The organism is Bacillus sp. AR4-2, assembly GCF_008274865.1.
In the GTDB taxonomy this organism is placed as follows: domain Bacteria; phylum Bacillota; class Bacilli; order Bacillales; family Bacillaceae_G; genus Bacillus_A; species Bacillus_A cereus.
Genome location: NZ_CP031062.1, coordinates 4,416,363 through 4,474,033 on the forward strand (window position 1 = coordinate 4,416,363; position 57,671 = coordinate 4,474,033).

Consider the following 57,671-nt stretch of genomic DNA (forward strand, 5'->3'; position numbering starts at 1 on the left):
AGCTCCAAGTTGAACACCAAACTCTTGAGCGATTTCGTATTTCATTTGGTCTAATGCTGATTCAGCACCAGGAACCGCTAATTTATTTGTGCTACGTGACATGTTATATCACCTCCTTGTGAGTATAGAGTGTGATAAATAACATGACTTCATACACGTTTTAGATATGGTAATTTATGGTTTTAGAAAAGTTCTTCAAATTTTTCTTCTTCCGCCACTACTTCTACCGTTTGTAATACCATTGTTTCTTTGTTCGCTACAGCTTCATCGATTAATGGTGTGAAATCGTATTTCGCTTCAAAACGATTTGCTTTTTCACGTTTCGGCTTCGTCGCTGGGCTTGCTGGTGTGAATACAGTACAGCAATCTTCATATGGACGAATTGAAATATCATACGTGCCGATTTCTTCAGCGATTTTAATAATCTCTAATTTATCCATCGTAATAAGCGGACGAATAACTGGGTAGTTTGTTACTTCGTTAATCGTATGCATACTATCTAACGTTTGGCTTGCTACTTGTCCAAGACTTTCACCAGTCGTAATTGCAAGTGCGTTACGCTCCTCAGCAATGCGTTCTGTAATACGCATCATCATACGGCGCATAACCGTCATTGAATAGCTAGATGGGATTTCTTTATTAATCGTTTTTTGCACTTCTGTAAACGGAACAAGGTGAAGCGTTACTCGTTTACAATACTTCGTTAACTCTTGTGCTAAATCGATTACTTTTTGTTTTGCACGCTCACTTGTGAAAGGTGGACTATGGAAGTGAACTGCTTCCACAGATACGCCGCGTTTCATCGTTAAGTAAGCTGCTACTGGGCTATCAATACCACCAGAAAGAAGTACCATTACTTTTCCGCCAACGCCAACTGGTAAACCGCCAGCTCCCATACGCTCATCGCACATGATATAGCTATAGCCACTGCGGATCTCTACGCGTACATTTACATCTGGATTATGAACATCTACTGTAATATCTTCTGTATTTTCTAGAATGTGTCCGCCAATCTCAGGTAATAATTCCATCGTTCTCATTGGGAAATGCTTATAAGAACGGTGTACAGTAATTTTAAATGTTTTCACATCACCTTTTACTTGTAAGAAAGCTGCTAATGCACCTTCTTTAATGTCTTCTAATTCTGATGGTACTTTCATCGCTAAGTTAAACTTATGAATACCAAATACATCCTTCAATCTTTCAGAGACTGCTTCATGATCTTCACCATTTAACTGGATGTACATACGATCATGTGTTGCATCGATTTTAATATTTGGGAATTTTTTCAGTTTGAACTTCACGTTATCTTTTAATGTGCTTACAAACTTAGAACGGTTCTTACCTTTTGTCGTCATTTCTCCGTAACGCACTAAAATATATTCATATTTCAACATAATTTCTTTACCTCATCACTTCATATAATTTTGGCATCGTCTCTTTTACAATACCTTCAAATTGTTTTACTTCTTCCATTGTGTTTTCTGGTGCCAAACTAATACGAATAGCGCTTGCAGCTGCTGCATGCGGCACTCCCATTGACACTAACACTCTGCTCACTTCATTTGCTTTTGAAGAACAAGCAGATTTCGTTGACACATATACACCGTGTTCTTCTAAAGCATGAACGACTACTTCTGGTTTTAAACCAACAAATGATACATTTAAAATGTGCGGTGCTGCATATGCAAGCGACGTGTTAATCGTTACATCTTCCATCTCTTTAAAGAAACGAACAAGCTCTGCTTGTAAACTTTGCAAATGAGCTACCTTTTCTTTCACTTGTTCCATTGTCATACGAAGTGCTTTCACCATCGCTACAATGCCAGGTAAATTTTCTGTACCAGAACGATACTTAAGCTCTTGTTGACCACCTGATAAAATCGGATCTAATCTTACGCCATCGCGTACATAAAGAAGACCCGTTCCTTTTACACTGTGGAATTTATGTCCAGATATTGAGCAAAGATCAATATGAGACGCATATAAATCAAGCGGTACTTTCCCTATCCCTTGTACATGATCTACATGGAATCTTATTTTCGGATGATTCGATAATAACGTTCCAATTTCAGCAACGGGCTGAATTGCTCCAGTTTCGTTGTTCACATGAATAATTGACACAAGAATCGTATCTTCACGAAGTGCTCGTTTCACATCTTCTACCGACACAACACCATGCTCGTTAACCGGTAAATATGTTACATCAAACCCGAGTTCTTCTAATTGCTTATATGCCTCAAACACAGACGCGTGTTCAATATTTGTTGTAATGATATGTTTGCCACGCGAACGATTCCTCATCGCTATCCCTTTAATCGCAAGGTTATTCCCTTCCGTTCCACCTGATGTAAAAATAATTTCAGAAGGTTTAACACGAAGAAGCTGCGCTGCAATCGTTCTTGATTGTGTTAATAGACGCTCTGCCTCTCCTCCAAGCGAATGAATAGAAGAAGGATTACCAAAATATTTCCCAGCAACCGTCACGTACGATTGAAGAGCTTCTGGATATGGCTTCGTCGTCGCACTATTATCAAAATAGATCATCGTTCTTCCCCTTTCAGCGCTATCACATCGTATAATCATATCATAAATACGTGTCATTACGCTAAGACTACGCAAAGGTTCCATTTTATCTCGATTGGTGAAGGCTAATAATTGTCGAGGATGCCCTCCTATTACAGTTTCACTTTATCCCGCATGAACGGGCAATAAGACTCTCACCTCAAAATCCAGTTAGAGCAAAGAAGTTAGGTAGGAGTCGGGCTGTCCGTAAATGCCCGATTGGTGAAGGCTAGTAATCAATGGGGATGAATCCTCCTACTGATTACAGTTTCACTTTATTTTGAAACGAATAACCTTGCTGTATTCCGCTATTCATTATAGCAACATCGTCTGCAAAATTACACAAAAAAACAAACCCTTTTATGAAAGGGTTTGTTCATTGTCTACATATTCAGCTATTTTTTGAACAACGCCAGGTTCAAGTTGCTCTAATACTGAAGCCGCTTGTTCTAAAGCTGCATCGTATTGGTATTCACGGAATAATTTCTCAGCATAATTTAAACTTTCTGCTAGGTTTTCATCATGACTACGGTAACGGTTACCGTACTGAATTAATTTTTCCACTAAATATGCTTGTCCAATTAACTCTTCTGTCATTTCAGCCACACCGTTCACAGTTGTGTATGCTTCTTCTAAACTGCTATTTACAGCGTTCATATTTAACGGCTTCACTTCTAATTGTTCATATACAGCTTGCATTGCCATTTGCCCTCTTTTTAAATCTTCCATAATACTCTCTGGAAGACCTGGCAAATTCGACTTTTGCATAAAGCGTTTCGTTTCGAAAATAGTATTTCGCATTTCTTGTAACTTCTCACGTGCTTCAAATTCTTCTTTGCGCATCGCTTGCAGCATTTCTTTATATTCTGCATGAAGTACTTTTAACGTTTCACATTGCTCATAAACCTCTTCTAGTTCCTCACGAATAATAGAGAAGGCAATATCTTGTTCTGCAACGCGTAATTGTAGCATTTCAAAACGTTTCGTTAAAATGTGCATTTGCTTTTCAATTACTTTTTGAGACTCAATGTCTTTATCTTGTAACTGATAGCTTTGTTTCACAAGTTGTGTTTCTGTTTTCGTTTCAATCGTTTCGATACGCATTTCTTCTAAGTCATCGTAAACAGAAAGTGTTTTTTGCTCCACATAATGTCTCGCATGTACTTCTTGTTCCAATTGATCGTAGAAGCCATCTAAACGTGTTTTTAAGTTTTCTACTTTTTCAGCCGCTTCTGTTATATGAAGCTCCTGTATATCCATTAAACATGTTTGTAGTTGTTTCGTCATATCGCGAACTTCTTTAGGGACTTCCAAATAATCTAATACATAACCTTGTCTTACCATATCATTATGTCCGTGTAATAAATCTTCCAGCTGAACTGGTAACGTCGCTTGACACTCTACCAATAAATCTGGAATTTGGTGAATAATGATTTCTAAATCTGCTAAACCTTCTTCCAAACTAATAACAATTTCTCTCGCTTTTAAATAGTCGCCATTGTTTGTTGCTTCTTCAAAGGTTTTAAATTTCTCAGATTCAGCGTCTAGCATCTCTTCGATTTTCTGCTCTGCTGCTCCATACATATGTCTATGAGCAAGAACACTCTTTTTCATACTACGATATGTATCACGTAACCCTTCAATTTCCGAGCTATTTTTCTCATGGCTTTCTAACAATTGCTGTAATTCATTTAAAATGTCAGTAATACGATTATCAGCGTCATCTAAACCACTTATGGATTCGTTCATCGCATGCTTTGCTTTTCGGAAGGAGAATTGCGAGGCGAATTTTCGCGCTTGCGCTAAATCTTTGTCAGCTTTCGGAAGGGTTGTTGATACAATTTCATCCCATTCTTCACGCCATTTACCAAACAGTTCTTCTGTTTGACCCGTCATGTTTAAATCTTTTACCCGTTTTAGTTCATCTGCCACAGGTTTATCTTTTATCTCTTGTTTCCACTGCTCCAGTGCTTCAATATCTTTATATGAACGATTTCTTATCACAAGCTCTATCATGAGCAGCACTAGAATAGAGCTTACTACAATGATAACGATCGTCAGGATAGAATCCATGCAAAAAAGCCTCCTAGTTATATCTCTTTTTTTGTCCGTTCCGTTTATGAAATGGAAGGCATTATGTATAAAAAGGGAATTCCCCTATATTTAACAACTAACAATGTACTAATCATACCATGTAATGGTTTGTTTTTGACCTAGTTTTTTTTAAAATTTCATGTTTCTTTCAATGTGATTGTAATCTTTCTCAATATTCCGCCTACCTCACTCCCTATCCTCAAATGATTGTAATAACAAACAATCTTTCGTATGGGATACGAAATAAATTTTCCGCATGAGTGGTGGTTCAACAGAAATTACATGTACATTTCCTTGCCTTACAGACTGCTCTACTGCCCTTTCTGGAAGTAACGTGATACCAAGGCCAGCTTTTACCATTGCAAGCATCGGTTCTGCGTAAGATGTTTCCACAGCTATAGTTGGTTTTACACCTATTTCATGAAACATGTTCATAATCATTTTCCTTACATCACATATTTCTGGATATACAATTAATTTTTCATTGTGCAGCTCTTCTATTTGAATGACTATCTTCTCTTTGTACGGATGATTATTTGAAACGGCACAAACAATTTTCTCTTGTTGCACTTCTTTTATATACGTAGCACCTTCTACTACTGAATCGATGAACATCGCGTCAATCTCCCGCGCTTTAAATAAATCTCTTAATACTTCCGTATGCCCGATTTGCCATTCCACTTCGAACTCATCACCTAATATATCTTTACATTCTGATATGTAATGCTCCGCTAAACTCGGTAGTATACCAATTGAAAACTTCCGGTTCTCTTGATACCCCCTCATTTCTGTTTTCACTTCATTTATTTGCTCCAAAATCGGTAACATTCTTTTTATAAATAACTCTCCTGCCTCCGTTAACTCTACTCCTTGCGCAGAACGTTTAAGTAAAGTAACCTCTAAATCCGCTTCTAACTTTTGAATTTGTTTACTAAGCGCTGGTTGTGATATATGTAAAATCTTACTTGCCTTTGATAAACTTCGCGTATGCTTCACTTCAATAAACGATCGTACTGCCTCCAAATCCATCGTACACACCTCTAACAAAAAGTTATAACCGTTATAAGAAATCGATATTTCCTCCTATAAACAATTACTCTTTATACTTATTTCATCAACTTACTATAACGAAATGTAAAGGGGAAAGATACTCTTGAACAAAAAACAAATGCTACTCGGATCCTTTCTATGCTTACTCGCCGTCACTGCCTGGGGATTTATGTTTCCTGTAATGGCAAGTGCTCTGCAATTTATCGATCCATTCTTCTTCACAACGCTTCGCTATGGATCAGCAGCTATTATTTTTCTTATTTTGCTATTAATTACTGAAGGAAAGACTTCACTCCGCTTAGAAAAAAGAACACTTTCTCTATTCTTTTACGGGACAGTCGGTTTCGCGGGGTATGGTTTTCTCGTTTTCTACGGACAGCAACTTGCCGGACCTTCCGGAGCAATCCATGCAGCTATGATTCAATCCCTTATGCCACTGATTGCCTTATCACTGCAATGGATAACCCAAAATCGCCGCCCACAAAACTATACATTCCTTTGTATGTTCGTTGCATTACTTGGTGTTATGCTTGTCATTTCAAAAGGAAATATTGAATTACTATTTGGAGCTGCAAGCCACTTATCAACAAATATATTGATGCTATGCGGCGTTACTTGCTGGGTCATTTATACAAACGGGGCTGCTCGTTTTCAATCTTGGTCACCACTTAGGTACACGACATTAACTTGTTTATTTGGCTCCATTTCACTCATCGTTATTGTTACTTTCTTAACGTACACAAATATAGTTACTATGCCGTCACTGCGTACAGTTGTGAGCGTTCGTTTTGAGCTCTTTTATATGTCGATTATCGCAGGCGTTATCGCTGTATTTTGCTGGAATATGGGAAATCGCTATATTTCATCTATTAACGGCATATTATTTATGAATTTAGTTCCTATCCTTGCACTCATTGGTTCTATCTTTCGAGGTTATACAGTCGATAAAATTGAAATCGCTGGAGCTGCATTAACAATTATCGCGCTATTATGTAACAATTTATGGCAAAGAAAAGTAAACATAAAAATCCCCACCTCAGTTCGTTAGGTGGGGATTCTTCACATATGAACAGCTCTTGGCCACTCATGGTACATATTCGCTTTACATAATGCTTGTTCCATCCATTGCTCAATCTCTTTCGTATACATTTCTATGAAAAATGTCTCAGACGGGAAAGAATGGAGTACTTCTGATATATATTGTGGATATAAAAACGGCATACTTATCATACCTTTTAATTGCGTCATAAACATTGTAAATGATACTTTCTGAAATTCTTGTTTCATTTGTCCTTGTCTAATCATTTGTTCTATATAATATCTTTCTTTAGAAAAATAAACGGTCATCACTTCACGAATTAATGTCGTATCAAGCGAAAGCTCTCGGTAGAAGAAACGTGTTAGTTCTCTATTTTCAAATTGATATCGTAAAATCCCGCGCACCATTTGCACCATTACATCTTTAGCCGACAAATACTCTCTCTGTTCAAACGACATTTCAATCACATGAATATATCCTTCTAAAAAATCAGTAATAAGCTGTTCTAATAAACCTTGCTTCCCAGCAAAATAATATGAAATATTCGCTACATTCACATCCGCTCGCTTTGCAATGTCTCGCACCGACGTTCCATCATAACCTTTCGTATTAAACAACGATATTGCCGCATCAATTACTTTTTGTTTCGTCTGCTTCATGCGCTCACTTCCCCTCACTGAACAGCTATAGTTTAAATTTCTTGACTTTTAAGACAAATTCCTTTAATTTTCTATCGACAAAGTCATGTGAAATACATCGTATTTTGCTAATATTTTACACATCTCGATAAAAAAGGAGCTGTTTCCATGTTTACTAAAGAAAGTTATGCAGGATCTCGTGTGCAGCAATATGAGACAGTAATTAAACAACTGGATGCGTTATTAACTGGCGAATCAAACGTAGTCGCAAACTTATCAAATGCTTCCGCATTATTAAACCAATTTTTAGATCGCGTTAATTGGGTTGGCTTTTACGTAACAGAAGGAAATCAGCTTGTCCTTGGACCGTTCCAAGGAATGCCTGCTTGCGTACGCATTCCATTTGGACGAGGCGTTTGCGGCGTAGCAGCTGAAACGAAAACAACACAGCTTGTAGCAGACGTTCACCAATTCCCAGGTCACATCGCTTGCGATAGTGCTTCTAATTCAGAAATCGTTGTACCAATTGTGAAAGAAGGAGCTGTCATTGGTGTACTTGACATTGATAGTCCCGAAAAGAATCGTTTCGATGAAGTAGATCAGCGCTATTTAGAAAAGTTTGTGGAAACACTCCTAAAACATATGTAAAAAGAAAAGAGCGAGTTATCGATTTAGTACGTCCTGTACAAAACCGATAGCTCACTCTTTTTTTATTGATTAACAGTAGATATTTTCTTTAATGCCTGCTCTAAATCAGAAACGATATCCTCCCACGATTCTAAACCGACTGATAAGCGTATTAAATTATCGAAAATGCCCATTTCTTTTCTTAGTTCAGCTGGAATCGCAGCGTGCGTCATCGTTGCTGGATGCTGAATTAACGTTTCTGTATCTCCTAAACTCACCGCAATTGTAATAAAGTGAAGATCATTAATAAACGCTTGCGTCTCTTCTTTTCCGCCTTTTACTGAAAAAGAAATAACACCGCCCCCGCGTTTCATTTGACGAGATGCTAACTCTCCTTCTGGATACCAAACATCTTCTACCGCATCATGTTTTCTTAAGAACGATACAATTTTTTCTGCATTATCACAATGACGATCCATTCTTACTGCTAACGTCTTTAACCCGCGTAATAATAACCATGCATCAAACGGTGCCATAATACCGCCGATATCCTTTCGCATCGGGCGAATCTTTTCAGCTAATGCTTTCGTTTTACAAATCGTTACACCCGCCACAACGTCGCCATGACCACCAATATATTTTGTCGCACTATGCACAACAGCATCACAGCCAAGCTCAAGCGGTCTTTGTAAATAAGGTGAACAAAATGTATTATCAACAATAACAAGTAAACCTTTTCGCTTCGCAACCCGAATCACTTGTTTTAAATCAATTAATTTCATTGTCGGATTAATTGGTGTTTCAACGAAAATAAGCTTTGTATTTGGGCGAATTTTATTTTCAATATCAACCTCTGTCTCCATATCACAAAACGAATGCGTAATCATAAATTTTTCTTCTAACACTTCTAAAAAACCGTACGTGCATCCGTATAATCCATTTGAACAAATAATATGATCTCCAGCCTTTAAAAAACCGATTAAAGTCGCTGAAATAGCTGCCATACCAGATCCGAAGGCAAGTGCCTCTTCTCCTCCTTCTAACACCGCCATACGTTCTTCAAATAATTTCACAGTTGGATTTCCAAGCCGTGAGTAAATATAAGATGGATCCACTCCCGCAAAACTCGCCTCTCCTTGCTGCGCAGTCTCAAATGTAAATGTAGAAGTTTGAAATAAAGGTGGTGTTAAACTTCCTTTATGTTCCTCAGGTGTATAACCGTGATGAATTAACGCTGTCTCCATATGCTTCTTTTTCATAAAAACATCCCCCTTATGTTTTTATTGCCGCATATTCATCCATAAAAATTTGATGAACGTTTTCCTTCATTTTATGTAAGCGTTTTATTTGTGTTTCTATCTCTTCTTCTATATTGTTTTAAATTCCTTCTTATATTAATTTCCAAAATTTTTATGCATAAAACAAAAACGTACTCGCTTGACGAAACTCTGGGTAAAAGATATAATAGCGTTTGTGTAAAATAAAAAGGCAGCCTTGTAATGTGAGTTTATCGTTTGTATTTTGTTCCTCTACGGAGGTGTATCTCGTAACTCCCTGCTGCTGGAGCGAAGGTACATGAAAACAAAATGCCCGTAAATATCGATTACGTCTGTTTTTATTTTACGTAAATAAAAACATTTTTAAAGGAGGAGTCAACTATGGCTCGTTATACAGGTCCAGCTTGGAAACTGTCTCGTCGTCTTGGAATCTCTCTAAGCGGCACAGGAAAAGAATTAGAAAAACGCCCTTACGCACCAGGTCCTCACGGTCCTAACCAACGTAAGAAACTTTCAGAATACGGTTTACAATTACAAGAGAAACAAAAACTTCGTCACATGTACGGCATGACTGAGCGTCAATTCCGTCGCACATTTGACCAAGCAGGTAAAATGCCTGGTAAGCACGGCGAAAACTTCATGATCCTTCTTGAAGCTCGTCTTGACAACTTAGTTTACCGTATGGGCTTAGCTCGCACTCGTCGTGCAGCTCGCCAATTAGTAAACCACGGTCACATCATGGTTGATGGCGCTCGCGTAGATATCCCATCTTACCGTGTAAAACCTGGTCAAACTATCAGCGTTCGCGAAAAATCTAACAGCCTTGTTGTTGTTAAAGAAGCGATCGAAGTTAACAACTTCGTACCAGAATACTTAACTTTCGATGCTGACAAATTAGAAGCTACTTACACTCGTCACGCTGAGCGTTCTGAGTTACCAGCTGAAATCAACGAAGCATTAATCGTAGAGTTCTACTCTCGTTAATCTCGGTACTCTGCAAAGAGTATTATTAAAAGCCTTAGGAACCTTGTTTATCAAGGGGCCTGGGCTTTTTTTATTGAATATAGCCGATTATATGTATAGAAACAGACTAATGTAATAAAATAAAAAAGAACTGCAAGTCTATAGTTAATAAAACTTAACCCTCTCTCTAGAATTTCATTTGTTTTTTATCCACATTAATAAAAACCTCTCCCTTCTTCTAACACTTAAAAACACTACATTCTATCCCATAACTCATTTTTCTTTGCTGTACTCTCCTTTTGTTAACATGATTTTTACAACGTATTTATTTGTACATAATCTATACCTTCCCTTTTTCTATTTACATTCAACCTTAAAAACCCCTTCATTACCAGATCATCCGAATGAGATTAAAAAACTTAATGGACGAGTACCTCTTTAATCGTTAAATCATCAGAATATTACGTTTACAATCCCCCTCTTAAATTGGTATTATTTTCTTGTAAGGGGAGGGAAAGTTCATGTCTTTAAATATGTATCTCGGTGAAGTACAAACTAAAGCAGAGGGTTTTGCAAAGGAAATGTAAAAAGTAACTCTGATTATGGAAAAGGATAAAACTTTACTAACAAACCAAGAAAAAGTAAAAGCGCAACTTGAAAAGGTGTATGCGGAGTCTAAGAAATTACAAGACATTAAACCGCCTAAACAATACGAAAACTTGCAAATGGAATTGAAAAAGTCTTTAATTCTTTATGAGAAGTCAAGGGATAAGATATTAGAATCGGTAGACGAAATAAGTGAGACTAAGGCAGACATTGGTACAAAGAGTCTAAATGAAGCAATGGGGATGTTTGGTAAAGCAATAGACGATATTCGAGCATTAGACGAACAAAGTGTAAGTGAAGTAGAATAATAAATACTAAAGGGGTATGAGAAAATGAAACGTAAACTATTAACTTTAGCGATTCCAATGTTGTTAATAACAGGGGTAGGTTGTGAGTCAAACGATAAAAAGAAAGACGAAGTAATGGAAGCTTCTGTTAAAGAAAACAAGAAAGAAGACTATAATAAGAATGCAACATACTTACTTAAAGATTACACTGAACAAACGGAAGAAATAAAAGACCTTGTAGATAGCAGAAAATCTAATAAGAAGAAGGCTGAAAAGTTAAAAGAGTTATCGAAACCTTATTTCGAATTAATTGATAAGATTGATAAACTAGATTATAAGTTAGCTGAAGACAATAAAACACCGATAAACATAAGTAAAGCAATGTTATTCTCGAAATCAGGGGTAGAAAACATGCAGACAGGTTTAGAAGAGGATGATAAAGATACAATTGAATTCGCTAAAAAGGATTTAGACGAAGCTTCTGAGTTAGTAGACAAAGCAACAAAAGAACTAAGTAAAAAGAAATAACACAAAGGGGTATATGTCAATGAAACGTAAACTATTAACTTCAGCTATGCCTGTTATGTTGTTAGCAGGTTGTACAACAGAGGCATATGGACTTACACAGTCAGAGTTACGAAAAGTGGACAAAGAATATTAATCAAATAAACTAACAATAAATTAGAAGGTCTTTTCATGAGTTGTGGCTTTTATTATGTAATACTTACAGAGTTTCATAGACATTTCACCCCCCTTCATTTTTAAAAAAATAGTGCAACTATTGATGTGTCCCTACGCTACCTACCCTCCCCAGAGGACAAACTTTTTTTGACAGGGGGGACTTAATATTAAAAAGATTAAATCAAAAAAACAGCCTTTGAGATGCCTCACTATGTTCCATACAAATCCTCCTGTTTATAACGGTTTATTTTTATCAATTTATCAGTTCATATTAATTATACTTGTTTCTTCTACAAACCCTCTATTAAATAGCTCACTTACTAAATTTGAATCCTATGCATACAAAAAAGCTACCGAAGACACCAAAACAGTTACTTCGAGTAGCTTTTATTTATATATATTAAAGTTATTTATTTTCCTCTTTTTGAACATATACATAAGCATCTTTCTGCTCTTTATGTATATCAACCTTCGAATTCTCTGCAAGTTGACCCGCGTTTAGCAAAGAAAAAATAATCAACGCTTCTAGTGACATTTCGTTTTACCACTCCTTTCTAATTGTCATACGTTTATCATACCGCTTACATGTGATTTCCGTATGAACTCGAAAAGGAGATTAAAACAAAAAAGCTTTGAGGAATTTCCCCAAAGCTTTTATTTATTAGTAACGAATTAAGAAATATTTCTTCTTACCGCGGCGAATGATTGTGAATTTACCTTCGATGCGGTCGTTTTCTGTTACAACGTAGTCTAATGCTTGTGTACGCTCACCGTTTACGTAGATTGCGCCATTCGTTACATCTTCACGTGCTTGACGTTTTGATGGAGAGATTTTGCTTTCTACAAGTAAGTCGATTAATACTGTATCTTCTGCAGTACGTTCTACAGATGGTACGTCTTTGAATCCTTGTTCGATTTCGCTTGCAGTTAGTTCTGCTACAGAACCACTGAATAATGCAGCTGAAATTTTAATCGCTTGCTCTAATGCTTCTTCGCCGTGAACAAGTTTTGTCATTTCTGCACCTAATGCTTTTTGTGCTGCACGTTTTTCTGGCGCTTCAGCTACTTGCTTTTCAAGCTCAAGAATTTCTTCATGAGATAAGAATGTGAAGTATTTTAAGTATTTAACAACGTCGCGGTCATCTGTGTTAATCCAGAATTGGTAGAACTCGTAAGGAGTCGTTTTCTCTGGGTCTAACCAAATTGCGCCGCCTTCTGTTTTACCAAACTTCGTACCGTCAGATTTAGTAACAAGTGGAATTGTTAAACCGAATGCTTTCGCATCTTCTTCTGATTTACGGATTAATTCAAGACCAGCTGTAATGTTACCCCATTGGTCACTACCACCGATTTGCAGACGGCAATTATGTTGTTGGTATAAGTTTAAGAAGTCGTATGATTGTAAAATCATGTAACTGAACTCAGTGAATGAAATACCAGTTTCTAAACGAGATGCTACCGTATCTTTTGCTAACATATAGTTTAAACCGAAGTTTTTACCAATATCGCGTAAGAATGAAATTACATCTAAGCTACCAAGCCAGTCGTAGTTGTTAGCCATCGTTGCTGGGTTGTCCACGTTTTCAAACTCTAAGAAGTTTGAAAGTTGGTTTTTAATGCTTTCTGTGTAGTAAGCAACTGTATCTTTCGTATTTAATGTACGCTCTGCTTTTTTACCACTTGGGTCACCGATCATACCAGTACCACCGCCAACAAGTGCGATTGGTTGGTGACCAGCTAATTGGAAACGACGTAACATTAATACTGGTAACATATGACCGATGTGTAAGCTATCCGCTGTCGGGTCGAAACCACAGTATAATTTAACGCTTTCTTTTTCTAATAATTGCTCAAGGCCCTCAGCGTCTGTTTGCTGATTAATTAGACCGCGAAATTCAAGATCTTGTAAAATACCCATATCCTACATACTCTCCTTTAAGTTCATTACTGGCGTGAAGGTTAAAAACATAAAAAAATCGCCCCTTCAAATAAGGGACGATTTTGATTATCGCGTTACCACCCTAGTTGCAGACCAAAAAAAGCCTACCACCTTATTTACATAACGGCTTAGCACCGTCTCTTCCCTTTTGAATACAATTCAATCGAAAAAAGATGCTCTAGGGGCGTAATTCGCGATCATCTATGTGCTGATTTTCACCGGCCATCAGCTCTCTAAAACAGGGAAATGATCACTACTTCTCCCTTTCCACGCTCAATTATTCATATACTTTTCTTTATACCATCATTTATATAGGCGTGTCAAATAGAGGTCAGGTTTCCCTTCTTGTCAATCCTTTACAACGTCGCAAAGAGTAATTTATTAGATATAAAAAAGCCTCCCTCATCTATTCTTTCATAAATGTATACAGACGAGGAAGGCACTTCGTTCAAATATTATTTTAGTTTTTTTATAATCTTTGCAGGATTCCCGCCAACTACTACATTATTAGGCACATCTTTCGTTACGACAGCACCAGATGCGATTACCGCATTGTCTCCAATTGTTACACCTGGATTAATAATTGCTCTTCCGCCAATCCATACGTTATCGCCAATTGTAACTGGTTTTCCGTATTCTGATCCGCTTATGCGCTCTACTGGATCAAGCGGATGTGTTGCTGTATAAATGTGAACACCTGGAGCTAACATACAGTTCACTCCGATTGTTACCGGGCATACGTCTAAAATCGTACAGTCAAAGTTCGCGTAAAAATTTTCACCGACATGAATGTTATAGCCGTAATCACACCTAAAAGAAGATTCAAGATGAATATTATCTCCTGTCGTTCCGAATAATTCTTTTACGATTTCGCTACGCTCTTTTAATTGCTCTTCTGGCGTATCATTTAATTTTCTCGTTAATATACGTGCTTGCTCTCTTTCTTGTACTAAAACTGGATCAGCCGGTATGTACATTTCTCCTAGTATCATCTTTTCCTTTTCTGTTTTCATCATACTATCCCCTTCAACTTATATATACAAGTTCATGATATCATAAAAAAGAAAGGCCTGAACATTTTTCGTTCAGACCTTTCCCTCTTAATCTTCCATCGTTGATAAGTCACCTGTTGGTAAATTCAGCTCCCACGCTTTTAATACGCGGCGCATAATTTTACCACTTCTCGTTTTCGGTAATTTATCTCTAAATTCAATTTGTCGTGGCGCTGCATGAGCTGCTAGGCCTTTCTTTACAAATTGACGAATTTCTTCTTTTAATTCATCAGATGGTTCGTATCCTGCTCGAAGTGCGATAAATGCTTTAATAATTTCGCCGCGCACCGGATCAGGAATACCAATTACACCAGCTTCTGCAACAGCAGCATGCTCGATTAATTTACTTTCTACTTCAAACGGACCAACGCGCTCACCTGACGTCATAATTACATCGTCGATACGTCCTTGGAACCAGAAGTATCCATCTTCATCCATATAGGCAGAGTCACCTGATACGTACCAATCTCCCGGCATGAAATAAGATTCATATTTTTGCTGGTTATTCCAGATCCCGCGCATCATAGATGGCCAACCTTTCGCAATTGCTAAGTTACCCATTGTGTAAGGAGGCACTTCATTTCCTTCATTATCAACAATCGCTGCTTTCACACCTGGAATTGGTTTACCCATTGAACCTGGACGGATTTCCATACAAGGGTAGTTACAAATTACTTGTCCACCTGTTTCTGTCATCCACCACGTATCATGAATACGAAGTCCAAATGCATTCATACCCCAGCGAATTACTTCTGGATTTAACGGCTCACCAACGCTTAATACATGACGAACTTGTGATAAGTCATATTTTTTAATTGCGTCTTGTCCAGCTCCCATTAACATACGGAATGCTGTTGGGGCGCTGTACCAAACCGTCACACCGTAATCTTGCAGTGCTTCATACCAAGCTTCTGGACTAAAGCGTCCACCTAAAATAACATTTGACGCTCCAACTAACCACGGTGCGAAAATACCGTAAGCTGTTCCAGTTACCCAGCCCGGGTCAGCAGTACACCAATATACATCGTCTTCTTTTAAATCTAATACCCACTTCGCCGTTTGATAGTGCTGAACCATTGCGTTTTGCGCATGAAGCACGCCTTTTGGCTTACCAGTAGAACCAGACGTGTAATGTAGAATCAAACCGTCTTCACGGCCTAACCATTCAATATGTAATTCTTTTGAAGCTTGTTCAAATAACGGATTGAACGCTACCGTTTTACCGCCTTCTTCTACATTATCTCCAACAAGGAAAACTGTTTTTAAAGCCGGTAAATCATTTAATGGTACGCGCTCTAATAATTCAGGCGTTGTAATTAACACCTTTGCTTCGCTATCTTCTAAGCGATCGCGAACTGCGCCTTCCATAAATGCTTCAAATAGCGGTCCAACAATTGCTCCTAATTTCACTGCACCTAAAAGTGCGAAATATAACTCTGGAGAACGTGGCATAAAAATAAAAACGCGATCGCCTTTTTCTACATCGCCATAATTCTTAAGGACGTTTCCTGCTTTATTAGAAAAATCCTTCATTTCCTTAAATGTATATTTCTCTTTTCGCGATCCATCTTGATAATAAAGAGCTACTTTATTCTTTCGATCGGATTTCGCATGCTTATCAATTGCCTCATACGCCATATTTACTCGGCCTGTTTCATTCCAAGTAAAGTTTTTATTAACCTCTTCCCAGTTAAAATTCGCGTATGCCTCATCATAATTCGGCAAATTATTTTCTCCTTTAATGACAGGAAGCGTTTCTACTTTCATACTTTACATCCCCCTCCTATGTATTCTATTATCTATTATAATGACATTATTTAAAATTTTCAGTATATTTGTTGATTTTTAGACAAATTTTTAATGACAAATTTCGATTCACATCGCATATATTATAAAGTACGATATTAATAGATTCACAAACCCTCAAGGTGGTGAGCAATACATTGATTCATAAAAAAATATATAATGCTAGAAACTTAAAAACAGCGAAAGGCACTTTAATTATTGAAGGTCCTGTCTCTACACATAACTTAGAAATGTATGAGTTTCATCCAGACTTAATTGCGTTTCGTCCTGCCGAGCAACAATATAAAGCAATTGTCGAAATTTCTAAATTACCAGAAGCTCGTCTCATTATTGCTAGACATGACCAAACAATTGTTGGATATGTTACATACTTGTATCCTGATCCACTTGAACGATGGTCAGAAGGAAAAATGGAAAACTTAATTGAGCTTGGGGCAATTGAAGTAGTCCCAGCCTTCCGCGGGAGTTCTGTCGGAAAGAACTTACTAGAGGTTTCTATGATGGACGATTATATGGAAGATTACATTATATTGACGACTGAATATTATTGGCACTGGGATTTGAAACAAACAGGATTGAATGTGTGGGAATACCGAAAAGTAATGGAGAAGATGATGAATGCTGGCGGTTTACAATGGATGGCTACAGACGATCCTGAAATTTGTTCACATCCTGCCAACTGTTTAATGGTCCGCATCGGTAAACGCGTTGATACGGATTCTATTCAAGCTTTTGATCGTCTACGTTTTCACAATCGTTTTATGTATTAATAAAGGGGGCAACTGGAATGATTGTAGAAGAAATTATGAATCAAAATGTAGTTACATTACATCCAAACGATACAATCGAAACAGCAATCCGAACGATACGCACGAAAGGCATTCGGCACATTCCAATTGTCGATCAAAATAATCACGTCGTAGGCATTATTTCTGATCGGGATGTAAGAGATGCAAGTCCGTCTATTCTAGATGAACAAGTTTCACTCGATATGCTACAGCAACCTCTCGAACTTATTATGAAACATCCTGTTATGACTTGCCATCCTCTCGATTTCGTTGAGGAAATTGCTACTTTATTTTTTGAAAATAAAATTGGCTGTCTTCCTGTTACAAAGGCCGGGAAGTTAGTTGGAATCATTTCTGAATCTACAGTATTACACACGTTAGTAAAATTAACAGGAGCACATCAACCAAGTTCGCAAATTGAAATTCAAGTAAAAAACGAACCTGGTATTCTTGGAAAAGTCGTTGCTATTTTTAGTGATTTACAAATAAATATCGTGAGTGTTCTCGTCTACCCAGCAAAAGACGAGAATGATAAAGTACTCGTTTTCCGCATTCAAACGATGAATCCTCTAAAAGTGATTGATGCACTTGAAGCAGAAGGCTACCGCGTATTATGGCCAAACATCATGGGGATGCAAGCATGAGTAGCGCGTTTATTTATTCGGATGACTTTCGGGGCTATTCATTTAGCCCTGATCATCCTTTTAACCAACTGCGCGTCACACTTACGTATGATTTATTACAAAAGGGCGGTTTCATCTCTCCCTCTCAAATCATCTCCCCACGAATGGCTACAGATGAAGAGATCGCCTACGTTCATACAGAGGAGTACATAAATGCGGTAAAACGTGCTGGAGAAGGAAAGTTAGAAAAATCAATTGCGATGACATATGGACTCGGAACAGAAGATACACCGATGTTCCCAAATATGCACGAAGCAAGCGCATTGCTCGTTGGTGGTACGTTAACAGCTGTCGATGCTGTTCTTTCCGGAAAAGTAAAACACGCACTTAATTTGGGCGGCGGCTTACATCACGGCTTTCGCGGCAAAGCATCTGGCTTTTGTATTTATAACGACAGTTCTATCGCAATGAAATATATTCAAAAGAAATACGGTTTACGCGTCTTATATATTGATACAGATGCTCATCACGGTGATGGCGTACAGTGGTCGTTTTATGATGACCCTAACGTATGCACAATTTCATTACATGAAACTGGTCGCTATTTATTTCCTGGAACTGGCGCTGTAAATGAACGCGGACAAGGTAATGGCTATAGTTATTCTTTTAACGTTCCACTCGATGCTTTTACAGAAGATGAATCGTTCTTAAAATCATATCGAACTGTTGTAAAGGAAGTTGCAGCGTACTTTAAACCGGATATTATTTTAACGCAAAATGGTGCTGACGCACATTATTATGACCCACTTACACATCTTTGTGCGACAATGAATATTTACCGTGAAATACCGAAGCTCGCTCGTGAAATTGCAAATGAATATTGCGACGGTCGCTGGATCGCTGTCGGTGGCGGTGGCTATGATCACTGGCGCGTCGTTCCAAGAGCTTGGGCACTCATTTGGCTCGAAATGAACAACATCCAAAACATCTCAGGTTATCTCCCTCCAGAATGGATTGAAGCTTGGAAAGGACAAGCAGAAACAGAACTTCCCCTCACATGGGAAGATCCAGACAACATGTATAAACCTATCCCCCGTAAACCAGAAATTGAAGAAAAAAACGCATTAACTGTAGCGAAATCCCTTGAAATTATTCGGAATAATATGACAAAATCTTTGTACTAAACGAAAAGGAGGCTCGTTTTTGAATAGCCTCCTTTTATTTATTGTCGGTTTCTGTCGGTAAGTCGATATATTTTAATAATCGCTGATATATTTCGAAATGCGCCGATATATTCTAATAATCGCTGATATATTTTTATGTACTAATGGATTTTATGAGGAAAGGTCGTGATATTATGTGGATACAACAAATGATCCACACGAAACGTGGCACATTTGAGCTTTTTACTAAAGGCAGTGGCGAACCGCTTTGTATTACACATCACTATTCACAATTCAATGAAACTGGTGATTACTTTGCGGATGTTTTTACTGCTACGCATCGTGTATTTCTCATTAATTTACGAGACGCTGGTAACTCGTTAAAAGCCAATTCAGAAAAAGAATTAAGTATGATTGAAACGATTCACGATTTAGAAGCTATACGAGAAGCTTTACAACTTCCAACATGGCATTTCGCTGGCCATTCAACAGGTGGTATGCTTGGACTTTTATATGCAATTACATATCCACATTCCTTACAATCATTAGTCGTGGTCGGAACCGCAGCAAGTAACTACACCGAAACACCCTTTTGCATTTATCACCCAGCACATCCACAGTTTCATTATATGCAAAAACTCATCGAAAACTTAAAAAACCCTCACCTTACAGATGAAGAACGGAAAGAACTATCTACTAAGAGAACAAAATTATCATTGTATAAACCAGAAAACTACAACTCTTATTTTTGTAAACCAATTAATAAAACAATGTCCGTTAGCCGGATGAATGCTTTCGCCAATGAATATCCTTCATTTGATTTAAGAGAGAATTTACCTTCCATCCAAACAAAGACCCTCATTACATGTGGAAGCCATGATGTACAGTGCCCGATTCAGTATTCTATCGAGATACATGATGGAATACGTAATTCTATCTTCATTCCATTCGAAAATAGCAACCATTATCCTTTTTTAGAAGAAGCTGCTCAGTTTACTTCTACTACTCAAACATTTTATAAATCGTTAGTACCATTATTATTAAGAAAACCTAAACACTGATAAAAAGCTCATAGCCTCTATACGACTATGAGCTTTTTTCAAAAGAAATATTTCACACTAAAAACAACTAAAAAAACAAAAGAAATAACCACTAAACCCACATCAAGTAATACCGACTTTTTATCTCTATCTTTTAAACTTACCTTAGAGCTAGAAATGCTTTTAATTACCCAAAAGATTGCAAAAAAGAACCAACCGAAATGATCATTCGTAGAATCTTCATCATAAAACATTTGTATTGCACCAATAATCAATAAGATAAGTACGATATTAGTTCCAATCTTTAAAGTCTTATTTGATTTATTATCTTTTAATATATCCCCCAACATATAGCTCGCTCCCTATGCTCTCCTCTGTTTTGTTTCTCTTTACATTTTAACACAAATTACCTATTTCTTCCTTTCCATTCGAATAACATACAAAAAACCTGCCAATTACTCGGCAGGTATATTACACGTTAAAACGATAACCAGCTCCCCATACTGTTTCAATATATTGCGGGTGAGCAGGATCTCTTTCAATTTTTTCACGTAGCTTTCTAATGTGGACGACAACAGTGGCTAAATCACCAGCGGAATCTAATCCCCAAATGCGTTCAAATAACTGTTCTTTATTTAATACTTGGTTTGGATGTGTGACAAAGAATGTTAATAAATCAAATTCCTTCGTTGTAAATGCCACTTCTTCATTGTTTATAAAAACTTTCCTCGCTCGTTGATCGATAGAAATTCCGTGAATATATAACGTATCGCGTTGCTTACTTACATTTCCTAATAATCTTTCATAACGAGAAATATGTGCTTTTACTCTTGCGACTAATTCACTCGGGCTAAACGGCTTCGTTATATAATCATCCGCTCCTAATCCGAGTCCGCGAATTTTATCTATATCTTCTTTTTTTGCTGAAACAAGTAGAATCGGAATATCTTTTACAGCACGTATTTGTTTACAAATTTCGAATCCGTTCATTTTCGGAAGCATAATATCTAAAATAATTAAATCATAGTCTTCTTGCAAGGCTGTTTGTAAACCTATTTCTCCTGAATGCTCTACATCAACTTGGAAATCATTAATTTCTAAATAATCTCGCTGTAATTCTGCAATACTTACTTCATCTTCTATTAATAAAATTCTTTTCAATTTACTCACCACATTCCTCTACTTTTTCCAATGAGAAGAAAATGCTTGTGCCTTTACCAAGCTCGCTTTCCGCCCAAATTTCCCCGCCATGTTCTTCAACAATTTGCTTCGCTATTGCTAAACCAAGTCCACTTCCACCTGTGCTAGAATTCCGCGATTGTTCTGCACGATAAAAACGTTCAAAGATATAAGGTAGCGTATCAGATTCTATACCTGATCCATTGTCCATCACTTTCACAATAACTTTATTATTATCACTCGATACTATTACAGTAATTTTCTTCTCTTCTTTATCCATGTATTTCACACTATTATGAATTAAATTTGATATAACTCTATTGATTTTTTCGCAATCAGCCGTTACATATAGTGGTGATGCATGTAATTGTAAGTTAACTTCTATACCTTCTTTACTTAAATCCATTTGCATCTCTTCGATTAACTCTTGCATAAACGTATTCAATTCAACCGTTTCAAACTGAAAGGGAACTCGATTCAAATCGAGCTTTGAGAATAAAAATAATTCATCAATAAGTGTATCCATATGTTTTGCTTTCGTATGGATAGTTGTTAAATACTTATCCATTTTTTCTGGCGTATTTGCTACCCCGTCCTTTATTCCTTCTACATATCCGATAATTGATGTAATCGGTGTTTTTAAGTCATGAGAGATGTTTGAAATAAGCTCTTTTCTATTTTCTTCATACTGTGTTTGCATCTCTATCGATTCTTTTAATCTCTTCCTCATTTCCTCAAATCCTTGATTTAATTGCCCTATTTCATCGTGTGATGTAACTGGTATTTGAAAATCTAAATTTCCTTCTTTAATTTTCTCCGTTGCGCCTTTCAATACAAAAATTGGTTTTATTACACTTCTTGAAACGAGGTAACTTAATAATCCAATGAGTAAAATGGCTAGTAGTAAGAGAGATACAAATAAGATTGGAAATAATTTTTGTGTAAGATCTACAAATGAACTTTGCTTTTTTAATACAAATATACTTCCCTCTTCTTCCTGAGGAAAATAAAAATCAAACTTTACATATCGATAAAATGTATCGCCTAGTTCCGTTGTACCACGACTATTAATATTTGCTGATTCAAATTTCGGAAGGGCTTCTTTTAAAGATACACTTTCAAATACGTTTGAAGCATATGAAAGTGTTTCTCCTTTTCTTACTACTATTTTCACACCCTCTTTTTCTATTGCTGAGACAAACGACTCATCTAACAATTGAGATTGATGCTGTTTGGCTGCTGACTTCAACTCAAGATAGGCATTCTCTTCTTCTGGTGTAAGCGGCTTTTGAATGTAAGAACTTTTATAGAAATTTTTCACTGCTTCCAAGTCACCTGTTATCGAAAAAACGATTAAAAATCCCGCGACTAATATAAGCGTAATAGAAACGAGGATAACAGCAATATAAGAAAATAAAAACCTTGTTTTAATAGACATATCTTAAATCCTCACTTTATCAAACCTTATTATTTATAAGCATAAAAATATATGTTCAATTACTCAAGCGATTTTATAGTAATTTTAGCGCCAGTTTATAAAAATTTAATGTTCCTATTTTACAGTTGAAATTAGGAGGTTGAAATTCCATGTTCAAAAAAACATTCAGTATGATATGTTGCGTAATTTTTTTACAAGGATGCTCGCAAGAACAAGAAGTAAAAAAGGAGATGACAAACATGGAGACTGCACTACTAGCAGCTACTGAAAAAAATGAAACGAATACTGTTATATCTTTACTAAAAAAAGGCGCAAATATAAATGCGACGGATAGTCAAGGACGCACTCCGCTTATGATTGCTACATACAAAAATGATGTAAAAACCGCAAAAGCGCTTATCGAAGCTGGTGCTGACGTAAATATCCAAGATGACATGAAAAACAATCCCTTTCTATACGCCGGTGCGGAAGGTTACTTAGACATTTTAAAGCTAACAATTGATGCTGGTGCAGATCCTACGATTACAAATCGTTACGGCGGAACAGCTCTTATCCCAGCCTCAGAACATGGCTATATTGACGTTATAAAAGAACTCCTCACTCGAACAAATATTGATGTAAATCATGTAAATAACCTGGGATGGACAGCTTTAATGGAAGCCATCGTACTAAGTAACGGAAACGAAACACAGCAACAAGTCATTCGCCTTCTTATTGAGCACGGTGCAGATGTAAATATTCCAGACAATGATGGTGTTACCCCGTTAGAGCATGCTCGCGCTCATCACTTTGAAGAGATAGAGAAGATTTTGTTAGAAGGCCGTAAGTAAAAAGCTAATTTTTGCCTTCCTCCCCCACCCTATGCTACATTTAAGCCGTTACATTAATATTAATAGGGTGGGAATAAAATGAACAAACCTAAAATTGGGATGATTGGACTTGGAAGTATTGCGCAAAAGGCCTATCTTCCAACACTTACAAAAGAAACTGATTGGAATTTTGTAGGGGCGTTTACACCTAACGCAGAGAAAAGAAAACAAGTTTGCCAGCAATACCGAATTCAAGACTTTCATTCTATTGAAATGTTAGCTTCGGAATGCGATGCAATCTTCGTTCATAGTTCAACTGCATCGCATTATGAAATCGTTTCTGAACTTCTAAAAAAAGGGATCGACGTTTATGTTGATAAACCGCTAGCAGCTACAGTGGAACAAGCTGAGCAACTAGTCGAGTTAAGCGAGAAGTATAACCGAAAATTAATGGTCGGATTTAATCGCAGATTCGTTCCTATGTATGTTGCTGCCAAAGAACAGGCTAATGATATTTCATGGATTCGAATTGAAAAGCATCGCACAAATAAAGTCGGGCCATATACGTACGACTTTACTATGTTAGATGATTATTTACACATTGTAGATACTGCTCGCTGGTTAGCTAATGATGACCTTAACGTCGTTCACAATATGATGCAAATCACTGAAAAGAATGAACTTCTTTACGGACATCATACATATACAACTCCAAGTGGACTGTTACTTTCTACTGCAATGCATCGCCATGCCGGTACAAATTTAGAACAAATTGAACTTGTAATGCCAGGGAAAATCATTCGCGTAAGAAATATGAATACATTTGAAATTGAACAGGAAAACTCAGTTTCACAAAGTGGTTCCCCATCATGGGATACGACGTTAAAACAACGTGGTTTTGAAGATGCTGTTCATCATTTTATTGAGTGTGTACAAGGCGATACAAAGCCTGTTGTAGATGGATTAGAAGGATTAAAAACGCAGCAAATGCTACAATCTTTACTAGATGATGTAAACAAAAATTAAAACGGATACATTTTTCAGAATTTACTTTCATTCCCATTCCCTCTTTATTTCTCTCGTAAATTTCTATAGAATATGTTGATAGGAATTATAAATTTCATAATGAATCGTGGAAAGGATGGGATTAACACATGTGGAACGAGTTTAAAAAATTCGCTTTCAAAGGGAATGTCGTTGATTTAGCTGTCGGGGTTGTAATCGGTGCTGCATTCGGTAAAATCGTTAGTTCTTTAGTAAAAGATATCATCACACCATTACTTGGTATGGTATTAGGTGGCGTTGACTTTACAAGTTTACACTTTGGATACGGTAAATCTGCTGTTATGTATGGTAACTTCATCCAAACAATTTTTGACTTCTTAATTATCGCAGCTTCTATCTTTATGTTTGTTAAAGTTTTCAACAAACTAACATCTAAAAAAGAAGAAGAAAAAGAGGAAGAAATTCCAGAGCCAACAAAAGAAGAAGAACTTCTTGGCGAAATTCGTGATTTACTAAAACAGCAAAACTCTTCTAAAGATAGAGCATAATTGAACGGATAAAAAGGCATGTCCCCTTGGGACATGCCTTTTCTATATGCTATAACGTTTCCGAATTCATATGAATAAATAAAATAATACCAGCAACCATAAGTACCATAATGCTACCTGCAAATAGTGTAATACCAATAAACATTAAACTTGTGCTCATATCTACTGATACACTTTCAATAAAAATAGAAATTACATACGTGATAAGGGCAATTCCTGCAAGAATACTTCCTGGAACAAATCGCTTTAAACCATTTTGTTTTAACGTCATATATGCAAAAATAGCAGTCATACAAAGCGTAATTATCCAAAGAACGATCATCTCTTTTCCCCCCTCACAAGCCTTTTCTTTCTATTATACATGACATTGCCCTATAATAGTTAAATTTGCACTTATGTGACATATAACAAGGAATAGTCCCATCTATAGCGAAGGCATTATAACATACACTTATACAATAAGGAGGCTTTCATTTGGAATATACTACTACATGTAAATTAGAGCTATCCGAACGATTCGATTATGTTACGATTGACTTAGACAAACAGTTTTTTTACATCGAAGTTGTAAATTTACAAAGTAATATAACTGTATTAAAAATATCAATTAACTTGCAAAAAGACGAAACGATGGTAGAGGGAAATACAATTCATTATGATACTTTTCACGTAGATGCATTATTACAAGGATTGAAATATGTTGCTCGAACATGTATTGATCATAATTTAAAAAACCAAAAGGAACTGTTCGCATTTCTAGAAGAAAATTAGCTCCAATAAAAAAATGGTTATTTTTTCTTTTTATTGATATAATTGTTATATAGAAATATTCTTTGTAAGGGAGTGTTCATAATGATTTGGATTTCACTAATTGTATTAGCTTATTTCATCATTCTCGTCCCAATACAGTACAACTACATTAAAATGCTCAAAGAAAAACAGAAAAAAATGAGTGTCTCACAAAACGAACTATATGACAACATGTCTTATGAAGAATCCCAAGTACATTACCATTATCAAAGTAACGTATTTACAATACCTGCTTCGCTTGTCGCAAGTATTATTTATAAAGTGAAACATGCTGCATAATATGTACGCTGTAAAATTATTATTTGAGTCCGTTCATTCTGATGAGCCTGATTCTACGAAAATTGATGAGCATTATGAAGAGAATCACGATACACTTTTTGAAGAAAGTATTATTCTTGTTAAAGCAAACATTTTGGAAGAAGCTCATGCACTAGGTGAACAAATCGCTATACAGTCTGAGCATACGTACGATAATAAGTACGGCCAGCAAATAACATGGACGTTTCGAAAACTATTGCATGTGTTTGAATTAGACGATACCCCATTTGAAACCGGAAAAGAATTGTATGCAAGATTTTTACACGTTAAGAAAGACGAAATGGTAAATGCAGTCGTACAAAAATACTATCCTGAATACGAATAAAAGCTCACAGCAATCGCTGTGAGCTTTTTTATACTTACTTCGTTGAATCTCTAAATTGGATACGGTGAGGTAAGATAACAGTGTGATCTTCCACTTTTTCTTTGTTCATATACTTTGTTAATAGACGCATTGCTACTGCACCGATATCATACATCGGTTGAACAACTGTTGAAAGCTGCGGACGAACCATTAATGCAAGGCGTGTATTATCGAAACCAAGTACTTCTACGTCAGTTGGTACGTTTAATCCAGCGTCTTGTGCTGCATGGATTACACCTAGTGCCATTTCATCAGAAGATACGAAGATTGCTGTTGGCTTTTCATCATTGCTCCAAAGCTTTTCGAATGCTTCGATACCTGAGTCATATGTGTAATCTCCATCGATTACAAGATTTTCATCATATGAAATACCTGCTTCTTCTAAAGCTTTTTTGTAACCTTGTAACTTCTTCGCGCTTCCCGCTTTATCAATGAAAGGACCAGAGACGAAACCGATACGTTTATGTCCTTGCTCGATAAAGTGCTTCATTGCATCATAAGCTGCTTGTGTATAATCAATATTTACTGATGGCGTTTCATTTTGCTCATCAAATGATGCTGCTAATACAATTGGTACTGGAGATTTTTTAAATTCTTCAATGTGAATGTCTGTAATATCTTCACCCATGAAAACAATTCCGTCCACTTGTTTTCCAAGCATCGTATTTAATAAATGGAACTCTTTCTCTTTGTTTTGGTCAGAGTTACTTAAAATGATGTTATATTTGTACATTGTTGCGATATCTTCAATTCCACGAGCTAGTTCTGCATAAAACGTATTTGAGATATCAGGAATAATAACACCTACTGTAGTTGTCTTCTTACTTGCTAGTCCACGTGCTACCGCATTTGGGCGGTATCCTAAACGATCAATTGCTTCTAATACTTTCTTTCTTGTTGTAGGCTTTACATTTGGGTTACCGTTCACAACGCGTGATACGGTAGCCATTGAAACGTTCGCTTCACGCGCTACATCATATATTGTTACGTTCATCTCATCGCACACTCCTTCTATTTTTGTTATCTATTTTTATGTATCGGTTACTTGAATGAAAAAAAGACATCAACTCTATTTGCAGATGCCACCAATCGTCCCGAGTTCTTCCTTTTACTAATGATACGATAAAAACGCAGGCTCATACAATATTTTCCCGCAAAAGTTTCGAAAAAATTCGCTTCTTTTCTCGTATTTTCGTATTTTTTATGAAAAAAGGGCATTTTTTGTAAAAAAATAGATGTTTCCTTAGTAGAAATCTTATTTTAAGCAGTACGATAGTAAATGAAATTTATATCGGCGATTTTTCGAATATATCGACTGTAACTCGAAATATATCAGCGATTTTCCAAATATATCGACCGCAACTCTAATTATATCAGCGATTTTTTAAATATATCAACTTACCAACAAAAATCGACAATGACAGTCGCTATACAATAGGAGAAAGCTGTTCCAAAATGCCTTTTTGGAACAGCTCATTAAAAGTTTTTATAATTTACTTCCAAATGATTTTAATTCATTCATAAAATCATTGAACTGCGGTATATTCATTTGTTGCGCTGCATCAGATAAAGCTACAGCTGGATCTGGATGTACTTCAGCCATAATTGCGTCTGCACCAATTGCCATCGCTGCTTTTGCAGTTGGTAAGAGAAGGTCACGTCGCCCTGTAGAATGCGTTACATCGACAACGACAGGTAAATGTGTTTCTTTCTTTAAAATCGGCACAGCGGAAATATCAAGCGTATTACGCGTCGCTCTTTCATACGTGCGAATACCTCGTTCACATAAAATAATGTTCCCATTTCCCTTTGCCATAATATATTCTGCCGCATTAATGAATTCTTCAATCGTTGCTGATAGACCACGTTTTAATAATACTGGTTTATTTACAGCACCAGCTGCCCTTAGCAAATCAAAGTTTTGCATATTGCGAGCGCCAATTTGAATAACATCAACGTAATCTAATGACATCTCAATATCATTCGGATTTAAAATTTCACTAATAACAGCCAAATCATATTCATCTGCTACCTGGCGCAAAATTTGTAATCCCTCTAATCCAAGACCTTGAAAATCATACGGTGAAGTACGTGGTTTGAACGCACCACCACGCATTAATTTCAGACCTTGCCCTTTCATTGCTTCAGCAACTTGACGTACTTGTTCATAACTTTCCACTGCACACGGTCCCATAATAAAATGCTGATTTCCGTCACCAATTTTTTCACCATTAATTTCAACAATCGTATCTTCTGTTTTTTTCTTACGAGAAACAAGTAATGCTTTACGATGATCGTCTTCTTGTAATTCTAAACCAGCTTGAAAAATTTGTTTGAAAATATGTTGTAAAGTCGAAGTTTCAAATGGACCATTATTATTCTCTGCAATTAAATCCAGCATATTTCTTTCACGTACAGGATCAAAACGTTTCACACCTTGTACTTCTTTTAAATTACCAACTTCTTGTACGAGACGACCTCTTTTGTTTAGTAACTCTAATATTTGTAAATTAAGTTGATCAATTTCAGAACGTAAACGACCTAATTGTTGTGATGCCATAAGAAAGCCACCTCTTTCAAATTCCTATATGTTACTTTTTTAAGATAATTTATTATAGCTGATACATATACGATTGTCACACGATATACAGCAAGGAATTACTATCAAAAAACATTATATATTTTCATTTAAAATAAAAAAAAGACAGTTTATATACTGTCTTTTTTTACAAGAAGGAAACAAACGGTTTATCACTGTTTTTCTCTTTTATAATAACGGCCTCAATTTTACTCTCGGACTTGATCTGTAATTGTACTTTCGCATCTTTAGGCAATTTGTCTAACATGCCTTGAGCAGCCAATTGGGTAAGAGCCATTAATTCTGTTTTACCGTTATATTTAATAACAATATTCATATTTAATGTATCCATTTGATCTTTCTTATAAGAAACTTTAGCGTTGACTGGAATAAAATCTCCATTAGAAAAACCTTTTATTTCCTTAGCAAAGTTATTTATTTTTGTATTATCTTCTCCATGTGCTTGTGTAAATTCATCAGAAGGATATGAATACGACTTTTCATCGATCGTACTCCAATTTCCAAGGTTCGTATCATTCTTTTGAACAGTAGCACTAGCAATATACGTACCATTTTTTAAAGAACTTGTACTTTCTTGCTTAAAGATAGCAAACGTAATTGGAGATTTGTTATATTTATCATTTTTGTTAATAGCTTCAATAAGTTGTTTAGCAACTTCAGTCCCTTTAGACATAGCCTCTTCATTCGATACACTTGAAGACATAGCTAAGCCAATCATAACACCAGATAAACTTAATTCATTTGAATTCTGTTTTCCGAAATAGTCTTGTTCTATAATATTCGTCAAAACTGGCGCTTCTACTTTCGCAACTAGTTCATCAATTAGTTTCTCTGGAATATACTGGTTTAATTGCAGTACGTGACTCTCTGTATCAAATTGCTGCGTTGCAATATTTATTAAACCATTTTCATACTCTGCTAAATCTAATTTAGAATTTGTTTTTATATTAGCTGTATTAATAACCTTTTGTTCTTTTAAAGGAATAACAGTTCTATAATAATCTTTAGAAACAGCAGTTCTCGGAATCATACTTTTTTCTTTTGTATCTTTTTGTATAACTTCATCCTTCTTACTAATCGTATTACTATTGTTACTACAAGCTCCCAGTAATAAACTTACGACTGCGAAGGATAATGCCATTTTCTTCATTACTTAAAACCTACTTTCAACAATCTAGTTATTTAGTTTGAACTATTAATAGTGTACCACTAAATATATTTCAACAAAAACAAAAAAAAAGAAGCAAGCACCTTTAGCTTGCTTCTTTTTACTTTATATTCTCTTCTAAAGCATCTTTTTTAATATTCCAATGAGATGTATTCCATACTACCATCCCATCTTTTATGTATAACACTTGCGGTGATTCATGTCTAATACTGTATTGTTCTGCAACACGATTTGACACATCTCTCGCATCTTGTACGTATAAGTAATACGCTGGTACTTCTCTTTCTTCGCTGCAATACGCTTGAAATTCTGTGTATGCACCGTGACTAATTGGGCATGTCGTACTGTGTTTAAAAAGAACATACGGCTCGTTCTTTTCTACTAAGACTTCAAGCTCTTCAATTGTTTCAAGTTTTGTCATATTCATCACGATTCACCTCTCATACGAAATCTAGAGCGTTTCTCTTTCTTTTCAGCTTTTTTCTCAATTCTTTCTAATTTACGCTCTTCTTTTTCAACCTTCTTCTCTTGTCTCGACGCACGGTAATGATTGTATACTTCAATCGCCGCACTGCTCCACTGTACAACTTGCGCTACTTTATCAGCGTTATTTTCAATTTCGTCCGTTACAGAGTCTGATACATTACGAAGCTTCGTATTTAAAGATTGGATTGTCGTTCCAATCCCATCTACACCCGCTACCACTTTATTTAATGACTGTGACTTCTGTTGAATATCATCAGCTAACGCATTCGTTTTATGTAATAATTGCTCTGTCTCTACGCTAATTCCTTGCATTTGTTTTTCTAAACCTTCTAACGTGCTTGCAACGTTTTCTAACGTCTTCTGAACCGATAACAACGTTCTGCATACATACACTACTAATACTGCGAAAGCAACCGCGATAATAGCCGCACTTACATATAAAAGAACTTGCATTTCATCACTTCCTTTATCTTTTTCATACTTTCCCCTATTATACAATCATTTTCCGTTTCATTCTAATCCCTATCTCATCATTAGAATTTTCATACTTATTCGTTAACTGTAACATAAATCATTCAACAAATTCCACTAAGTAGGTTACAATAGGAGAGGATACATAATTAGTAGGGAGGCTTTACATATGAAAGATCCACGTATTGAAAAGTTAGCATACAATTTAATTAACTACTCTATCCGCTTACAAAAAGGTGAAAAAGTATTAATTGAAAACTTTGGCTTACAAAAAGAACTTGTAACTGCACTTGTAAAAGAAGCATATGCAGCTGGTGGTTTCCCATTCGTCTCTTTAAAAGATCATCAAGTAGATCGCTCTTTATTAATGGGTGCTACTGAAGAACATTTCGAACAAATCGCTGCATATGAAGCAAGCGTAATGAAAGACATGGACGCTTATATCGGCCTTCGCTCTGGCGATAATATTAATGAACAAGCTGACGTTCCAAGTGAGCGTATGAAAGTTCATGGCCAAACAGTTGGTAAAAAAGTTCATAGAGACATTCGCGTTCCAAAAACACGCTGGGTTGTTCTTCGCTACCCAAATGCTTCTATGGCACAGCTTGCTAAAATGAGTACAGAAGCTTTCGAAGACTTCTACTTTGAAGTATGTAACTTAGACTACGGTAAAATGGATAAGGCGATGGACAGCCTTGTTACATTAATGAATAAAACAGATAAAGTTCGTTTAACTGGTCCTGGAACTGACTTAACATTCTCTATTAAAGACATTCCAGCAATTAAATGCTCAGGTCATTTAAACATTCCAGACGGTGAAGTATACTCTGCACCAGTTCGTGATTCTGTTAACGGTACAGTTTCTTACAACACACCATCTCCTTACAACGGTTATACATTTGAAAATGTACAACTTAAGTTCGAGAACGGCCAAATCGTTGAAGCAACTGCAAACGATTCAGAACGCATTAACAAAATCTTCGATACAGACGAAGGCGCACGCTACGTTGGTGAGTTCGCAATCGGCGTAAACCCATACATCTTACATCCAATGGGAGACATCCTATTCGATGAAAAAATCGATGGCAGCTTCCACTTCACTCCTGGACAAGCTTACGACGATGCATGGAACGGTAACAACTCGAACATCCACTGGGATTTAGTATGTATCCAACGCCCTGAATACGGCGGCGGCGAAATTTACTTTGACGACGTACTAATCCGTAAAGACGGGCGCTTCGTTGTACCTGAATTAGAAGCTTTAAACCCAGAGAACTTAAAATAATGAAAAACGCTCGGAATTTTCGCCGAGCGTTTTTTTATTATCCTCACTCTATATCGAGCTACTGTTCTTACTTTTTGTTTGCTGAAAATGAAAATAATATAAAAGTGCCACTGCGATAGTACCTATTAATATGGGTACATATAAAGGCAGGTTCCATTTCATATTTACCCTAGTGCAGATAGCAAACACCAGCATAATTTCCAAGCAAAAAAGGTTTTATATATTTCATTTCTTACCTGCCATTTCTATTTTCGCATGTGGATTTTCTTTCTCTATAAGCGCCAAGAATTCATCCATATTTTGCGGCATCGCAACCATATGTACTTTATATGCATTCGTCGTAATTTCAAGAGACTTTCCGACCTGACGTATAATTCTCACATCTTTTAATACAATATCATCATTTAAAATACCGTACTTTAATACGCCATTTTCTACTTTATGTTTTTTAATAAATACTTCCCAAACGATTGGTACATTTACAATGAAGCATAAACCCATCCCAATCAACGCTGACATCCAATGCGCTTTATTAGTGAAAAGCATGACAATTGGATATATAAACATAAAAACTAACGTAAGGCAAACGAAAATGACTACTGACTTACTTCTTTGAATTGGAAAGTTCATACCTACACCCCTAATCCAAATTATACCACTATTTCTATTTTGGTTCATAGAAAAAGGCCATTTCTAAATGACCTTTTACACAATGTACCTATAAAATTTTTTATCTACCTGTAGCACCGGAAAGTTTTTCGGCAACTCGTCTATACTCACACTTTGAAAACCATTCTTTTCATAAAAACGATGTGCCGCTAAAAATTTTACTGTTGTTCCTAAGTAAATATCTTTCAATTTTTTATCCTCAGCCCATGAAATTGCTGTTTGAAGCAACATATGTGATGCGCCCCATTCTTTTCCGCGAAACTCTTTTTGTACGAACATTTTTCTTAGCGCTACTTGATGATTCTCAATATCTAATAAAGCTACTGTTCCAACTACTTTACCATCATAAATTGCTACCCAAAAGTTTCCGTGACCCTTTTGATAGAATGTTTCTATTTCAAGTAAATCAGGTTGCTCTTCTTTCGTAATTGAAACATTATACTCTTTTTGCTGAATATGAACGATAAGATCTACTACTTCCTCTTGAAACGTACCTTCATATGGAACAATACGAATCTTCTCGTTCATCGAATCTCTTTCCATTCTGAAGCTAGTAAACTATATACAGCGATATCATGAAAATGATCATATAGCCATTCTTCATCTCGTAAAATACCATCTAACTTAAATCCTAAACGTTCTGGAATTGCTCGGCTTTTCGCATTTCCAACACCGCACCGAATTTCAATTTTATTCAGCTTTAAATTTTCAAATGCATAGTGAAGTACAGCCTTTACGCTACGCGTCATAATACCTTTCCCGCCAGCATCTTCTGCAAGATAATACCCAAGACTCGTCGCTTTCTTCCCCCAACTCACTGGATGAATGCCTACCATCCCAACGAGCTTTCCTTTGTAACGTATACCACTTTCAAAACCGTCTCCCTCTGCAAACTTCTTTAACCACATCGGAAAAATTTCATCATAAGCATCAGCAGATTTTGTCCCATCTACCCAAGGGAGCCATTTTCGTAAATGATTACGGTTTTGATCTAATAATTGATATAATTCCTCTTTATGATGTTTTTCTAGTAATTGTAGTTCGATTTCGTCATCTACTCGGAGTGTGAACATGTTTTTTAGTCCCCTTTTTAGTTTTCTTATTATTCTAACATTTATATTTCAAAACGCGTACCAATATATCAACGATTTTTGAAATATATCGAACACAACTCCATATATATCGACGTTTCAACATTAATGCACAACCACGACAACATAAAAAAGACGCACAGCCAAGCTATGCGTCTTTTCTATTATTTCTCTGCAACTTGAACTTCTTTTACGTAAGCCGCTTCGAATTTTTGGATGTCACCTGCGCCCATGAAAATTAGAACGCCGTTTTTATGTTTCTTTAATACATCCGTTGTTGTATCTGTAATTAATTCTGCACCGTCAATACGCTTTTGCAGATCTTCGATTGTTAATTCACCTTTGTTTTCACGTGCTGATCCGAAAATATCACATAAGTATACTTGGTCAGCCTTGCTTAGGCTTTCTGCGAACTCATCTAAGAACTTTTCTGTACGTGAGAATGTATGTGGCTGGAATACAGCGACAATTTCACGCTCTGGATGTTTTTGACGAGCAGCTTCAATCGTTGCATTAATCTCTGTCGGATGGTGTGCGTAGTCATCGATGATTACTTGCTCTCCCATCGGCTTTTCATTAAAGCGACGTTTTACGCCTTCAAAAGTTGTTAATTGATGTTTTACTGCTTCTACATCAACATTTTCATAATGGCAAAGCGCGATTACTGCTAACGCATTTAATACGCTGTGATTGCCGTATCCTGTAATTTTGAACGTATCATAGTACGTGTTACGAACGAATACATCAAATATTGTACCATCTGTTCTCTTTTGAATGTTGCGTGCTTGGAAATCATTATCTTCTCCAAATCCATAGAAAATAACAGGTACTTTCGCTTGAATTTTTTGAAGTTCTTCATCATCTCCACATGCAATAATGCCTTTTTTCACTTGCAATGCCATCTCTTGGAATGCACTGAATACATCATTGATGTCTGCAAAATAATCTGGATGATCAAAATCAATATTCGTCATAATTGCATAGTCTGGATTATAAGACAAGAAATGACGACGATACTCACAAGCTTCAAATACAAAATACTTACTATTTTCTACCCCATGCCCTGTTCCATCTCCAATAAGGTAAGATGTTGGGTGTGCACCTTGCATTACATGGGCTAACAAACCTGTTGTTGATGTTTTTCCGTGTGCACCAGTTACAGCAACACTTGTGTATTGGCTCATCAGGTCACCTAAGAAATGATGGTAACGATGGACTGGGATGTTTAATTCTTTTGCTGCTACGATTTCTTCATGCGTATCAGGAAATGCATTTCCTGCAATAATCACTTGTCCTTCTTCTACATTATTCTTATCAAAAGGAAGGATCGAGATACTACGCTTTTCCAACGCTGTTTGTGTAAAGAAACGCTTTTCATAATCAGACCCTTGAACAGTATGCTTCATATCATGAAGAATTTGCGCTAATGAACTCATTCCTGTTCCTTTAATTCCTACAAAATGGTAAACTGTCATCTTAAAGAACCTCCAACATTTCGAACTAATACAACGGCCTATCTATAAGACAGTATATGAATCTTTTCTTATTTTGGTAATCATCATACATTTTTGATGTAGTGAAGTTATTCTTTCCCTTCACTTATCAGGATAAACTCGTACGTACTTCTTTATATGTCCATAATAAGTCCATTATAGCAAAAAAGAAGCCGCTATACTATGATAACAGAAAAACTGATAGGGTCAATCACCTATCAGTTTTTCTCTCTTTTACATCTCTTCTCTTTTTTCTAATTGAACACGCTCTAAACGTGGGTTTGGACGATATTTACGACCAGCTTTTGCTTCTGGTTTCCCATTTAGTTCTACATTATCACCAGTAAAGCCAATATTCATTTTTAATAAGCTACTTCCTACCCCGTATATGTCAACAGGTACGTTTTGAGCTTCAAATTCACGAATACGCTTCTCATCAAATCCACCAGTTACAACGATGTCTACATGCTGGAATCCTTCTTCATCAAGTGCTTTACGAAGTGCGAATACAAGCGATGGGTTTACACCACGTGGATCGAATGTTCCAAGTACTTCTGGGTGGCGAATAAAGTATTGATCAATCATCGTGCGGGACGTATCTACACGTACACCCTTTAATGTTGATCCAAATTCACGCGCTACGCGAAGTGCATCTGTAATGACATCATTGTTGTAATCAATTAATACAACTAATTCATCTTCTGGGAATTTCTTATGATATGCTTTTGCCGCTTCCACAACATCACCATTAAACATTTGAATTAATGCGTGAGGCATCGTCCCCATACCACTTTTGCCCCACCATTCATTCATCGCATGCGTCGCTTGTGCGCTCATACCTCCGATGTATGCTGCATAACCGTCACCAGCTTGTTGTGTATAATGATCATCACGGTCTCCCATGAAAATAACTGGTTTTTCTTTATCTACGCTACGCGCAGCTTGGACAACGTTATATACGTTTGTCGCAACCGATGTACGACGAGCTAAAATCCCATCAATGACACCTTCTAAAAATCCGAAATTTTCATAAGGACCATGAATTGTTAACACTGTTTCAAATGGACTAATTTTATCGCCATCTTTTAAAGAGTTAATCTCAAGTTCCTCAGGATTTTTAGCGAATGTTTGTAGCAATGCAATTACTTCATCCGTTCCGCAAAGAACTGCATTTTCCTTTTGGAAAAATTGCATCGTTACAACACTTTTCGGGCGAAATTCTTCGATGATTTCTCTAGTCTTTAAAAAGTAAACGGCAGAGAACCAACCTTCTCCAACACGTTCGTCAAATTTAAATGTTTTATTTGTTAGTCTATTTATTTCACCTTTTAATTTTAATTCAATTTCTTTCATGTCGCTTTACTCCCTACTTTACTATCCAACATTTTCTCTTAGTATACAGCAAAACCGTTTACTATACATTTGTTTCCTGCATAGCGGCAAATTCATCCTCAGAAATAAGGACATCTCTCGGTTTCGTTCCTCTACCTTCAGAAATAATTCCTTGCGATTCCATCTCTTCAATGAGACGTGCCGCGCGATTATAACCGATGCGGAATTTTCGCTGTACAGAAGATGTGGACGCTCCCCCTTGTTCTACAACAAATTGACATGCATCAAGGAACAATTCGTCTTCCGACTCAGCTTGTTCTGTTTTCGCTAATAAATCCTCTTGCTTAAATAAGTAATTCGGCTTCATTTGCTTTTTCACATGATCAACTGTTTTTTCAATCTCATCATCCGATACATATACACCTTGTACACGAACTGGTTTAGATGTACCGTTCCCTAAGAATAACATATCACCACGGCCAAGTAATTTCTCCGCGCCCCCAATATCAATAATCGTACGCGAATCAACTTGAGATGATACAGTAAACGCAATACGCGTTGGAATGTTTGACTTAATTAAACCTGTAATAACATCTACAGATGGACGCTGCGTCGCTACTAATAAATGAATACCACAAGCACGTGCTTTTTGCGCAATACGACAAATCGCTTCCTCAACATCACCAGGTGCTACCATCATTAAATCGGCTAACTCGTCAATGACAATAACGATATAAGGTAATGTCTCTCCTGGAATTTCTCGCTCACTTACAATCGTATTGTAGCGAGTTAAATCACGAGCACCAGCATGCGCAAACAATTCATAACGGCGTTCCATTTCCTCAACTGCCCATTTTAATGCAGCTGTCGCTGCTTTTACATCCGTAATAACAGGTGCTACAAGATGCGGAACAGAATTGTATGGTGCAAGCTCAACCATCTTCGGATCAATTAACATTAACTTCACTTCATGTGGTTTCGCTTTATATAAAATACTCGTTAAAATCGCGTTAATACACACACTTTTACCTGAACCCGTTGCACCCGCAATAAGTCCGTGCGGCATTTTTCGAATATCCGTTACAATTGGATCCCCTGAAATATCAAGTCCAAGAGCAACAGTAAGCGGTGATTCACTCTTTGTGAATACAGGACTTCTTAAAATTTCGCGAAGAAATACTGGCTTACTTTCTTTATTTGGAACTTCAATTCCAATTGCACTCTTCCCTGGAATCGGTGCTTCAATACGAATATCTTTCGCAGCTAAACTTAACTTAATATCATCACTTAAATTTGTAATTTTATTTACTTTCACACCTGGGTCTGGCTGTACTTCAAAACGAGTTACCGCTGGACCTTGTGATACATTAATAACATGTGCGCCAACGTGAAAATTATTAAACGTTGTATCTAATAATTCTTTCTGCTCCTCTAACCATTCTGTATTATCTAACGCTGATTGCTGTGGAATCGACAACAGCGCTAATGGTGGAACAGTATATGTCGGTGGTGTATGCAATACATTTCGCATATCGTTCTCTCTTTGATTTACAACATATGCTTTCTCTTGTACTTCCGTACTTGAAATTGGCTTTTGTACTTGCTCTACCACTACTTGCTGCATTGGTTGCTCTTCCACTTGTGGTTCTGCTACTACTTGCTGCACTGGGCGTTCTTCCACTTGTGGTTCTGCTACTTGCTGCACTGGGCGCTCTTCCACTTGTGGTTCTACTACCACCTGCTGCACTGGGCGTTCTTCCACTTGTGGTTCTACTACCACCTGCTGCATTGGGTTTTCTTCCACTTGTGGTTCTGCTACTACTTGCTGCACTGGGCGTTCTTCCACTTGTGGTTCCGCTACTACTTGCTGCACTGGGCGTTCTTCCACTTGTGGTTCTACTACCACCTGCTGCATTGGGTTTTCTTCCACTTGTGGTTCTGCTACTACTTGCTGCACTGGGCGTTCTTCCACTTGTGGTTCTGCTACCTCTTGTTGTACTGGCTTATTCTCTACTCGTACATTAGCAGAAGGCTGCATTGCATTTGCTCTAGCTGCATGTCTTTCCATTAATCGTGTTCTATCTTGTTTCAACATAACAACATTAAATGGTACATGGCGCTTTTTCTCACGTTTTGGTTCTTCTTTTTGTACAACTGGTTGCTCTTCTGCGATTGGTGTTTCTTCTACAACTCGTTGCTCTTCTACGACTGGTGTTTCTTCTACAACTCGTTGCTCTTCTACGACTGGCGCTTCTTCTACAACTCGTTGCTCTTCTGCGACCTGTGCTTCTTCTACAACTCGTCTATTTTCCTCTGTTTCTGCAATTAAAACATTCGCAAAGCTTTGAACATCTTTCTTCGTTTGTTCATCAGCCTCAGCAACATGTATGAATTCACTCTTTTGTTCAATTGCTTCCACTTCTTCTAACTCTTCTGCTTCCGCAATTACTTCAGCTTCTTCTGACTCTTCTGCTTCCGCAATTACTTCCACTTCTTCTGACTCTTCCGTTTCTGCAATTACTTCAGCTTCTTCTGACTCTTCTGCTTCCGCAATTACTTTCACTTCTTCTGACTCTTCTGCTTCCGCAATTACTTCCACTTCTTCTAGCTCTTTTGCTTCCGCAATTACTTCCACTTCTTCTGACTCTTTTGCTTCCGCAATTACTTCCACTTCTTCTGACTCTTCTGTTTCTGCAATCACTTCTACTTCTTCTGTTTCTGCAATCACTTCTACTTCTTCTGCTTCCGCAATTACTTCCACTTCTTCTGACTCTTCTGTTTCTGCAATTACTTCAGCTTCTTCTGACTCTTCTGCTTCCGCAATTACTTCCACTTCTTCTGACTCTTCTGCTTCCGCAATTACTTCCACTTCTTCTGACTCTTCCGTTTCTGCAATTACTTCCACTTCTTCTAGCTCTTTTGCTTCCGCAATTACTTCCACTTCTTCTGACTCTTCCGTTTCTGTAATTACTTCTACTTTTGACACTTCTTCTGGTATTTCCACAATGATTGTTTCTTCAAGTTTTTCTTCTGCTTTGACAATCACTGATTCTTCTGGAGCTTGCTTTTCTACTTCAATAGTAGGTTGTTTTATTTCTGTGTTACGTTTAATTTCTTCTGATAATATTGTATCCTCGTGCTCTACTTTAGAAGCTACTAATTCTTCTTGTAGATTGTTTTCGTTTAACACCACTACATCTTTTTCTAGCTTAGCACTTTCCATCTGCTCAGCTACTGTTTTATGAAGTAATTCATCCGCTGAAACTTCCTGCGGTGTACTCATTTCTTGAATCACTTCTTTTTCTTCTACTAAAGGCACTTGGCGTTCGATTTCATAACCGTTTTTCTCTAGCCATTGATCAACTACTGACTTTTCTTCCTTTTTATTCTCTTCATATTGTTGCTCTCCTTGCTGGTTAGCAGCTCTATGACTAGAAGAAGTTGGTGCTTGTCCTTCTGAGAAATCAGATAATTTATATCCTTTTTTCTCTAACCATGCATCAACGACTGATTTACCCTCTACAGATATTTCAAGGTCTTCTCTTTCCTTTACTTCCTCCTGCTTTTCTTCCTTTTTCTCTACTGAAGGACGATTATATCCATAAATTGGCGAAATCATTTCTGTTGGACGAAATGGTCTACGGTTACTCTCTTGCGAAGGTGCAGATGCCTTTTTAACGACAGACTCCCGCACCGGTTCATATTGCACTTCCGGCTCTTCATATGTAGAAACTACCTTTTCCACATACGGTCGTCTGCTTCTTTCCACCTTTATTCCTCTTTGGGCAGTAGGTTCTTCATATGTTACTCCTTGAACAGGTTGTTCTTCGAAGCGATTTACTTCGCTTTCATCCTCTTCATCGAACCCATTATCCGGTACTAAAGGAAAACGGCATTTACCTGCATTCCTACTTGCCATTTGTGCTTCTCTTGCTTCAGTGTAGTGGTTTACACGAGGAATTTTCGGCTGACTTTCAATTTGCTTTGGTACTTCTTTATTCATCGCTGTTTGTTCTTCCTCTTTGTTAAACAGCTTTTTCATCCAATCTAACATGCTTACCACTCTTTCTACTAAATAGTAACATCCTTTATTGTATCAGCATTCGGCAAAAAGTGCAGGTAAAATTAAGCATGTCATATTTATCCACAATATTCTAATTTACGAGTGTTTCATATGGAAAAACGCAGCCTTTCATGTAAGACTGCGCTTAAGCTTTACTCTTCCGATATGCACCTATACTATCCGTTACACTTTGCAATAAAGAATTTACATACTGGGGGTCAGATAATTTTTTATCTTCTTCATGGTTTGACATAAACCCAAGTTCTAATAACACACCAGGAACCTTTGCCCAATTAAATCCAGAAAGATCATCCCGAAATTTAATTCCATTTACTTTTACTTGCTGGTTCTCCCTCATTTTATTTATAATCATTTGAGAGATTTGAAGACTTTCCGCATAAATCTCTTTCGTATACGGACTTCCTTCTGCCGGCGTCAATACAGCAAATCCACTTTCGTTTGGATTTTCAGAACCATCTGCATGAAGACGTAAAAATAAATTCGCCTTATGATTATTTGCGAATGTCGCCCGTTCTTTATTACTTATATCAACGTCTTGTGATGTTCTCGTCATTAATACTTGTATCCCTTTTGCTTCAAGCTTTTCTTTTAATAAAAAAGCCATTTCTAATACAAGTACAGCCTCTCTCTTTTTCGTCACAACACCTGTTGTACCGTCTGTCACTTTATATTTTTGCGTTGTTGCCCCTGGTCCAATTGGCTCTAAATTTAAATTCGCTTTTTGTTGATGCCCTGGATCAATAACGACGAGAAACTTCTCTTGTTTTTCATTACTCCCTACTTTTTGTTCATTATTTTGCACTGGTTGCTCAGTTGGCTGCACTGGCGTAGTTTCTTCTTTCTTTTCCTCAGATGATACTTCCTCTTGCTTATGTTCTACTTGCTCATTCGTTTGAATTGCTTGCAATTCTTCGTTTATTTCTTGTTCTTGCTGTTTTTCTACCGGTGCGTCTTCTTTGGTATCTTTGTTTTTCTCTTGTATAGAAGATGTAGTTTCTTTTTTCGGCTGCTCTTGTGAACAACCGGCCATATATATTCCAATGAATGCAATCATGCTCATTATTTTTATATACTTCATACTTCTCTCCCATCACTTTGCACCAGATTCAAAGTTTTTCTTATAATTGCCCTATAATCTCATCCATATTTCCAATATAAACTGGCTGCCATTTTTCTGTACCACGTTCTGCAGTATAAACCGGATAAGCGTCATCATCTATATTTACGAAAACTGGATCGCCCATATCCGTTTCATATCCAATTGTAATCCATCCTTCTTGCCACTTTCCGTTTTCTTCACTTATTAATGAATTTTTATGTTTATCGTATCGGTAACCGATTTGTCCTTTTTCTAATTCACTTTCACTAAACACATATATTTCATAAGTACCTAGCTCAATATCTTGCTGTTTTGAAGTTTCAATTCGTTTTAGAAGTTCTGCGATTTTTATTTGTTGTTTCATACGTCTATCCCCTTCTATTTTTCTAAATTTTAACTAGTTTGTTTATAAAATACAATATAGATTTTAAGAAAAAAGGTGACATCCTTATCATATTAACGATTTTTTAAATATATCTATCACAACTCTACATATATCAACGATTTTTCAAATATATCTATCGTAACTCTACATATATCAACGATTTTTCAAATATATCTATCGTAACTCTACATATATCAACGATTCGACACGGAATATCGAATTACCAACAATGAATGCAAAAAAAAGAGAGGCTGTCCAAAAGGACAACCTCTCTTTTCTTATATCAATTAAAATTTAAACTCTTGTCCAACTTCAAAGCTATCTTCTAATACAAGAATACCTTTTTCTTGTGGAGCATCTGGAAGCTCTAATTCACGTGCAGAGCAGATCATTCCAGAAGAAGGAACACCGCGAAGCTCAGCTGGCTTGATTAACATACCGCTTGGCATTACAGCGCCGATTTTTGCAACGACAACTTTTTGTCCTGCATCAACGTTTGGTGCACCACATACTATTTGTAATGTTTCTGTACCGATTTCTACTTTACAGATGTTTAGCTTGTCAGCATTTGGATGCTTTTCTTTTTCAGCTACATAGCCTACAACAAATTTCGGAGAAAGATCTGCTTCTACTGTTTCTTCAAAGCCATTCTTCGCTAAAATTTCGTTGATTTTCTCTACAAGCTCTTTCGTTAATGTAAGGTTGCCTGTTTCTTTTACTTCTAAGTAAGAAGATGCATTAAAGATGTTGAATCCTGCTGTTACATTGCTTTCACGATCGTATACGCGTGCAACATCTCCTTTGCGATCAAAAGTACGGTTCTCTAAAGTAATATCTTGTAAGGCAACAATTAAAGTGTCACCAATTCCTTCAAGGTTGTAAAAAACGTTCACTTCGTTCATCCTTTCTCTTTTCCATCTGTCTTCTTCCGATTTTTCGCTAAAATAAAGATTGGTTCAAATTCTCCATCTTCATATACGAATGAAAGTGATGTAATCGGAACATGCCCTTCGGCAAAAAATTTCATTGTCATTTGTGCAATAATATCATAACCGATTTCGTTGACGATATCAGCAATAATTAATACATCTTGGTGAGGAACAGCAACAACCATGTCACCAGAAATCTTTTCACGCATCGATTGTAGTAACGATTCGTTTAAAATACGAGTCGCGTCATACCCATCATTTGTGTTTAAAAAGTAGAATGTATTACCCGCTACTGTGTCTTGTTTAAATTCATAACCTAATGAGCGTGCGTTGAATAATGCCATTTCACGCACTTGCTGTTCTGTAAGTTCTAATTTTTGTAATAGACGCTCATCAATTAGTCGATACGTTTTATTCGAATCTAGCGCGTAGTAAATACGTGTTTCCGCCGTATGATCCGTCATAATAAACGGATTTCCTTCTTCTGCTTGTTTCGGGAAAGAAGTAGAGCGAATAACAGGTAAAATTTTCGCTCCGCTATTTTCTTCTTTATGCATCGCAATTAGCGCTTCTTGTACGTAATAAGCAACTTCTTCAATTGCCTTTTCCTTGTTCACTTCCCATTTTGCCACAACTCCTGGAAGCGATACGTTAATACCTTTTTTGGAGTCTTTTTGTTCAATACGTAAAACTTCTTTCTCACTATCATACTGAAAGTCCCATTCTGGGCGAGATAATTTCTTTATTAACTCATCTTTCATCTTTTTACTTGTCATCTTCATCTCTTTTTTCCTCCCTTCCAAAAAAATAACCTCCCCCGCGAAGGTAGAGGTTGTTTTACAATTCAATTGGCAAATTGCCTTATTTTAAACCTTCAATGAACTCTTCGATTTGTTCTTGTGTTTTACGATCTTTGTTTACATAGCGACCAGTTTCTTCACCTTTATTGTACGCTACAAAGCTCGGAATGCCAAATACGTCTAATTTTACACATAGATCAATAAACTCATCACGATCTACATAGTAAAATGAGAAATCACTATATTTCTCTTCTACTTCTGGCATAAATGGATCTACAAAGCGGCAGTCTGGGCACCATTCTGCCGAGAACATAAAGACTACATTCTCTTCATTTTTTAACTGTTGGAATTGCTCCATGCTTTCTAATGACTTCATCTATATTTCCTCCTCTAACGGGTGCATTTTTCATGTTATAATCTTTCTTTTATACTACCATACATCGCGCACGGTGCAAGGTTTATGCTTGCTTTTTGTCATACTTATATTGCCCAACTAACAACTTAACAACGTGTACAAATAATTCCGTGCGGTCAACATAATCATCTGTAAAAATACCGATAGCACCTTCGTGACTACGAATATCTTTTCGCTGCACAAACTCTTCCATCACTTCGCTTAATTCCTTACCATCTTCAAGAGGTGCTAAAAAATCGTCTGGTAACGTAATACGCGCTCCTCCGGCCACAAATACTTTCCCATCCATTGTTGCTAGCGCGCCCCAATTACACATAAATAAACCGTGCTCCGTTTTCATTACGCCGCCTTCTAGCCCAATACCAATTGGAGCTTCTCCTTCCTCTAGCGCTCGCTTCGCTCTATTAATCGCTCCTTGCATCGTCTCTTCATCTGAGAAAGGCTGAGCTGATACTCCTGACGGAACAGAAAGAGATGTAATTTCAGCATCTTTCCAAACCTTCTCCACAGCCCCAACCTTCGTTTTATTCTTTGACCCTACTACTACTTTCATTTCGTTCACCTCTATAAAAATTCATCATTCTATTCTAATATCCACTTCGGCACGAATTAAGTACCAACCACTATCACATACCACCAGGGAATCCCTTCTACCTATAAAAGAAGGTGGCTTTTCACAATATTACTGGTCCTAGACACAAAAACAGGCTTCTTCTTTCTTCCTACGCGCGGTCTTCACACATCATTCGAGCATCCATTAGGCACTGACCGCCACCACACACCGCTGGGTCATCTCTCCTACCTAAAAAAAGAAAGAGCTTTTAGCCCTTTCTTCTACGCATTATTCTTAATTGTCTCTAACGTCGTTTTATCTGTTGTTCTTACAAGCTTCGTAATTAATTCTTTCGCCGCTGCATAATCATCAACATGTAAAATTGAAGCATGTGTATGAACGTAGCGCGCACAAACACCAATTACTGCTGATGGGATACCAGAGTTACTTGTATGTACACGGCCCGCATCTGTACCACCTTGTGAAATAAAGTATTGGTACGGAATGTTGTTTGTTTCTGCTGTATCTAAAATGAATTCGCGTATTCCTCTATGTGTTACCATCGTGCGATCGTAAATACGAAGAAGAGCACCTTTTCCTAATTGACCGAACTGTGTTTTGTCACCAGATGCATCGTTTGCTGGACTTGCATCAAGCGCATAGAAAATATCTGGTTGAATCATATTTGCAGCTGTTTGCGCTCCGCGGAGCCCTACTTCTTCTTGTACAGTAGCACCAGAATATAATGTATTTGGTAATGTTTCATCTTTTAATTCTTTTAATAATTCGATTGCAAGACCACATCCGTAACGGTTGTCCCAAGCTTTCGCCATAATTTTCTTCTCATTTGCCATCGGTGTAAACGGGCAGATTGGCACGATTTGTTGTCCTGGTTTTACACCAATCTCAATCGCATCTTCATAGCTATCTGCACCTATATCAATTAACATATTTTTTATATCCATCGGTTTTGCACGTTGCGCGTCACTTAATAAATGAGGAGGAATAGAACCAACAACCCCAATAACAGGACCATTCTTCGTCATAACTTGTACACGCTGTGCTAATAAAACTTGGCTCCACCAGCCGCCTAACGTTTGAAAACGAAGCATTCCGTTTTTCGTAATTTGCGTAACCATGAAACCTACTTCATCCATATGACCTGCTACAAGAACACGCGGGCCAGTTTCGTCCCCTTTTTTCAGACCAAATACGCTACCTAAACCGTCTTGTACAATTTCATCCGCATATTTGCTTAATTCTTGTTTCATAAAACGGCGTACATCATGTTCAAAACCTGATGCACCTTGTAATTCTGTTAACGTACGAAATAATTGTAATGTCTCTTTATTCACGAAGTCCCCTTCTTTCAAACCTTAGTAGAATACCTCTTTTATTGTAACGAAATTTTCGAAATGTTTCTAGTTTCTTCTTTTTTAGCTGTATTTGCTTTATAATTATTATCGGTACACTATTTTTATTTTATAGAATTGAGGTGAATATATGAGCTGGAAAGGTTTAGTAGCAGGTCTTGGCGTTGGGTTCGCAGCTGGTTATCTCGTTGCAAACAAAGTACAAGAACAATCCCATATTTCTTCAGAAAAAGCATTGAAAATGGTGAAACAAGCATTAAGTCATAAAGGTGAAATTACTGGCTCTTGGGTACATATGGTTCCAGAGACATTTGAAAAATATGATGTCGCATATGAAGTTTATCGCGGCGGTCTTACAACAATGTTAAATGATATACAAGAACGATTTGAATTTTTAGTTGATGCTAAAACAGGTACTGTTTTAGAGGTTATAGCAGCATAAAAAGGAGGGTTCCCATTAGGTGAACCTCTTATTTTTTAATTGTGGGTATTGATTAAAATTATATCAGCGATTTCCCAATTATATCGATTTATCAACAAAACCCGACAATAAAAAAGAGGCTGCTCCAATAAATATGATGGAACAACCTCCTATTTTTATGCTTCTATACTCGTTTTCCGTTCTATTTTTTCTACGATATGCCCTTCCTCATTCCACTTCACAGCGCGATAATATGCATCATGGTAAAACGTAAACCATGCCTCTTTTTCAGCACCATACTTCATCCACTTTTGCTTATTTTCAATCGAGGTCATCGGATAATCATCGTATGCCATTACCCATAATACATTTTGATGCGCATGCGTCGGTAAGAGATCCGCTAAGTGTAGCATCGTTTCCCCTTGACTCTCCAAAGCGATAACTGCATGTCCATCACTATGACCACCCGTACGCGCCATCTTGATTTCATCTGTAATTTCTATTTCTTGCTGGAACGTAACAACTTGATCTACAATTGGCTCCCAATTTTCCTTCCAATATGTATTACGTGATCTAATGTTTGGATTCCTCATTTCATTCCATTCTGTTTCACTTACGTAAACTTTCGCATTTGGAAATGACGGTACAAGGTGATCATCTTCCCATTTTGTTAGACCAGATGCATGATCAAAATGAAGATGTGTCATCAAGACGTAGTCGATATCTTCAGGCTTTAATCCTAATTTTTCTAATGATTCATAAACCGATGATTCTTCTGTTACACCTTGATTTCGTTTCATCTTCTCATTCAACTTACCGTTTCCTATCCCGGAATCAATGAGCATATTTCCATCTTTTGTTTGCAAAAGTAACGGATCTGTTCGTAAATAAATATGATTTGTATCATTATGTTTATATTTACGTGACCAAAGTACTTTCGGCACGACTCCAAACATTGCTCCTCCATCTAAATGTGTATTCCCGCCTTTTAACCACGTTACTTTTATATCTCCAATTTGTAACTGTTCCATTACACATCCCCCTTTTCAATTAATCTTAACATAAAATTCTGATTATTTTAGATGTAAAAAAACCTACGCATTACTGCATAGGCTCTGTACGATATTTTGCTTCAACTCGGTAAATACGATGACCTTTACTAGAGAATTTCTCTTCGTATTCAGTCATGATGTTACCTTCAAAGTCGCTGTTATGAAGATCTAAGCTTAAGTACGTTAGTAACATACCGTACTCAGCCATACTCATAAGAGAATATTCAAATAAACCTTGGTTATCTGTTTTGAAATGAATTTCTCCGCCTTCTACTAACACTTCTTCGTAATTACGTAAAAATGTTTTATACGTTAAACGACGCTTCGTATGACGTTTCTTTGGCCATGGATCTGAGAAGTTTAAATAAACGCGATCAATTTCACCTTTCGCAAAGAAAACTGTTAAATCTTCAGCATCTTTATTAATTAACTTTAAGTTTGGTAATTCTTCTTCAATTAATTTATCAAGTGCATCTACAACAACACTTGTGAATTTTTCAATTCCAATATAATTAATATGTGGATTCGCTTTCGCCATATCATACATGAAGCGGCCACGACCTGTACCTACTTCAATGTGAATTGGTTGTTCGTTTCCAAATACTTCTTTCCAGCTACCAGCGCGCTCCTCTGGGTTTCCGATTACGATATGTGAATATTCATTAATTCGATCCATTGCATACGGTTTATGTCTTAAACGCATAGATGTTTCCCTCTCTTTACATAGCTATTTTAAAGGAATAATTCCTTCTTTCTTTTTTAATCAATCTACCAAACAAAAAACCAAGTACGTACGAGCACTCGGTCCGTTTCTTTCAAGTATAAGATGTACCATTTTGATAAAAACTACATACAGCATTAAACATTCCATGACGAAACAGCTTTTTCTCTTACATTTGAAGAGAAAAACAATCGAAAGGATGATCCGTTCATGCCAATTAATCAACAACATCAATTAGAAGTGCTGAAAGATATTTTAGTCAACCACCAAAGTGATTGCTGCGGGACAGTTTCAGAATGCGAGCAATTAGAGCGCCTCATTCAATCGTTACTCGCAAACGATAATATAAGTAGTGACGCTAAAACAATGCTAAACGATGTATATTCTTATAGTCAATCGGGTAAATCTTCCTCTAATTTGGACAACCATATTTCCAATAATCAAGAACAACTTACTCAGTGGATTGCTGGAATGGACAATTTTTCTTAAGTATCATTCTGAAGCAAGTAGTTGCTGTAAATATTGATGCCAATATTCAGCTTCTGCTTGCTGTTTTTTTGTTGTATGCCATTGAATAGACAAAATCGTTTGTGCTATCACATACCATCTCATACGCCTAAGCAGCGATTCATCCATTTCAATATCATAGTAACCGAGCCACTCACTCCATTCCTGGCGCGGAATGTACCAATATAATAACATACCGAGGTCTAGAGCTGGGTCAGCAATTACAGCTCCATCCCAATCAATTAAAAACAATTCATCTTCATCCGACAATAGCCAGTTGTTATGGTTTACATCACAATGGCATACAACGAATTCATTGTATTCAATAGCTTTTAATGAATCCATTAAATATTGAAGGCCTTGCTGAATTGTTTCATCATCCCTTATATCTCCTCTTAAAACGAGTTGCAGTTGTTGTAATAACTCTTGTGCGTGAAGCGGCTGCTTCCCAAGTCTTTGAATCATCTGTACAAGCGCTTTAGAGGAGTGTATTTTCTTCAAAAGTTTCGCAACACGTTCTAGTTTCATATCCTCTGGCTCTAGCTTCTGTCCCGGAAGCCATTTTTGAGCAGAAATTACATCACCATTCGTTACCCTTCTTGTCCAAAGTAATTTTGGAACAATTCCTTCTGCTGACAATACCGCTAAAAAGGGCGATGTATTCCGCTTTAAAAATAACTTCTGTTGTCCGTTTTGCGCAATATATGCATCGCCCGTTACTCCACCAGCCGGTACAAGACTCCACTCTTTTCCTAATAATTGTTCCAACCATTCCATATTCATTACCCGTTAACAAATCCTTATCTTTTATAGTTATGAAAAGAAAAACCGCAACATTTCTACACATGTTGTGGATTCATATATTTTACTGTAAATGAAAAGAAAAATTAGCCTAAGCCAAAAATCCTCTATTTTATTTTACAAAACCTGTCATAGAATGACAACTTATCAAAATCGTCACCTTTGTCAATTCTACATTTATTACATTCTCATCGTCAAGTAGCGATTTGTCACATTATCGTCAATATATACGTGCTAATTGGAGCGAGCTTAAGTTCCTTTCCTCTAAATGAAGAAATTGGCTCTATTTTCGCTTCGTTTTCGTTTACTAACACATGCCACGTTGCTTCTTTCGGAAGTTGCACAGTTTTAGCTTCTAAACCGCTATTAAATAAGACGATAATCTCTTTCCACGGCCCAAACGTTTCTACATGCTCTAGGTGATATGCAAGTACTTCTGTAGATGTTTGTAAAAAAGTCATATGTTTTTTTATAAGGTCTGCGCTTTGTAATCGGAATGCCCCATGCTCTTTACGAATCGCAATTAAACCTTTTATATAGTTAACGGTCTCTATCTCTTTCTCTTTTTGATCCCAATCTAATTGATTGATCTCATCATTTGCATTATAACTATTTTCATTTCCTTTCTTCGTACGATAAAACTCTTGCCCTGCGTGTAAGAAAGGAATGCCTTGTGAAAGAATAACCATTGCGCTCGCTAACAGGTGACGTTTTTTCAAAATCGTTTCTGATTCTTCATTACTGCGCACTAGTTTATCCCACATCGTCATATTATCATGACATTCTACATAGTTAATGCTTTGCGCTGGCTCTAGAAACAGCCCTGTTTCTTTCATACTTAAAAGACTTCCTGCTGCAATATACTGCAAATGATTACAGTCTACATGCCCACCAAATGCAAAACCACGCTTATTTATATGAAATGTACTCCCTTTTATCCCATCACGAAATTGATCATTAAACTGCGCGATATGTGGCATTTTCTTCGCATTATTTAACGTTGCTTTTTCCTCACGAGGAAGCGGTGTTTGTAAATCCCATCCTTCTCCTAATAACAAAGCATCTCTTTTTATGTTTCGCACTTCTTTTTCTATCATATTCATTGTATCAACATCTAAAATTCCCATTAAGTCGAATCGGAATCCATCGACATTGTATTCAGTAAGCCAATATAAAATAGACTCTACAATGAATTTCCTCATCATTTTCCGTTCAGACGCTATATCATTTCCGACTCCCGTCCCATTAGAAGGCATACCATCTTCACCATGACGAAAATAATATCCTGGAACAAGCTTTTCAAATGATGATAGCTCTCTTTCATAAACATGATTATATACAACATCTATAATCACCCTAATACCTTGTTTATGAAATGTTTCAATTAGTTGTTTGCACTCAACTATCCTGTTATACGGATCAGAGGGGTTTGTAGCATAATATCCTGTTGGTGCATTGTAATATAATGGATTATATCCCCAATTATAGGCGGACGAAGGATTCGCCTCATCTACACCACCGAAACAATATAAAGGTAATAGTTCAACATGTGTAACACCTAAATCTTTTATATGAGACAACCCTGTTAATGTCCCATTCCGTCCTGTTGTTCCCTCTTCCATCAATCCTTTATATGTTCCCTTTTGAATTACTCCACTATTTGGATGTATAGTCGCATCACGAATATGCAGTTCATACAATATGGCATCTGTCATTGATTGTAATGTTGGTAATCCCTCTCGTCTTGTTACATTCGTTTTTTCTAAATTGATAACAACACCATGTTTTCCATTTACCGTCACCGACTTTGCATAAGGATCCACAGCTTCGTTCCATATTAAATTAATACAAACAAGAAATGTATAGCGTGCTCCGTCTAAATCACCTTGTAATGTTTGAATCCAAACTCCGTTTTCTCCCCTGTACATTTCATGATCGGCATATTCTTTATCGCTCTTATAAATTCTTACTTTCGCAAGCCTTGCAGTTGGGGCCCATACTTTAAATGTCGTTTCTTCTTTTTGATAAACAGCACCTAAATCTGTACCTTCGTAATAATACTTTTCATCGAAAATTTTTGTTCGAATAACAGCACCTATTTGTAAATCAGTTTCTTCATTCCGTTCATCTCGTACTGTATAATACTTCCCCACATCTAGCGGCTCTTCTATAAAGCACTCATACTTCGTTGCATCTGGAAGCGCAATCGTATGAGCAATCGGTAAATCTTTCACATTACTTCCTTCTTGCAAACGAAATGTCCGACTTGTTCCATACGCATGTGGGAGCAAAATTGTAATTTTATTCATTTCATCTAAATAGGCATCAAATGGACGTTTTACTTTCAACATAAAAAAATCACCATCATTCTCAAAGTTAAAATAAAGTGAAACTTTAATGAGCGAGAAAATTTCTCCATCCTCACTTATTATTAGCCTTCACCAATTAGGCGAGATAAAATGAGCTGCAAATGATAAGGCTTTTCTTATCAACAAGACTCTATACAGTAACTCCATTCTTCTCTATAGTATATTCACCTGCATAAAAAACGTTTTCAACATTCTATTTTTGTAATTTTATTTCAGCAATCGATTTATACTTCGGGGTTTCTTTCACGTGGGATTCGTATAAAGTAATTGTATCTGCTTGAAATGATATTTCAGGCACTTCTTTTATACTTTCTAAACGAAACTTTTCTTCTCCTATCCATTTACGAGCAACGGTAATATGCGGGTGATATGGGCGTGTTTCTAGAGAAAATCCATTTTCTTCACAAATGGCATGTATTTGCTTTTGCAACTGAAACAAATCGTGATTCTCACTTACCTTCGCCCCAAAAATACGAGGCTGATCTTCCCTACCAAACGTTGAAAAACCTTGTAATGTGAACGATAGTTCTTTTGTTTCTGCAATTGTTTGTAATCCATTCTTTATTCCCTCTAGCTGTTCCTCCGTTGCACTCCCTAAAAATGAAAGGGTAATATGATAGTCTTCTTTATGTACCCATGAACGAAATTGTAATTCCTCTTGCATGTCCTCTTTATAGTTAGACAGCATTTCTTTTATATGATTCGGTAACGTAATTGCGACAAAATAATGCAGTTCCATGTACATCTTCTCCTTCTTTCTATTGTTGCTTTTCTTTCTTATCTCATTCAGGTAAAAAGAAGCCGCTCTCCAAAATAGAGAGCGGACATTATTTATATATCCATTACTTCGCTAATTCATGAATTGCTTGCGCGTAAATTGCTGTTGCTTTTAATAAGTCTTCAATTTCGATATACTCATCTTTTTGATGCGCAAGTTCTTCTTTTCCAGGGAATAGCGGGCCAAATGCCACACCAGCTTTTAATGAACGAGCATAAGTACCGCCGCCGATTGCTAATAGTTCTGCTTTTTCACCTGTTTGTTCTTCATACACACGTTGTAACGTACGGATTAATACGTGATCTTTATCGACGTGATGCGGGCGAGAATTAGAATAGTCAGCCACTTCAAAACCATGCGTACCAACATATGCTTTCAACTTCACAATTGTTTCTTCAAAGTTAGTTGTAACTGGGTAACGTACGTTTAGCCCTAAGTTACCACCGTTTTCTTTCGTATAAGAAATGCGACCGACATTCACTGTTAACGGACCGCTAATTTCATCTTTATAAGCAATAGTAGCTTTTTCACCAAAAATATCACCAGTAAATGTTTCTGTTGCAAATGTCGCAAATGCAGTTGCTTTTCCATCAAGTGAAACTGTAGTTAAGAAGTTTGCTAATAATAAACCTGCATTTTCTCCTTTTTTAGGAGTAGATCCATGCGCTGAAATTCCTTCTATTTGCAACGTCACTGTATTTCCTTCTATAGTCGATTTCCCTATTTTTTTAGCAGTTTGTAAATACTCTTCATATGCTACTGTAAGTGCATTTACATCTTCTCCTGTAATAACCGCTTCTGCAAAATCAGGAACCATATTTAAACGGCGCCCTGAATCAAATGAAACAAGTTCATATGTACCTTTTTTCTCTTCACTACCATTTTGCACAACTTGTATATCAGAAATTCCTTTTTCTGCATTAATAATTGGAAAATCCGCGTCTGGCGCAAAACCGATTGTTGGCATTTCTTCGTTTTTAAAGTAGTGATCTACACATTTCCAATTGCTTTCCTCATCTGTTCCTATAATCATACGAACACGTTTGGAAAGAGGTAAGCCTAATTCTTTCACAATTTTCATCGCATAATATGCTGCCATCGTTGGGCCTTTATCGTCAATTGCACCACGTGCAAAAATCTTTCCGTCGCGAATATCTGCACTATATGCAGGAGTCGTCCAGCCATCTCCTTCTGGTACAACGTCAACGTGACAGAGAATACCTACTAATTCTTCTCCTTGCCCCATTTCAAGATGACCTGCATATCCTTCTAAATTTTTAGAAGTAAAACCTTCAGTTTCTCCTTTATGTAACATGAAAGATAAAGCTTTTTCTACACCTTCACCGAATGGTGCGCCCTCTTTCGCAGATTCTTCTTCCCATACACTTTTAATTTGTAAAAATTGTTGTGTATCACGAATTAAATCATCTTTTCGTTTCGCAACTTCTTCTGTCCAATTAATTGCTGACATCACGCATCCATCCTTCACTATATTGTTTCTTTCATCATAACAAACCGAAATCTCTTATGCCATACACGAAAACTAAATACCGAACAATTGTAATATTTCAGATATTTCTTATTAGTTTTTCTTTTGTTTTTTCAAAAAAATTTGCAGGAATTTGGCGTTTTACGTAGAATTTTATGTGTTAGTTGACTGACCATATATACAATGTCAACTACCAATATTTTTCTATATGAATATTTGTTAAATTTCTGTAAAATTTAAGTAGATTAAAGCATGAATTTTATCATGTAGAGTACAATGGTAGTAACGACCTTCTTTCCTGAATGGGGTCAAAAAAACTAGTAGAGGAGTGGTTTTCTCTTGAAACCTACAACTACTCGTATGCTAACACGCATTAAATCAATTTATATGTACATCAATGAAAACGGAACGGTAACGACGAAAGACCTTGTAGATGAGTTCGGGATCACACCGCGAACGATACAACGTGATCTAAATGTGTTGCAGTTTAATGAACTCGTGTATAGCCCTTGCCGCGGTAAGTGGACAACAACAGGAAAGAAAGTGAGAATGACCTCATAACGAAAAATAATTGTATGGTAAATAAATACATACCCCTTTCTAATAATTAGAAAGGGGTCTTTTCTGCGCCTATAAAGGTACTACTTTTCAGTATCTACTTGATATGTTTTTAACATTTCTACTTCTTCATCTGTTAGCTCTCGGTATTGTCCAAGTTCTAGTTCTTCATCTAATACTAACGGACCCATCTCTGTTCTCTTTAGGTAGACTACTTTTTTTCCTACCGCTTCAAACATACGCTTCACTTGATGGAATTTCCCTTCCGTAATCACAAGCTCAATTTCAGAAATATCATCGCTTTTCAATATTGTAAGTGCACCTGGCTTTGTTTCATAGCCATCGTCTAAAATAACACCTTTAGCAAATTCTTTTACATCCTCTTCTGTTACTACTCCTGCAACGTGTGCATAATATTTTTTCGGCACATGCTTTTTCGGAGATAATAATTGATGTGATAACTTCCCATCATTTGTTATCAATAGGAAGCCTTCCGTATCGATATCAAGTCGTCCAACTGGGAACGGATCAAAGATTGCATCTTCTAATTCTAATAAATCTATTACTGTTTCATGATTATCATCTTCCGTCGCTGAAATAACACCTTGTGGTTTATGCATCATTAAGTAAACAAATTCTTTGTATTCCACAACTTCACCGTGAATCATAACTTCTTGCTCTTCTACATTTACATGAACTTTCGCATCTTTTACTGGCGTTCCATCAATTTTCACAACGCCATCTTTCAATAATTTCTTTACTTCTTTTCTACTTCCATATCCCATATTTGCTAATAATTTATCTAATCTCACGTTTTTCACCTTCTTTATTTATCATAGAAAAGGGGACGTAATTACGCCCCTCTTGATTTCAACTTTATTTTAAATCTACTACCAAGTTTACGTTGAATTTTATCTAATGCTTCTCCACCAAATACTCTTTCAAGTACTCCTGTGCGAATTGCTAACAATCCGTAAACAAGACCGCCAATACCTGCACAAATCGCAACTGTTATAAGAGCACCAATACGGCCATCAGGCGAAATCATGAAGGATAGAATCCATTGTGATAGTTTTACAGCAACGACCATTATAAGTGTCAGTACTGCAATTTGGAATGTTCTTTTATATACAACACCGAATGAATAGTGTGCGTATTTTTTAATTTGTTGATTTGTGTACCAAACAGAAGCTAAGAAACCAACTGCTGTCGCTAGAATTGCTCCTACTGTACCGAAATAACGAATAAAGATTACGTTACATACAAATTTCAAAATAACGCCCATTATAAGCGCAATAATCGCATGCTTCTGCTGGTTAATACCTTGCAGGATTGCCGCTGTTACTGTAAATAAAGCGAATAACAACGCAACTGGTGCATACCACATTAATACTTGTCCACCTAGTGGATCTGAATCGTAAAACGCAGTATAAATTGGATATGCAAGTGAAGAAATACCGACAACTGCTGGCAATGTTAAAAACATATTTGCCTGGAATGTTTGTGTAATTTGTAATTTCAAATAGCGGTATTGTTTTTCAGTAAATGATTTTGTAATTGCTGGTACAAGCGTTAAACTAAACGCTGTTGCAAGTGATACAGGAATCATAATTAACTTATGCGTCCACATTGTGAAAATACCGAGAGCTCGCTCTGCGATATCACCTTGACCAATCGCCTGCATAATTGAGTTAAATGTCAATGTATCAATTTGTTGATATAAAGGAATTGTTAACCCAATTACAACGTAAGGAATCGCATATGCAAATAACTCTTTAAACAATTGAACGGTGCTTACTGTTGATTCTGGTACAGTTTGTTCAATTAAATATTGATCCAAATATTTTTTACGTTTTAGCCAGTACCAAATTAACACACCGAGTGCTCCAACCGCTGAAACGAACGCAGCAAATGTCGCTACTCCAACTGCTGTTGCAACTGTACCGCCAAGTACTTTAATAACGATAAAACTACCTGCTAATAAAAAGACGATACGAATAATTTGTTCAATAATTTGTGAAACGGTAGTTGGTC

General features: G+C 36.8%; 60 protein-coding genes, 1 pseudogene and 1 other annotated feature (2 of these 62 cut by a window edge). Of the genes and pseudogenes, 19 read left to right on the top strand and 42 right to left on the bottom strand.

What is annotated here, in order from left to right; translation table 11 throughout:
• The 5 genes from DN399_RS22805 to DN399_RS22825 all read right to left on the bottom strand — a co-directional run.
• Nucleotides 1–102 carry the 5' portion of an alpha/beta-type small acid-soluble spore protein gene (locus tag DN399_RS22805; protein ID WP_000091640.1) on the bottom strand. The gene continues 96 nt to the left of window position 1, outside the view, so only the first 102 of its 198 coding nucleotides appear in the window; its start codon is at nucleotides 100–102; its stop codon lies beyond the left edge, outside the window.
• 80 nt (nucleotides 103–182) lie between these two features.
• The gene (thiI, locus tag DN399_RS22810) at nucleotides 183–1,397 is read right to left on the bottom strand and encodes a tRNA uracil 4-sulfurtransferase ThiI (protein WP_000922337.1); all 1,215 of its coding nucleotides are present in this window, start codon (nucleotides 1,395–1,397) and stop codon (nucleotides 183–185) included.
• Between the two features lie 7 nt (nucleotides 1,398–1,404).
• Complete coding sequence (locus tag DN399_RS22815) at nucleotides 1,405–2,547, bottom strand: cysteine desulfurase family protein (protein ID WP_000638992.1); 1,143 nt, start codon at nucleotides 2,545–2,547, stop codon at nucleotides 1,405–1,407.
• Between the two features lie 378 nt (nucleotides 2,548–2,925).
• A complete protein-coding gene (ezrA, locus tag DN399_RS22820; protein WP_000377303.1) occupies nucleotides 2,926–4,638 on the bottom strand; it encodes a septation ring formation regulator EzrA in 1,713 nt (570 codons plus the stop codon).
• Between the two features lie 207 nt (nucleotides 4,639–4,845).
• A complete protein-coding gene (locus DN399_RS22825; protein WP_000362529.1) occupies nucleotides 4,846–5,688 on the bottom strand; it encodes a LysR family transcriptional regulator in 843 nt (280 codons plus the stop codon).
• A gap of 124 nt (nucleotides 5,689–5,812) precedes the next feature.
• On the opposite strand from DN399_RS22825, the gene DN399_RS22830 reads away from it, so the two are divergent.
• Nucleotides 5,813–6,757: a DMT family transporter gene (locus DN399_RS22830; RefSeq protein WP_016123448.1), complete on the top strand. Its 945-nt coding sequence runs from the start codon at nucleotides 5,813–5,815 to the stop codon at nucleotides 6,755–6,757.
• A gap of 11 nt (nucleotides 6,758–6,768) precedes the next feature.
• Here DN399_RS22830 and refZ read toward each other — a convergent pair whose 3' ends face one another.
• On the bottom strand, nucleotides 6,769–7,407 hold the full coding sequence (refZ, locus tag DN399_RS22835; RefSeq protein WP_000814923.1) for a forespore capture DNA-binding protein RefZ: 639 nt from the start codon (nucleotides 7,405–7,407) through the stop codon (nucleotides 6,769–6,771).
• Nucleotides 7,408–7,554: 147 nt separating this feature from the next.
• Here refZ and DN399_RS22840 point away from each other — a divergent pair, with 147 nt between their 5' ends.
• Entirely contained in the window at nucleotides 7,555–8,034 is a 480-nt protein-coding gene (locus DN399_RS22840; RefSeq protein WP_000494340.1) for a GAF domain-containing protein, read from the top strand.
• Between the two features lie 62 nt (nucleotides 8,035–8,096).
• On the opposite strand, the gene megL is transcribed toward DN399_RS22840, so the two are convergent.
• On the bottom strand, nucleotides 8,097–9,272 hold the full coding sequence (gene megL, locus DN399_RS22845) for a methionine gamma-lyase (protein ID WP_000726570.1): 1,176 nt from the start codon (nucleotides 9,270–9,272) through the stop codon (nucleotides 8,097–8,099).
• Nucleotides 9,273–9,671: 399 nt separating this feature from the next.
• On the opposite strand from megL, the gene rpsD reads away from it, so the two are divergent.
• The 3 genes from rpsD to DN399_RS22860 all read left to right on the top strand — a co-directional run bounded on the left by rpsD (nucleotide 9,672) and on the right by DN399_RS22860 (nucleotide 11,674).
• Nucleotides 9,672–10,274: a 30S ribosomal protein S4 gene (gene rpsD, locus DN399_RS22850; RefSeq protein ID WP_000135317.1), complete on the top strand. Its 603-nt coding sequence runs from the start codon at nucleotides 9,672–9,674 to the stop codon at nucleotides 10,272–10,274.
• Nucleotides 10,275–10,855: 581 nt separating this feature from the next.
• The gene (locus tag DN399_RS22855; protein ID WP_049106949.1) at nucleotides 10,856–11,167 is read left to right on the top strand and encodes a hypothetical protein; all 312 of its coding nucleotides are present in this window, start codon (nucleotides 10,856–10,858) and stop codon (nucleotides 11,165–11,167) included.
• Nucleotides 11,168–11,191: 24 nt separating this feature from the next.
• Complete coding sequence (locus DN399_RS22860; RefSeq protein ID WP_000823777.1) at nucleotides 11,192–11,674, top strand: hypothetical protein; 483 nt, start codon at nucleotides 11,192–11,194, stop codon at nucleotides 11,672–11,674.
• Between the two features lie 559 nt (nucleotides 11,675–12,233).
• Here the strand turns inward: DN399_RS22860 and DN399_RS22865 are convergent.
• From DN399_RS22865 to acsA, 4 genes are all read right to left on the bottom strand, one after another.
• Complete coding sequence (locus DN399_RS22865; RefSeq protein WP_000050940.1) at nucleotides 12,234–12,362, bottom strand: hypothetical protein; 129 nt, start codon at nucleotides 12,360–12,362, stop codon at nucleotides 12,234–12,236.
• 126 nt (nucleotides 12,363–12,488) lie between these two features.
• Entirely contained in the window at nucleotides 12,489–13,745 is a 1,257-nt protein-coding gene (tyrS, locus tag DN399_RS22870) for a tyrosine--tRNA ligase (RefSeq protein ID WP_000512086.1), read from the bottom strand.
• Nucleotides 13,746–13,815: 70 nt separating this feature from the next.
• Nucleotides 13,816–14,045: a binding site (T-box leader), on the bottom strand.
• A gap of 176 nt (nucleotides 14,046–14,221) precedes the next feature.
• Nucleotides 14,222–14,782 (bottom strand): maltose acetyltransferase domain-containing protein, encoded by a 561-nt coding sequence (locus tag DN399_RS22875; RefSeq protein ID WP_002026426.1) that lies wholly within the window; start codon nucleotides 14,780–14,782, stop codon nucleotides 14,222–14,224.
• An 84-nt stretch (nucleotides 14,783–14,866) separates the two neighbouring features.
• Nucleotides 14,867–16,585: an acetate--CoA ligase gene (gene acsA, locus DN399_RS22880; RefSeq protein WP_000862049.1), complete on the bottom strand. Its 1,719-nt coding sequence runs from the start codon at nucleotides 16,583–16,585 to the stop codon at nucleotides 14,867–14,869.
• A gap of 176 nt (nucleotides 16,586–16,761) precedes the next feature.
• On the opposite strand from acsA, the gene acuA reads away from it, so the two are divergent.
• The 4 genes from acuA (at nucleotide 16,762) to DN399_RS22900 (ending at nucleotide 20,259) form a co-directional block, all read left to right on the top strand.
• Nucleotides 16,762–17,394 (top strand): acetoin utilization protein acetyltransferase AcuA, encoded by a 633-nt coding sequence (gene acuA / locus DN399_RS22885; protein WP_000581388.1) that lies wholly within the window; start codon nucleotides 16,762–16,764, stop codon nucleotides 17,392–17,394.
• A 17-nt stretch (nucleotides 17,395–17,411) separates the two neighbouring features.
• Nucleotides 17,412–18,056, top strand: coding sequence for an acetoin utilization AcuB family protein (locus tag DN399_RS22890; RefSeq protein ID WP_000634583.1), 645 nt, complete (start codon nucleotides 17,412–17,414; stop codon nucleotides 18,054–18,056).
• Nucleotides 18,053–19,219, top strand: a complete 1,167-nt coding sequence (gene acuC / locus DN399_RS22895; protein ID WP_000092826.1) for an acetoin utilization protein AcuC — start codon at nucleotides 18,053–18,055, stop codon at nucleotides 19,217–19,219. The genes DN399_RS22890 and acuC overlap by 4 nt, the downstream gene beginning before the upstream one ends.
• A gap of 152 nt (nucleotides 19,220–19,371) precedes the next feature.
• On the top strand, nucleotides 19,372–20,259 hold the full coding sequence (locus tag DN399_RS22900; RefSeq protein ID WP_140159298.1) for an alpha/beta fold hydrolase: 888 nt from the start codon (nucleotides 19,372–19,374) through the stop codon (nucleotides 20,257–20,259).
• Between the two features lie 38 nt (nucleotides 20,260–20,297).
• On the opposite strand, the gene DN399_RS22905 is transcribed toward DN399_RS22900, so the two are convergent.
• From DN399_RS22905 to DN399_RS22915, 3 genes are all read right to left on the bottom strand, one after another.
• A complete protein-coding gene (locus DN399_RS22905; protein WP_000900161.1) occupies nucleotides 20,298–20,588 on the bottom strand; it encodes a hypothetical protein in 291 nt (96 codons plus the stop codon).
• A 121-nt stretch (nucleotides 20,589–20,709) separates the two neighbouring features.
• Nucleotides 20,710–21,399: a response regulator transcription factor gene (locus tag DN399_RS22910; RefSeq protein ID WP_002024886.1), complete on the bottom strand. Its 690-nt coding sequence runs from the start codon at nucleotides 21,397–21,399 to the stop codon at nucleotides 20,710–20,712.
• A 1-nt stretch (nucleotide 21,400) separates the two neighbouring features.
• Complete coding sequence (locus tag DN399_RS22915) at nucleotides 21,401–22,855, bottom strand: sensor histidine kinase (RefSeq protein ID WP_135811591.1); 1,455 nt, start codon at nucleotides 22,853–22,855, stop codon at nucleotides 21,401–21,403.
• A gap of 149 nt (nucleotides 22,856–23,004) precedes the next feature.
• Here DN399_RS22915 and DN399_RS22920 point away from each other — a divergent pair, with 149 nt between their 5' ends.
• From DN399_RS22920 to mscL, 3 genes are all read left to right on the top strand, one after another.
• Nucleotides 23,005–23,685 carry an ankyrin repeat domain-containing protein gene (locus DN399_RS22920; RefSeq protein WP_000475114.1) on the top strand — a complete coding sequence of 227 codons (681 nt, stop codon included), beginning with the start codon at nucleotides 23,005–23,007 and terminating at the stop codon, nucleotides 23,683–23,685.
• A gap of 78 nt (nucleotides 23,686–23,763) precedes the next feature.
• Nucleotides 23,764–24,690: a Gfo/Idh/MocA family protein gene (locus tag DN399_RS22925; RefSeq protein ID WP_135811592.1), complete on the top strand. Its 927-nt coding sequence runs from the start codon at nucleotides 23,764–23,766 to the stop codon at nucleotides 24,688–24,690.
• Nucleotides 24,691–24,818: 128 nt separating this feature from the next.
• Nucleotides 24,819–25,217 carry a large conductance mechanosensitive channel protein MscL gene (gene mscL, locus DN399_RS22930; protein WP_000267011.1) on the top strand — a complete coding sequence of 133 codons (399 nt, stop codon included), beginning with the start codon at nucleotides 24,819–24,821 and terminating at the stop codon, nucleotides 25,215–25,217.
• 49 nt (nucleotides 25,218–25,266) lie between these two features.
• Here mscL and DN399_RS22935 read toward each other — a convergent pair whose 3' ends face one another.
• Nucleotides 25,267–25,539, bottom strand: coding sequence for a DUF3917 domain-containing protein (locus DN399_RS22935; RefSeq protein WP_000636589.1), 273 nt, complete (start codon nucleotides 25,537–25,539; stop codon nucleotides 25,267–25,269).
• A gap of 152 nt (nucleotides 25,540–25,691) precedes the next feature.
• Between DN399_RS22935 and dhp61 the strand changes: the two genes are divergently transcribed.
• The 3 genes from dhp61 (at nucleotide 25,692) to DN399_RS22950 (ending at nucleotide 26,670) form a co-directional block, all read left to right on the top strand.
• Entirely contained in the window at nucleotides 25,692–25,988 is a 297-nt protein-coding gene (dhp61, locus tag DN399_RS22940) for a protein Dhp61 (protein ID WP_000456863.1), read from the top strand.
• Between the two features lie 81 nt (nucleotides 25,989–26,069).
• Entirely contained in the window at nucleotides 26,070–26,306 is a 237-nt protein-coding gene (locus DN399_RS22945; RefSeq protein WP_000637902.1) for a DUF3949 domain-containing protein, read from the top strand.
• A gap of 1 nt (nucleotide 26,307) precedes the next feature.
• A complete protein-coding gene (locus tag DN399_RS22950; RefSeq protein WP_149149941.1) occupies nucleotides 26,308–26,670 on the top strand; it encodes a DUF4288 domain-containing protein in 363 nt (120 codons plus the stop codon).
• A gap of 34 nt (nucleotides 26,671–26,704) precedes the next feature.
• On the opposite strand, the gene ccpA is transcribed toward DN399_RS22950, so the two are convergent.
• From ccpA to DN399_RS22975, 5 genes are all read right to left on the bottom strand, one after another.
• Nucleotides 26,705–27,703 (bottom strand): catabolite control protein A, encoded by a 999-nt coding sequence (gene ccpA, locus DN399_RS22955; protein WP_001103297.1) that lies wholly within the window; start codon nucleotides 27,701–27,703, stop codon nucleotides 26,705–26,707.
• Between the two features lie 492 nt (nucleotides 27,704–28,195).
• The gene (locus DN399_RS22960; RefSeq protein ID WP_000168214.1) at nucleotides 28,196–29,269 is read right to left on the bottom strand and encodes a bifunctional 3-deoxy-7-phosphoheptulonate synthase/chorismate mutase; all 1,074 of its coding nucleotides are present in this window, start codon (nucleotides 29,267–29,269) and stop codon (nucleotides 28,196–28,198) included.
• A 166-nt stretch (nucleotides 29,270–29,435) separates the two neighbouring features.
• The gene (locus DN399_RS22965) at nucleotides 29,436–30,458 is read right to left on the bottom strand and encodes a CamS family sex pheromone protein (protein WP_000738025.1); all 1,023 of its coding nucleotides are present in this window, start codon (nucleotides 30,456–30,458) and stop codon (nucleotides 29,436–29,438) included.
• A gap of 118 nt (nucleotides 30,459–30,576) precedes the next feature.
• Complete coding sequence (ytxJ, locus tag DN399_RS22970) at nucleotides 30,577–30,903, bottom strand: bacillithiol system redox-active protein YtxJ (protein WP_001057469.1); 327 nt, start codon at nucleotides 30,901–30,903, stop codon at nucleotides 30,577–30,579.
• The gene (locus DN399_RS22975; RefSeq protein WP_001197720.1) at nucleotides 30,903–31,415 is read right to left on the bottom strand and encodes a DUF948 domain-containing protein; all 513 of its coding nucleotides are present in this window, start codon (nucleotides 31,413–31,415) and stop codon (nucleotides 30,903–30,905) included. The genes ytxJ and DN399_RS22975 overlap by 1 nt, the downstream gene beginning before the upstream one ends.
• A 187-nt stretch (nucleotides 31,416–31,602) precedes the next feature.
• Here DN399_RS22975 and DN399_RS22980 point away from each other — a divergent pair, with 187 nt between their 5' ends.
• Nucleotides 31,603–32,718, top strand: coding sequence for an aminopeptidase (locus tag DN399_RS22980; protein ID WP_000654729.1), 1,116 nt, complete (start codon nucleotides 31,603–31,605; stop codon nucleotides 32,716–32,718).
• A gap of 48 nt (nucleotides 32,719–32,766) precedes the next feature.
• On the opposite strand, the pseudogene DN399_RS28665 reads toward DN399_RS22980, so the two are convergent.
• From DN399_RS28665 to DN399_RS23045, 14 genes and pseudogenes are all read right to left on the bottom strand, one after another.
• Nucleotides 32,767–32,947: pseudogene (locus DN399_RS28665) on the bottom strand (hypothetical protein).
• Nucleotides 32,944–33,348, bottom strand: a complete 405-nt coding sequence (locus DN399_RS22985; RefSeq protein WP_001010640.1) for a PH domain-containing protein — start codon at nucleotides 33,346–33,348, stop codon at nucleotides 32,944–32,946. The pseudogene DN399_RS28665 and the gene DN399_RS22985 overlap by 4 nt, the downstream one beginning before the upstream one ends.
• Nucleotides 33,349–33,423: 75 nt before the next feature.
• A complete protein-coding gene (locus DN399_RS22990; protein WP_001003158.1) occupies nucleotides 33,424–33,915 on the bottom strand; it encodes a GNAT family N-acetyltransferase in 492 nt (163 codons plus the stop codon).
• Nucleotides 33,912–34,460, bottom strand: a complete 549-nt coding sequence (locus DN399_RS22995; protein ID WP_000494681.1) for a GNAT family N-acetyltransferase — start codon at nucleotides 34,458–34,460, stop codon at nucleotides 33,912–33,914. The genes DN399_RS22990 and DN399_RS22995 overlap by 4 nt, the downstream gene beginning before the upstream one ends.
• A 182-nt stretch (nucleotides 34,461–34,642) precedes the next feature.
• Nucleotides 34,643–35,953 (bottom strand): UDP-N-acetylmuramate--L-alanine ligase, encoded by a 1,311-nt coding sequence (gene murC / locus DN399_RS23000; RefSeq protein ID WP_000219468.1) that lies wholly within the window; start codon nucleotides 35,951–35,953, stop codon nucleotides 34,643–34,645.
• A 252-nt stretch (nucleotides 35,954–36,205) separates the two neighbouring features.
• Nucleotides 36,206–37,324 carry a nicotinate phosphoribosyltransferase gene (locus DN399_RS23005; protein WP_000658370.1) on the bottom strand — a complete coding sequence of 373 codons (1,119 nt, stop codon included), beginning with the start codon at nucleotides 37,322–37,324 and terminating at the stop codon, nucleotides 36,206–36,208.
• A 61-nt stretch (nucleotides 37,325–37,385) separates the two neighbouring features.
• On the bottom strand, nucleotides 37,386–41,357 hold the full coding sequence (locus DN399_RS23010; RefSeq protein ID WP_149149942.1) for a DNA translocase FtsK: 3,972 nt from the start codon (nucleotides 41,355–41,357) through the stop codon (nucleotides 37,386–37,388).
• 154 nt (nucleotides 41,358–41,511) lie between these two features.
• Nucleotides 41,512–42,465, bottom strand: coding sequence for an N-acetylmuramoyl-L-alanine amidase (locus DN399_RS23015; protein WP_149149943.1), 954 nt, complete (start codon nucleotides 42,463–42,465; stop codon nucleotides 41,512–41,514).
• Nucleotides 42,466–42,505: 40 nt separating this feature from the next.
• Nucleotides 42,506–42,850, bottom strand: coding sequence for a hypothetical protein (locus DN399_RS23020; protein WP_000813166.1), 345 nt, complete (start codon nucleotides 42,848–42,850; stop codon nucleotides 42,506–42,508).
• Between the two features lie 308 nt (nucleotides 42,851–43,158).
• Entirely contained in the window at nucleotides 43,159–43,773 is a 615-nt protein-coding gene (gene ytpR, locus DN399_RS23025) for a YtpR family tRNA-binding protein (protein ID WP_001006770.1), read from the bottom strand.
• Entirely contained in the window at nucleotides 43,770–44,582 is an 813-nt protein-coding gene (locus tag DN399_RS23030) for a DUF1444 domain-containing protein (RefSeq protein ID WP_000784588.1), read from the bottom strand. The genes ytpR and DN399_RS23030 overlap by 4 nt, the downstream gene beginning before the upstream one ends.
• Nucleotides 44,583–44,661: 79 nt before the next feature.
• Nucleotides 44,662–44,976, bottom strand: coding sequence for a thioredoxin family protein (locus DN399_RS23035; RefSeq protein WP_000838193.1), 315 nt, complete (start codon nucleotides 44,974–44,976; stop codon nucleotides 44,662–44,664).
• Nucleotides 44,977–45,058: 82 nt separating this feature from the next.
• Complete coding sequence (locus DN399_RS23040) at nucleotides 45,059–45,568, bottom strand: DUF84 family protein (RefSeq protein ID WP_000869940.1); 510 nt, start codon at nucleotides 45,566–45,568, stop codon at nucleotides 45,059–45,061.
• A 281-nt stretch (nucleotides 45,569–45,849) separates the two neighbouring features.
• Nucleotides 45,850–46,923, bottom strand: coding sequence for a M42 family metallopeptidase (locus DN399_RS23045; RefSeq protein WP_001031514.1), 1,074 nt, complete (start codon nucleotides 46,921–46,923; stop codon nucleotides 45,850–45,852).
• Nucleotides 46,924–47,071: 148 nt separating this feature from the next.
• On the opposite strand from DN399_RS23045, the gene DN399_RS23050 reads away from it, so the two are divergent.
• Nucleotides 47,072–47,383, top strand: a complete 312-nt coding sequence (locus DN399_RS23050; RefSeq protein WP_000118543.1) for a PepSY domain-containing protein — start codon at nucleotides 47,072–47,074, stop codon at nucleotides 47,381–47,383.
• A 155-nt stretch (nucleotides 47,384–47,538) separates the two neighbouring features.
• On the opposite strand, the gene DN399_RS23055 is transcribed toward DN399_RS23050, so the two are convergent.
• Both DN399_RS23055 and trmB read right to left on the bottom strand, forming a co-directional pair.
• Nucleotides 47,539–48,393 carry a YtnP family quorum-quenching lactonase gene (locus DN399_RS23055; protein ID WP_000436855.1) on the bottom strand — a complete coding sequence of 285 codons (855 nt, stop codon included), beginning with the start codon at nucleotides 48,391–48,393 and terminating at the stop codon, nucleotides 47,539–47,541.
• 70 nt (nucleotides 48,394–48,463) lie between these two features.
• Nucleotides 48,464–49,117: a tRNA (guanosine(46)-N7)-methyltransferase TrmB gene (gene trmB, locus DN399_RS23060; protein ID WP_001239385.1), complete on the bottom strand. Its 654-nt coding sequence runs from the start codon at nucleotides 49,115–49,117 to the stop codon at nucleotides 48,464–48,466.
• Nucleotides 49,118–49,345: 228 nt separating this feature from the next.
• Between trmB and DN399_RS23065 the strand changes: the two genes are divergently transcribed.
• A complete protein-coding gene (locus tag DN399_RS23065) occupies nucleotides 49,346–49,624 on the top strand; it encodes a YtzH-like family protein (protein WP_001122235.1) in 279 nt (92 codons plus the stop codon).
• Nucleotides 49,625–49,627: 3 nt separating this feature from the next.
• Here the strand turns inward: DN399_RS23065 and DN399_RS23070 are convergent, their stop codons facing one another.
• From DN399_RS23070 to pepV, 4 genes are all read right to left on the bottom strand, one after another.
• Nucleotides 49,628–50,425 (bottom strand): phosphotransferase family protein, encoded by a 798-nt coding sequence (locus DN399_RS23070; RefSeq protein WP_001986674.1) that lies wholly within the window; start codon nucleotides 50,423–50,425, stop codon nucleotides 49,628–49,630.
• A 227-nt stretch (nucleotides 50,426–50,652) separates the two neighbouring features.
• Entirely contained in the window at nucleotides 50,653–52,794 is a 2,142-nt protein-coding gene (pulA, locus tag DN399_RS23075) for a type I pullulanase (protein ID WP_000921740.1), read from the bottom strand.
• 211 nt (nucleotides 52,795–53,005) lie between these two features.
• On the bottom strand, nucleotides 53,006–53,551 hold the full coding sequence (gene thpR / locus DN399_RS23080) for an RNA 2',3'-cyclic phosphodiesterase (protein WP_149149944.1): 546 nt from the start codon (nucleotides 53,549–53,551) through the stop codon (nucleotides 53,006–53,008).
• A 103-nt stretch (nucleotides 53,552–53,654) separates the two neighbouring features.
• Nucleotides 53,655–55,061 carry a dipeptidase PepV gene (gene pepV, locus DN399_RS23085; protein WP_149149945.1) on the bottom strand — a complete coding sequence of 469 codons (1,407 nt, stop codon included), beginning with the start codon at nucleotides 55,059–55,061 and terminating at the stop codon, nucleotides 53,655–53,657.
• A 357-nt stretch (nucleotides 55,062–55,418) separates the two neighbouring features.
• Here pepV and DN399_RS23090 point away from each other — a divergent pair, with 357 nt between their 5' ends.
• The gene (locus DN399_RS23090) at nucleotides 55,419–55,640 is read left to right on the top strand and encodes a DeoR family transcriptional regulator (protein ID WP_000805512.1); all 222 of its coding nucleotides are present in this window, start codon (nucleotides 55,419–55,421) and stop codon (nucleotides 55,638–55,640) included.
• 80 nt (nucleotides 55,641–55,720) lie between these two features.
• Here the strand turns inward: DN399_RS23090 and DN399_RS23095 are convergent, their stop codons facing one another.
• Entirely contained in the window at nucleotides 55,721–56,449 is a 729-nt protein-coding gene (locus tag DN399_RS23095; protein WP_001234947.1) for a pseudouridine synthase, read from the bottom strand.
• Between the two features lie 41 nt (nucleotides 56,450–56,490).
• Nucleotides 56,491–57,671 carry the 3' portion of a putative polysaccharide biosynthesis protein gene (locus DN399_RS23100; RefSeq protein WP_001284028.1) on the bottom strand. It continues 472 nt past the right edge of the window, so 1,181 of the gene's 1,653 nt are visible here — the last part of the coding sequence; the start codon falls outside the window, past its right edge; the stop codon is at nucleotides 56,491–56,493.

Excerpts from the sequence above, each read along its gene's own strand:
- thiI (WP_000922337.1), bottom strand. The coding sequence starts at position 1,397 with ATGTTGAAATATGAATATATTTTAGTGCGTTACGGAGAAATGACGACA.
- DN399_RS22815 (WP_000638992.1), bottom strand. The coding sequence starts at position 2,547 with ATGATCTATTTTGATAATAGTGCGACGACGAAGCCATATCCAGAAGCT.
- ezrA (WP_000377303.1), bottom strand. The coding sequence starts at position 4,638 with ATGGATTCTATCCTGACGATCGTTATCATTGTAGTAAGCTCTATTCTA.
- DN399_RS22825 (WP_000362529.1), bottom strand. The coding sequence starts at position 5,688 with ATGGATTTGGAGGCAGTACGATCGTTTATTGAAGTGAAGCATACGCGA.
- refZ (WP_000814923.1), bottom strand. The coding sequence starts at position 7,407 with ATGAAGCAGACGAAACAAAAAGTAATTGATGCGGCAATATCGTTGTTT.
- DN399_RS22840 (WP_000494340.1), top strand. The coding sequence starts at position 7,555 with ATGTTTACTAAAGAAAGTTATGCAGGATCTCGTGTGCAGCAATATGAG.
- megL (WP_000726570.1), bottom strand. The coding sequence starts at position 9,272 with ATGAAAAAGAAGCATATGGAGACAGCGTTAATTCATCACGGTTATACA.
- rpsD (WP_000135317.1), top strand. The coding sequence starts at position 9,672 with ATGGCTCGTTATACAGGTCCAGCTTGGAAACTGTCTCGTCGTCTTGGA.
- DN399_RS22855 (WP_049106949.1), top strand. The coding sequence starts at position 10,856 with ATGGAAAAGGATAAAACTTTACTAACAAACCAAGAAAAAGTAAAAGCG.
- DN399_RS22860 (WP_000823777.1), top strand. The coding sequence starts at position 11,192 with ATGAAACGTAAACTATTAACTTTAGCGATTCCAATGTTGTTAATAACA.
- DN399_RS22865 (WP_000050940.1), bottom strand. The coding sequence starts at position 12,362 with ATGTCACTAGAAGCGTTGATTATTTTTTCTTTGCTAAACGCGGGTCAA.
- tyrS (WP_000512086.1), bottom strand. The coding sequence starts at position 13,745 with ATGGGTATTTTACAAGATCTTGAATTTCGCGGTCTAATTAATCAGCAA.
- DN399_RS22875 (WP_002026426.1), bottom strand. The coding sequence starts at position 14,782 with ATGATGAAAACAGAAAAGGAAAAGATGATACTAGGAGAAATGTACATA.
- acsA (WP_000862049.1), bottom strand. The coding sequence starts at position 16,585 with ATGAAAGTAGAAACGCTTCCTGTCATTAAAGGAGAAAATAATTTGCCG.
- DN399_RS22890 (WP_000634583.1), top strand. The coding sequence starts at position 17,412 with ATGATTGTAGAAGAAATTATGAATCAAAATGTAGTTACATTACATCCA.
- acuC (WP_000092826.1), top strand. The coding sequence starts at position 18,053 with ATGAGTAGCGCGTTTATTTATTCGGATGACTTTCGGGGCTATTCATTT.
- DN399_RS22900 (WP_140159298.1), top strand. The coding sequence starts at position 19,372 with ATGAGGAAAGGTCGTGATATTATGTGGATACAACAAATGATCCACACG.
- DN399_RS22905 (WP_000900161.1), bottom strand. The coding sequence starts at position 20,588 with ATGTTGGGGGATATATTAAAAGATAATAAATCAAATAAGACTTTAAAG.
- DN399_RS22915 (WP_135811591.1), bottom strand. The coding sequence starts at position 22,855 with ATGTCTATTAAAACAAGGTTTTTATTTTCTTATATTGCTGTTATCCTC.
- DN399_RS22920 (WP_000475114.1), top strand. The coding sequence starts at position 23,005 with ATGTTCAAAAAAACATTCAGTATGATATGTTGCGTAATTTTTTTACAA.
- DN399_RS22925 (WP_135811592.1), top strand. The coding sequence starts at position 23,764 with ATGAACAAACCTAAAATTGGGATGATTGGACTTGGAAGTATTGCGCAA.
- mscL (WP_000267011.1), top strand. The coding sequence starts at position 24,819 with ATGTGGAACGAGTTTAAAAAATTCGCTTTCAAAGGGAATGTCGTTGAT.
- DN399_RS22935 (WP_000636589.1), bottom strand. The coding sequence starts at position 25,539 with ATGATCGTTCTTTGGATAATTACGCTTTGTATGACTGCTATTTTTGCA.
- DN399_RS22945 (WP_000637902.1), top strand. The coding sequence starts at position 26,070 with ATGATTTGGATTTCACTAATTGTATTAGCTTATTTCATCATTCTCGTC.
- DN399_RS22950 (WP_149149941.1), top strand. The coding sequence starts at position 26,308 with ATGTACGCTGTAAAATTATTATTTGAGTCCGTTCATTCTGATGAGCCT.
- ccpA (WP_001103297.1), bottom strand. The coding sequence starts at position 27,703 with ATGAACGTAACAATATATGATGTAGCGCGTGAAGCGAACGTTTCAATG.
- DN399_RS22960 (WP_000168214.1), bottom strand. The coding sequence starts at position 29,269 with ATGGCATCACAACAATTAGGTCGTTTACGTTCTGAAATTGATCAACTT.
- DN399_RS22965 (WP_000738025.1), bottom strand. The coding sequence starts at position 30,458 with ATGAAGAAAATGGCATTATCCTTCGCAGTCGTAAGTTTATTACTGGGA.
- ytxJ (WP_001057469.1), bottom strand. The coding sequence starts at position 30,903 with ATGAATATGACAAAACTTGAAACAATTGAAGAGCTTGAAGTCTTAGTA.
- DN399_RS22975 (WP_001197720.1), bottom strand. The coding sequence starts at position 31,415 with ATGCAAGTTCTTTTATATGTAAGTGCGGCTATTATCGCGGTTGCTTTC.
- DN399_RS22980 (WP_000654729.1), top strand. The coding sequence starts at position 31,603 with ATGAAAGATCCACGTATTGAAAAGTTAGCATACAATTTAATTAACTAC.
- DN399_RS22985 (WP_001010640.1), bottom strand. The coding sequence starts at position 33,348 with ATGAACTTTCCAATTCAAAGAAGTAAGTCAGTAGTCATTTTCGTTTGC.
- DN399_RS22990 (WP_001003158.1), bottom strand. The coding sequence starts at position 33,915 with ATGAACGAGAAGATTCGTATTGTTCCATATGAAGGTACGTTTCAAGAG.
- DN399_RS22995 (WP_000494681.1), bottom strand. The coding sequence starts at position 34,460 with ATGTTCACACTCCGAGTAGATGACGAAATCGAACTACAATTACTAGAA.
- murC (WP_000219468.1), bottom strand. The coding sequence starts at position 35,953 with ATGACAGTTTACCATTTTGTAGGAATTAAAGGAACAGGAATGAGTTCA.
- DN399_RS23005 (WP_000658370.1), bottom strand. The coding sequence starts at position 37,324 with ATGAAAGAAATTGAATTAAAATTAAAAGGTGAAATAAATAGACTAACA.
- DN399_RS23010 (WP_149149942.1), bottom strand. The coding sequence starts at position 41,357 with ATGTTAGATTGGATGAAAAAGCTGTTTAACAAAGAGGAAGAACAAACA.
- DN399_RS23015 (WP_149149943.1), bottom strand. The coding sequence starts at position 42,465 with ATGAAGTATATAAAAATAATGAGCATGATTGCATTCATTGGAATATAT.
- DN399_RS23020 (WP_000813166.1), bottom strand. The coding sequence starts at position 42,850 with ATGAAACAACAAATAAAAATCGCAGAACTTCTAAAACGAATTGAAACT.
- ytpR (WP_001006770.1), bottom strand. The coding sequence starts at position 43,773 with ATGAACGAAGTGAACGTTTTTTACAACCTTGAAGGAATTGGTGACACT.
- DN399_RS23030 (WP_000784588.1), bottom strand. The coding sequence starts at position 44,582 with ATGAAGATGACAAGTAAAAAGATGAAAGATGAGTTAATAAAGAAATTA.
- DN399_RS23035 (WP_000838193.1), bottom strand. The coding sequence starts at position 44,976 with ATGAAGTCATTAGAAAGCATGGAGCAATTCCAACAGTTAAAAAATGAA.
- DN399_RS23040 (WP_000869940.1), bottom strand. The coding sequence starts at position 45,568 with ATGAAAGTAGTAGTAGGGTCAAAGAATAAAACGAAGGTTGGGGCTGTG.
- DN399_RS23050 (WP_000118543.1), top strand. The coding sequence starts at position 47,072 with ATGAGCTGGAAAGGTTTAGTAGCAGGTCTTGGCGTTGGGTTCGCAGCT.
- DN399_RS23055 (WP_000436855.1), bottom strand. The coding sequence starts at position 48,393 with ATGGAACAGTTACAAATTGGAGATATAAAAGTAACGTGGTTAAAAGGC.
- trmB (WP_001239385.1), bottom strand. The coding sequence starts at position 49,117 with ATGCGTTTAAGACATAAACCGTATGCAATGGATCGAATTAATGAATAT.
- DN399_RS23065 (WP_001122235.1), top strand. The coding sequence starts at position 49,346 with ATGCCAATTAATCAACAACATCAATTAGAAGTGCTGAAAGATATTTTA.
- DN399_RS23070 (WP_001986674.1), bottom strand. The coding sequence starts at position 50,425 with ATGAATATGGAATGGTTGGAACAATTATTAGGAAAAGAGTGGAGTCTT.
- pulA (WP_000921740.1), bottom strand. The coding sequence starts at position 52,794 with ATGTTGAAAGTAAAACGTCCATTTGATGCCTATTTAGATGAAATGAAT.
- thpR (WP_149149944.1), bottom strand. The coding sequence starts at position 53,551 with ATGGAACTGCATTATTTTGTCGCAATTACGTTACCGAATCATATAAAA.
- pepV (WP_149149945.1), bottom strand. The coding sequence starts at position 55,061 with ATGTCAGCAATTAATTGGACAGAAGAAGTTGCGAAACGAAAAGATGAT.